Annotated in this window: 41 protein-coding genes and 5 tRNA genes (1 of these 46 running past the window's edge); 34 read left to right on the top strand and 12 right to left on the bottom strand. The window is 64.8% G+C overall.

Annotated elements, in window-relative coordinates:
* Positions 1-192: 192 nt before the first annotated feature.
* The 12 genes from RQI28_RS05385 (at position 193) to RQI28_RS05330 (ending at position 12850) form a co-directional block, all read left to right on the top strand.
* On the top strand, positions 193-930 hold the full coding sequence (locus RQI28_RS05385; RefSeq protein WP_311221519.1) for a 16S rRNA pseudouridine(516) synthase: 738 nt from the start codon (positions 193-195) through the stop codon (positions 928-930).
* Positions 931-1116: 186 nt separating this feature from the next.
* Positions 1117-2064 carry a selenium-binding protein SBP56-related protein gene (locus RQI28_RS05380; RefSeq protein WP_311221591.1) on the top strand — a complete coding sequence of 316 codons (948 nt, stop codon included), beginning with the start codon at positions 1117-1119 and terminating at the stop codon, positions 2062-2064.
* Between the two features lie 19 nt (positions 2065-2083).
* Positions 2084-2890 (top strand): polysaccharide deacetylase family protein, encoded by an 807-nt coding sequence (locus RQI28_RS05375; RefSeq protein WP_311221518.1) that lies wholly within the window; start codon positions 2084-2086, stop codon positions 2888-2890.
* Between the two features lie 43 nt (positions 2891-2933).
* Entirely contained in the window at positions 2934-3962 is a 1029-nt protein-coding gene (locus RQI28_RS05370) for a sterol desaturase family protein (RefSeq protein ID WP_311221517.1), read from the top strand.
* Between the two features lie 33 nt (positions 3963-3995).
* Positions 3996-4895, top strand: coding sequence for an EI24 domain-containing protein (locus RQI28_RS05365; RefSeq protein WP_311221516.1), 900 nt, complete (start codon positions 3996-3998; stop codon positions 4893-4895).
* Complete coding sequence (locus tag RQI28_RS05360; protein ID WP_311221515.1) at positions 4892-5713, top strand: molybdopterin-binding protein; 822 nt, start codon at positions 4892-4894, stop codon at positions 5711-5713. Before RQI28_RS05365 ends, RQI28_RS05360 begins: the two co-directional genes overlap by 4 nt.
* Positions 5714-5877: 164 nt before the next feature.
* Positions 5878-7293 (top strand): type I glutamate--ammonia ligase, encoded by a 1416-nt coding sequence (gene glnA / locus RQI28_RS05355; RefSeq protein WP_311221514.1) that lies wholly within the window; start codon positions 5878-5880, stop codon positions 7291-7293.
* Positions 7294-7530: 237 nt separating this feature from the next.
* Complete coding sequence (locus RQI28_RS05350; protein ID WP_311221513.1) at positions 7531-8046, top strand: hypothetical protein; 516 nt, start codon at positions 7531-7533, stop codon at positions 8044-8046.
* Positions 8047-8153: 107 nt separating this feature from the next.
* Positions 8154-9182: a nitrogen regulation protein NR(II) gene (gene glnL, locus RQI28_RS05345; protein WP_311221512.1), complete on the top strand. Its 1029-nt coding sequence runs from the start codon at positions 8154-8156 to the stop codon at positions 9180-9182.
* Positions 9183-9226: 44 nt separating this feature from the next.
* Positions 9227-10834, top strand: coding sequence for a nitrogen regulation protein NR(I) (gene ntrC / locus RQI28_RS05340; RefSeq protein ID WP_311221511.1), 1608 nt, complete (start codon positions 9227-9229; stop codon positions 10832-10834).
* A gap of 443 nt (positions 10835-11277) precedes the next feature.
* Positions 11278-11682, top strand: coding sequence for a GreA/GreB family elongation factor (locus RQI28_RS05335; protein ID WP_311221510.1), 405 nt, complete (start codon positions 11278-11280; stop codon positions 11680-11682).
* Between the two features lie 172 nt (positions 11683-11854).
* Complete coding sequence (locus RQI28_RS05330) at positions 11855-12850, top strand: PA2169 family four-helix-bundle protein (protein WP_311221509.1); 996 nt, start codon at positions 11855-11857, stop codon at positions 12848-12850.
* A gap of 102 nt (positions 12851-12952) precedes the next feature.
* Here the strand turns inward: RQI28_RS05330 and xth are convergent, their stop codons facing one another.
* From xth to RQI28_RS05315, 3 genes are all read right to left on the bottom strand, one after another.
* A complete protein-coding gene (gene xth / locus RQI28_RS05325; RefSeq protein WP_311221508.1) occupies positions 12953-13729 on the bottom strand; it encodes an exodeoxyribonuclease III in 777 nt (258 codons plus the stop codon).
* Between the two features lie 62 nt (positions 13730-13791).
* Positions 13792-14286 carry a dihydrofolate reductase gene (locus tag RQI28_RS05320; protein ID WP_311221507.1) on the bottom strand — a complete coding sequence of 165 codons (495 nt, stop codon included), beginning with the start codon at positions 14284-14286 and terminating at the stop codon, positions 13792-13794.
* A 5-nt stretch (positions 14287-14291) separates the two neighbouring features.
* Positions 14292-15131 (bottom strand): thymidylate synthase, encoded by an 840-nt coding sequence (locus RQI28_RS05315; protein ID WP_311221506.1) that lies wholly within the window; start codon positions 15129-15131, stop codon positions 14292-14294.
* A gap of 125 nt (positions 15132-15256) precedes the next feature.
* On the opposite strand from RQI28_RS05315, the gene RQI28_RS05310 reads away from it, so the two are divergent.
* From RQI28_RS05310 to RQI28_RS05295, 4 genes are all read left to right on the top strand, one after another.
* Positions 15257-15766, top strand: a complete 510-nt coding sequence (locus RQI28_RS05310) for a hypothetical protein (RefSeq protein WP_311230887.1) — start codon at positions 15257-15259, stop codon at positions 15764-15766.
* 73 nt (positions 15767-15839) lie between these two features.
* A complete protein-coding gene (locus RQI28_RS05305; RefSeq protein ID WP_311221504.1) occupies positions 15840-16355 on the top strand; it encodes a sigma-70 family RNA polymerase sigma factor in 516 nt (171 codons plus the stop codon).
* Positions 16352-17413, top strand: a complete 1062-nt coding sequence (locus tag RQI28_RS05300; RefSeq protein WP_311221503.1) for a FecR domain-containing protein — start codon at positions 16352-16354, stop codon at positions 17411-17413. The genes RQI28_RS05305 and RQI28_RS05300 overlap by 4 nt, the downstream gene beginning before the upstream one ends.
* Positions 17414-17662: 249 nt before the next feature.
* On the top strand, positions 17663-20140 hold the full coding sequence (locus tag RQI28_RS05295) for a TonB-dependent receptor (protein WP_311221502.1): 2478 nt from the start codon (positions 17663-17665) through the stop codon (positions 20138-20140).
* Positions 20141-20181: 41 nt separating this feature from the next.
* On the opposite strand, the gene RQI28_RS05290 is transcribed toward RQI28_RS05295, so the two are convergent.
* Together RQI28_RS05290 and RQI28_RS05285 are read right to left on the bottom strand one after the other, a co-directional pair.
* Entirely contained in the window at positions 20182-21609 is a 1428-nt protein-coding gene (locus tag RQI28_RS05290) for an FAD-binding oxidoreductase (protein WP_311221501.1), read from the bottom strand.
* 70 nt (positions 21610-21679) lie between these two features.
* Positions 21680-22075, bottom strand: coding sequence for a DUF2069 domain-containing protein (locus RQI28_RS05285; RefSeq protein WP_311221500.1), 396 nt, complete (start codon positions 22073-22075; stop codon positions 21680-21682).
* 116 nt (positions 22076-22191) lie between these two features.
* On the opposite strand from RQI28_RS05285, the gene RQI28_RS05280 reads away from it, so the two are divergent.
* Positions 22192-23472, top strand: a complete 1281-nt coding sequence (locus tag RQI28_RS05280) for a YihY family inner membrane protein (RefSeq protein WP_311221499.1) — start codon at positions 22192-22194, stop codon at positions 23470-23472.
* 47 nt (positions 23473-23519) lie between these two features.
* Here the strand turns inward: RQI28_RS05280 and hpnE are convergent, their stop codons facing one another.
* From hpnE to hpnD, 3 genes are read right to left on the bottom strand one after another with little or no spacing between them, the layout of a single operon-like run.
* Positions 23520-24857 carry a hydroxysqualene dehydroxylase HpnE gene (gene hpnE, locus RQI28_RS05275; protein ID WP_311221498.1) on the bottom strand — a complete coding sequence of 446 codons (1338 nt, stop codon included), beginning with the start codon at positions 24855-24857 and terminating at the stop codon, positions 23520-23522.
* Positions 24857-25588: a hypothetical protein gene (locus RQI28_RS05270; RefSeq protein ID WP_311221497.1), complete on the bottom strand. Its 732-nt coding sequence runs from the start codon at positions 25586-25588 to the stop codon at positions 24857-24859. Before RQI28_RS05270 ends, hpnE begins: the two co-directional genes overlap by 1 nt.
* A gap of 12 nt (positions 25589-25600) precedes the next feature.
* On the bottom strand, positions 25601-26440 hold the full coding sequence (gene hpnD, locus RQI28_RS05265) for a presqualene diphosphate synthase HpnD (RefSeq protein ID WP_311221496.1): 840 nt from the start codon (positions 26438-26440) through the stop codon (positions 25601-25603).
* A gap of 118 nt (positions 26441-26558) precedes the next feature.
* Here hpnD and RQI28_RS05260 point away from each other — a divergent pair, with 118 nt between their 5' ends.
* Positions 26559-27455, top strand: coding sequence for a UDP-2,3-diacylglucosamine diphosphatase (locus RQI28_RS05260; RefSeq protein ID WP_311221495.1), 897 nt, complete (start codon positions 26559-26561; stop codon positions 27453-27455).
* Complete coding sequence (locus RQI28_RS05255) at positions 27448-28644, top strand: glycosyltransferase (RefSeq protein ID WP_311221494.1); 1197 nt, start codon at positions 27448-27450, stop codon at positions 28642-28644. The genes RQI28_RS05260 and RQI28_RS05255 overlap by 8 nt, the downstream gene beginning before the upstream one ends.
* Positions 28645-28657: 13 nt before the next feature.
* Here the strand turns inward: RQI28_RS05255 and hpnC are convergent, their stop codons facing one another.
* Positions 28658-29566: a squalene synthase HpnC gene (gene hpnC, locus RQI28_RS05250; protein WP_311221493.1), complete on the bottom strand. Its 909-nt coding sequence runs from the start codon at positions 29564-29566 to the stop codon at positions 28658-28660.
* 78 nt (positions 29567-29644) lie between these two features.
* On the opposite strand from hpnC, the gene RQI28_RS05245 reads away from it, so the two are divergent.
* From RQI28_RS05245 to RQI28_RS05185, 13 genes are all read left to right on the top strand, one after another.
* Positions 29645-30904, top strand: a complete 1260-nt coding sequence (locus tag RQI28_RS05245; protein ID WP_311221492.1) for an efflux RND transporter periplasmic adaptor subunit — start codon at positions 29645-29647, stop codon at positions 30902-30904.
* Positions 30905-30913: 9 nt separating this feature from the next.
* Complete coding sequence (locus tag RQI28_RS05240; protein WP_311221491.1) at positions 30914-34141, top strand: efflux RND transporter permease subunit; 3228 nt, start codon at positions 30914-30916, stop codon at positions 34139-34141.
* 92 nt (positions 34142-34233) lie between these two features.
* Positions 34234-34320: transfer RNA gene (locus RQI28_RS05235), tRNA-Leu, on the top strand.
* A 58-nt stretch (positions 34321-34378) separates the two neighbouring features.
* The gene (tig, locus tag RQI28_RS05230; protein WP_311221490.1) at positions 34379-35689 is read left to right on the top strand and encodes a trigger factor; all 1311 of its coding nucleotides are present in this window, start codon (positions 34379-34381) and stop codon (positions 35687-35689) included.
* A gap of 127 nt (positions 35690-35816) precedes the next feature.
* The gene (gene clpP / locus RQI28_RS05225; protein WP_311221489.1) at positions 35817-36425 is read left to right on the top strand and encodes an ATP-dependent Clp endopeptidase proteolytic subunit ClpP; all 609 of its coding nucleotides are present in this window, start codon (positions 35817-35819) and stop codon (positions 36423-36425) included.
* Between the two features lie 100 nt (positions 36426-36525).
* Positions 36526-37791 (top strand): ATP-dependent Clp protease ATP-binding subunit ClpX, encoded by a 1266-nt coding sequence (clpX, locus tag RQI28_RS05220; protein WP_311221488.1) that lies wholly within the window; start codon positions 36526-36528, stop codon positions 37789-37791.
* A gap of 133 nt (positions 37792-37924) precedes the next feature.
* Complete coding sequence (lon, locus tag RQI28_RS05215) at positions 37925-40357, top strand: endopeptidase La (protein ID WP_311221487.1); 2433 nt, start codon at positions 37925-37927, stop codon at positions 40355-40357.
* An 87-nt stretch (positions 40358-40444) separates the two neighbouring features.
* A tRNA-Gly gene (locus tag RQI28_RS05210) sits at positions 40445-40520 on the top strand.
* A gap of 55 nt (positions 40521-40575) precedes the next feature.
* A tRNA-Cys gene (locus RQI28_RS05205) sits at positions 40576-40649 on the top strand.
* 305 nt (positions 40650-40954) lie between these two features.
* Positions 40955-41030 (top strand) — tRNA-Gly (locus tag RQI28_RS05200).
* A 140-nt stretch (positions 41031-41170) separates the two neighbouring features.
* Positions 41171-41262 (top strand) — tRNA-Leu (locus RQI28_RS05195).
* A gap of 13 nt (positions 41263-41275) precedes the next feature.
* Positions 41276-41911 (top strand): DUF6806 family protein, encoded by a 636-nt coding sequence (locus RQI28_RS05190; protein WP_311221486.1) that lies wholly within the window; start codon positions 41276-41278, stop codon positions 41909-41911.
* 85 nt (positions 41912-41996) lie between these two features.
* Positions 41997-42545: a M48 family metallopeptidase gene (locus tag RQI28_RS05185; RefSeq protein ID WP_404976925.1), complete on the top strand. Its 549-nt coding sequence runs from the start codon at positions 41997-41999 to the stop codon at positions 42543-42545.
* A 36-nt stretch (positions 42546-42581) separates the two neighbouring features.
* On the opposite strand, the gene murI is transcribed toward RQI28_RS05185, so the two are convergent.
* The 3 genes from murI to RQI28_RS05170 form a co-directional block, all read right to left on the bottom strand.
* Positions 42582-43493, bottom strand: a complete 912-nt coding sequence (gene murI, locus RQI28_RS05180) for a glutamate racemase (RefSeq protein ID WP_311221484.1) — start codon at positions 43491-43493, stop codon at positions 42582-42584.
* 140 nt (positions 43494-43633) lie between these two features.
* A complete protein-coding gene (locus tag RQI28_RS05175; protein WP_311221483.1) occupies positions 43634-45193 on the bottom strand; it encodes a fumarate hydratase in 1560 nt (519 codons plus the stop codon).
* 83 nt (positions 45194-45276) lie between these two features.
* The gene (locus RQI28_RS05170) at positions 45277-47445 is read right to left on the bottom strand and encodes an EAL domain-containing protein (protein ID WP_311221590.1); all 2169 of its coding nucleotides are present in this window, start codon (positions 47443-47445) and stop codon (positions 45277-45279) included.
* A 369-nt stretch (positions 47446-47814) separates the two neighbouring features.
* Between RQI28_RS05170 and fumC the strand changes: the two genes are divergently transcribed.
* Together fumC and RQI28_RS05160 are read left to right on the top strand one after the other, a co-directional pair.
* Complete coding sequence (gene fumC, locus RQI28_RS05165) at positions 47815-49200, top strand: class II fumarate hydratase (protein WP_311221482.1); 1386 nt, start codon at positions 47815-47817, stop codon at positions 49198-49200.
* A gap of 26 nt (positions 49201-49226) precedes the next feature.
* Positions 49227-49934, top strand: partial view of a sigma-70 family RNA polymerase sigma factor gene (locus tag RQI28_RS05160; RefSeq protein WP_311221481.1) — the 5' portion only. It continues 636 nt past the right edge of the window; 708 of the gene's 1344 nt are visible here — the first part of the coding sequence; it begins with the start codon at positions 49227-49229; the stop codon falls past the right edge of the window.

The following is a 49934-nucleotide window of genomic DNA, read 5'->3' as shown; positions in this document are numbered from 1 at the left end:
CGGAACAGAGTTATTGCATGCGGATAGGTTGATGCTTCATTGAAGCTGCGTATTTATCTTTTCTGGATAGCGCTTCTTCGATCTTTCCGATGCGTTAGATACACGGCAGATGGTTAATGCGAGTAACTTTGAACTGATTACAGCGATGTTGGTTCGTCCGAGGACTGACCAATTGAAAGGGGCGTAGCTCTAATGCAATTGCAAGATATTTTGTATTCGCAAGGATTTGGTACGCGTCGAGTTTGTGCGGGCCTTATTCAGCAAGGGCTTGTTGAGATAAAGGAAGCCAGCGACGGCCTTTTTTCGATCACCACTGACGCTTCTACCCAGGTGAATGAGGACGGCGCGTTACTTAAGGTGCAGGGTCGGGAATGGCCTTATCAGCTTAAGGCGTACGTCATGTTGAACAAACCGGCTGGTACCGAGTGTTCCCAAAAACCCTCTACCTATCCCAGCATCTATACGTTGCTGCCTACGCCATTGCGTCAGCGGCCAAGCAAAACAGCCGTGATCGGTGTGCAAGCAGTGGGACGCCTAGACCAAGACACAACAGGTCTTCTGCTCTTAAGTGATGATGGCCAATTCATCCACCGCATGAGTTCACCCAAAAAGCACGTACCTAAGTTGTATCACGTGCAAACCAAGCACGCTGTCAGTCAGGCTCAGGTGGAAAAGCTACTGGCTGGCGTGGTGCTGGACGATGACCCGAAACCTGTGCGGGCAGCAGCCTGCGTTCAAACAGGAGACAACGATCTCGCTTTGACGTTGACCGAAGGCAAGTACCACCAGGTCAAGCGCATGGTGGCGGCAGTAGGCAACCGCGTGGAGGGCCTGCATCGGGCTCGTATCGGCGATCTGGTTCTGCCGCCTGATCTTCTACCGGGTCAATGGCGCTGGTTGAGCGCAACCGATCTCGCTCTGCTGCGATAGCGTTACCGACCGGTCTGGGAACTTCACCACAGATATTGAACCTTTTCTTGGGCACGCTTTTTTTAGCGTCTAATTCCCATTGTCGCCACTGAATCACAGTTTGCTGAGTACCCTTTGGCTGAGTTGGTACGTTTTGGAAAGTTTTACGTGAAATCTCTGCTGTGTGGGCGTTGGAGCGCTGCCCTGATGCTGATGTGGGCCTTGTTTGGAGCACATGCTAGTGAGCCGCCGCCTCCGGTCTTCGTGTTGAACTCGTTGGAAGCCGACATCAGCGTCATCGATCCCGTGACCTGGACTGAAACGGCCCGTATTTCGACGGGTAAAGAACCCCATCACATGTACCTGACACCCGACGAGAAGTCGCTGGTGGTGGCGAATGCGCTGGGAGATTCGCTGACGTTCATCGACCCCAAAACGGCGCAGGTGCAACGCACGGTTCGAGGAATTGTCGATCCGTACCATCTGCGCTTTTCGCCGGATATGAAATGGTTGCTGACCGCGGCCAATCGCCTGAACCACATTGACTTCTATCGCTGGGACGGAAAGGATCTGAACCTGGTGAAACGCGTTGCCACCGCCAAGACCCCCAGCCATCTTTGGATCGACAGCCAAAGCCGTACTGTGTATTCGACGATGCAGGACAGCGATGAACTGGTGGCCATTGACATGGCCACGCAACAGATCAAGTGGCGTATCAAGACGGGTCCCATGCCCGCTGACGTGTACGGCAGCCCAGACGACAAGCACGTCTTCATCGGTCTCACCGGTGGTGACAGTGTGGAGGTGTTCGACGTGTCTGGCCCGCAACCACGCAGCATTCAGCGCATCAAGACAGGCGCTGGCGCGCACGCATTTCGCGCAGCGGGCGATCGTCGCCATCTGTTTGTGAGCAACCGCGTTGCCAACACCATCAGCAAGATCGACATGTTGACGCATCAGGTCGTGGACGTTTACCCCGCGCCGGGTGGTCCGGATTGCATGGATGTGTCGCCCGATGGCCGCTGGATCTACGTCAGTGCGAGATGGGCGCGCAAGATGCTCGTGATTGACACCCAGGAGCGGAAGGTGGTGCGATCGGTCAAGGTAGGCAAGTCGCCGCACGGCGTTTGGACGCTGCGGCACGCGGGTCGTTGACGGCTGAGGCAACCTCTTCATGCCAGGCCATTCGGTGTGCGGACCAATTGCTATATTATTGATAGCTATTGGCGCTTATCCCATAAGCGCTATAGCCCAAAAAGCATGTGATAAGCCAGTGTACCTCACGCTTGATACCGGGCACATGGGGGTGGCGGATCTGATGGCCGATGTGCTCAAACGCCAGCACGTACAAGTGACTTTCTTCGCGGCAGACGAACGCACGCAGGTCGGAGACGGCAGCCTGGGCAATCATTGGGCACCGTGGTGGAAGGCGCGGGCCGCAGAAGGGCATGAATTCGCTTCCCACACCATGGATCATGCGTATTGGCGTGGCGATGTGGGCAAGCCTTCCGCTCCGGCTTTTCGCATCCGGCCCTCTGCCGGGCCACGTGCCGATCAGGAATTCGTGATGACCGCGCCTCAGTACTGCGAAGAAATAGGCCGCGCTGCGCACCGGTTGCAGCAGATTACTGGCAAGGCGCCGCTGCCACTGTTTCGGGCGCCGGGCGGCAAGACGTCGCCGCAACTGCTGGCCGCGGCGCGCAGCTGTGGGTATGCGCACGTCGGCTGGTCGCCAGCAGGCTTTTTGGGCGACGAACTGGCCAGCGAGAAGGTGAGCAACGCCACACTGCTGCAGCAAGCGTTGCGCACCATACGTTCGGGCGACATTCTTCTGGCCCATCTGGGCATCTGGTCACGCAAAGACCCGTGGGCGCCAGCTGTGCTCGAGCCTTTGATTATTGGGCTGAAAGAGCGCGGCTTCTGCTTCAGAACGCTGCGCGACCACCCGGACTATGGCGCTTGGCTGCAGCGCAAGCCATAGCTACAACGCACTTGGGTTACAGACCACCACCGAGAATTTTGAGATGAACATGCTCGTCAACTGGTTCGACATCGCACAGCAGTGGCTGTTTGAAACGGCCGTTCAGCCTTTGATGTTTGCATTCGGCATGGCGAACTTGCTCGAGGACGGCTATGACGCGACGGGTTGGCTGTTGGTCGGTCTGTTGCAGCTTCTGGTGATGCTTGCCATCATCGCGCCGCTGCAGCGCTGGCGGCCAGCAGAGGCTGTCACCGATCGCGCCGCCATTCGTGTGGATGTGCTCTACACGCTGATCCATCGGCTGGGCCTGTTCCGATTGGCGCTATTTTTTGCTTTCACGCCGCTGTGGGATGCGCTGTGGAGTTCGCTGCGAATGCATGGCATCAGCACGTTCCACCTGGACGATGCCTGGCCCGGCGTGACGGATCTCCCCCTCGTCAGCCTGCTGATTTACCTGGTGGTTTTCGACGCCCTTGAATACTGGATCCACCGGGGGCAGCACCATTTCGAATGGTGGTGGAAATTGCATGCGCTGCATCATTCGCAGCGCCAGATGACGATGTGGAGCGACAACCGCAATCACCTGCTAGACGACCTACTGCACGATGTCATTCTGGTCACGGTCGCCCAGCTGATCGGTGTGGCCCCTGGGCAGTTTGTCGCCATCGTCGCCATCACGCAACTGAGCGAAAACTTTCATCACGCCAATGTGCGGGTGTGGTTTGGCCAGGTGGGCGAGCGCCTGTGGGTGAGCCCGCGCTTTCACCGCCTGCACCATGCCATCGGGATCGGGCATGAATCCCATCTTGCTGACATCACAAACAAGACCGGAAAAATCGGACAACCCGGTGCTCCGCGCACTTCGGCACCCGTGCTCGGCGGTCACAACTTCGGCGTGCTGCTGCCGTGGTGGGACATGTTGTTTCGCACCGCCAATTTCGAGCTGCGCTATGACCCCACCGGCGTACGCGATCAGGTGGAGCCCGCGCCGGATGGCCGGGTGCGTGACTATGGCCGTGGTTTCTGGGCGCAGCAATGGCTGGGCCTGCAGCGACTTTGGGGTCGCGCCTGAACCGCCGCCTTGCGCTGGCGCTATGCTCTGCCCATGGGATCTCTGATCGACTCTTTCTGGCGCGCTGCCGTCTACTGCGTGCGGCCGCGCGTCATCGCGCTGTCGCTGCTGCCCTTGCTGTTGATCGCACTGATCGCATGGGCTGCCGGGTATTTCTGGTGGGCGAAAGCCGTGGCAAGCGTTCAGCAGTCGCTGCAGACCTCCGACTGGCTGAGTCTGCTGTGGGGATGGCTGCGGCAGTTCGGGGTGGACGACGCCGCCGGTGCGCTGGCGCCTTTGCTGGTAATCGTCGCTGCGACTCCGGTCATCGTGTTGGTGTCGGTGCTGGCGGTGGCTATTTTGATGACGCCCGCCTTGGTGCGACTAGTGGCCGAGAGTCGCTTTCCTGCGTTGGATCGCAAGCATGGCGGCTCTTTCGTAGCCAGTCTGGCTTGGTCGCTGGGCTCCACCATGGCGGCGCTGCTCGCCTTGATGATCTCGGTGCCCCTGTGGCTGGTGCCGCCCTTGGTGCTGGTGCTGCCCCCTCTGATCTGGGGTTGGCTGACCTACCGTGTGATGACCTTTGACGCGCTGGCGGACCACGCCAGCAAGGAAGAGCGTATCACGTTGGTGAAGCGGCACCGCGTTCATTTGCTGGGTATGGGTGTGCTGTGTGGCTACCTGGGTGCCGCGCCAGGCATCGTGTGGGCGTCCGGCGTAGTCTTTGCAGCCGCGTTCGTCGTGCTGGTACCCATCGCGATCTGGATCTACACGCTGGTATTTGCTTTCTCTTCGCTATGGTTCACCCACTATGCACTGGCGGCGCTAGATAGGCTGCGCAGCGAACGCGGTGAATCAGCGATGGCCACACCGGCCGCTGCCATGACGGTGGTTGACGCGCCTGTAGCCAAGCCCTTGCCGCCGGCTTCCTCTTCTCCATCGAGCGCACCATGATCCCTTCCTTCGGCCTCATCATCGTGGGCGATGAAATCCTGTCAGGCAAACGTGCCGACAAACACCTGCCCAAAGTCATCGAACTGCTGGCCGCCCGCGGTCTGACGCTGGCCTACGCGGACTATGTGGGTGACGACCCCGTGCGTATCACGGCGACCTTGCAACGCGCCTTCGCCTCCGCCGACGTGGTGTTCTCTTGCGGCGGCATCGGCGCCACGCCGGACGACCACACTCGCCAGTGCGCCGCCCGCGCGCTCGCGGTATCCCTGTTGCTGCATCCGCAAGCGGAGGCGCTCATCCGCGAGCGAATGCAGGATGTCGCCTTGGAGCAGGGCTTAGTCTACGAGCCCGAGCGGCCTGACAATATCCACCGCCTGAACATGGGCGTCTTTCCCGAAGGCGCCGACATCATCCCCAACCCCTATAACAAGATTCCTGGTTTCTCTTGCGACGGTCCCGGTGGAGCGCAGGTGCACTTCGTGCCCGGTTTTCCCGTCATGGCATGGCCGATGATTGAGTGGGTGCTGGACCAGCATTGCAGCCAGTGGTTCAACCGCCAGCCACAGACCGAGCATTCCGTGATCGTCTACGGTTCGATGGAAGCGGCACTTACTCCGCTGATGGAGCGCATCGAGCGAGACCATGCGCCGATCCGCGTATTCAGCCTGCCTAGCGTGGACCATCCGGTGCACGGACGCCATATCGAACTAGGGGTGAAAGGCCCCGTCGCCTTGGTGCCCAGTGCCTGGACAGCCTTGCAAATCGAATTGCACCATATTGGTGCGAATTTGGGCCCCGAGGTGGTGCGCAACACGTAATGCGAGAGCGCATTGCGAGGGGTGCACCATTTTGGGCTCTATATGTGTGGAGTGGGTGGCTTGACGCCGCCATGCTCCGCCTTAGTGCATGGGAGTCTGCCGTTGGCACGCAACCTGCTTTTATTTCGACGTTTTTAACAAGCGCTTAAATCCTGGAGATCCTGATGGCCAAGACCGTTGCAGACGTGATGAAGATCGTGAAGGAAAACGAAGTCAAGTTCGTGGACTTCCGCTTCACCGACACCCGTGGCAAGGAACAGCACGTGACCGTGCCAGTGTCCCACTTCGACGAAGACAAGTTCATCTCGGGCCATGCGTTCGACGGCTCGTCAGTCGCGGGCTGGAAGGGCATCGAAGCTTCGGACATGCAGCTCATGCCCGACCCGAACACCGCCAATATCGATCCGTTCTTTGAAGAAACCACGCTGTTCCTGCAGTGTGACGTGATCGAACCTGGCGACGGCAAGGCCTATGACCGCGACCCACGCTCCATCGCCAAGCGCGCTGAAGCGTACCTCAAGGCCTCCGGCCTGGGCGATACCGCTTTCTTCGGCCCAGAACCCGAATTCTTCATCTTCGACGGCGTGCGTTGGTCCAACGAACCCGGCAAGGTCATGTTCGAGATCGAAGAGTACGAAGCCCCCTGGAACTCGGGCGCCAAGCTCGACGGCGGCAACCGCGGCCACCGTCCCACCGTCAAGGGCGGCTACTTCCCAGTGCCTCCCGTCGACAGCACGCAAGACATGCGCGCTGAAATGTCCCTGATCCTCGAATCGCTGGGCATCCCGGTCGAAGTGTTCCACCATGAAGTGGCGGGCGCTGGCCAGAACGAAATCGGCACCAAGTTCAGCACGCTCGTCGAGCGCGCCGACTGGACGCAGGTTCTGAAGTACGTGGTCTGGAACGTGGCCAATGCTTACGGCAAGACTGCCACCTTCATGCCCAAGCCCTACGCTGGCGACAACGGCTCCGGCATGCACGTGCACCAGTCCATCTGGAAGGACGGCAAGAACCTGTTTGCAGGCGACGGCTACGCCGGCCTGAGCGACTTCGCGCTGTACTACATCGGCGGCATCATCAAGCACGCACGTGCCCTGAACGCGATCACCAATCCTGGCACGAACTCGTACAAGCGCCTGGTGCCCGGCTTCGAAGCTCCGGTGAAGCTGGCCTACTCGGCCCGCAACCGCTCGGCCTCGATCCGTATTCCTTACGTGGCCAACCCCAAGGGCCGACGCATCGAAGCGCGTTTCCCCGATCCATCGGCCAACCCTTACCTGTGCTTCTCCGCACTGATGATGGCCGGTCTGGACGGCGTGGAAAACAAGATCCATCCCGGCGAAGCCGCCACGAAGGACCTGTACCACCTGCCGCCAGAAGAAGACAAGCTGGTGCCGACCGTGTGCCACAGCCTGGACCAGGCGCTGGAATATCTGGACAAGGACCGCGGCTTCCTCACCAAGGGCGGCGTGTTCTCGGATTCCATGCTTGATGCCTACATCGATTTGAAGATGGGCGAAGTCACGCGTTTCCGCATGGCACCTCACCCTGTCGAATACGACATGTACTACTCGCTGTAATTCAGCGATCCGGAACTCGCAGGCGGTCCAACGGCGTCTGCGATTCTCCAAAGCAGAAGGCGGCGCAAGCCGCCTTTTTTGTTGGCGAGCCGGAACTTGTGCAGCCCGTGCGGGCCTGAGCGTCAACCTCTCGCTGAAGGATCGCGTTGGCCGGGAGGGAAATTGGCGCCGGCGGGCGATTGGGGGATACTCCCTCGCAGCCCCGCATGCGCCTTTGCATGCCACGTGAGGAACCCAATGAAAAAGACATTCATCGCGCTGTTGACCGTGTGCGCGTGCCTGCCCGCCGCCTGGTCGCAAGACCGCATCTACCGTTGCGGCAACGAATACACCAACAACGCTACCCAGGCCAAAGAGCGGGGCTGCAAGGTGGTGGAGGGCGGTAACGTGACGGTGCTGCAAAGCAGCCGGCCAGCTGCCGCGCCGTCGTCAGGCGGCGGCGGTGGCAGTACCGCATCTAGCGGCTCTGCCGCAGCGCCTGTGAATACGCCGCGGGTGGGTGCTTCCGATCAGCGAGCTCGCGATTCCGACGCTCGCGCCATTCTCGAATCTGAGTTGCGCAAGGCCGAGAGCCGCCAAGCCGAGCTGGTTCGTGAATACAACAACGGTATGCCAGAAAAATCTGCGCTGGAGCTGCGCAACACGCAGGTCTACCAAGACCGGCTGACAGCCCTCAAGGCCAGCTTGGCCCGCGCGGACAGCGACGTCGCTGGCATCAAGCGCGAACTGGCCCGCCTGCCGGCCGCCAACTGATCGTTCATTACTGATCGCCCGGACAGGACGGGCGGCGCTACCGCCGCCCTGCCGGATGCGATCGAGAGAAAGGGAATCGTCTGCCCAAGACCGACACCTCGCGCTATTTGGCGCTGGATCTGCTTTCCACCTTGGTGGCCGTGCTGCGCTCCGACGGCGCCGTGGTGTTTGCTAATGCTGCGCTGGAAACCTGTCTTGGCCTGTCGCGCCGCACCCTGGAAGGGGCCGACTTCAGCACATTCTTCACCGACCCGGCCTTGCTGCAGACCGCGCTGGCGGGAGCACGCGAGCACGACCTGCGCTTTGAAGCAGGCCTGCGCCGGCCGCCGCAGGACCCGTTGCCCGTGCATGTGAGCGTCGCCGTCGCCGAACACAGCGGCGAAGTGCTGATCGAGCTCTGGCCGCTGGAAGCCCAGGCCCGCCAGGACCGCGAGGAGCGCCTGCGCGAGCAGGCTCTCGCCAACAAAGAGCTGATTCGCAACCTGGCCCATGAGATCAAGAATCCGCTGGGCGGCATTCGAGGTGCCGCGCAATTGCTGGAGATGGATCTGCAAAGCCGCGAGCTGATTGAATATACGCAGGTCATCATCCACGAAGCCGACCGCCTGCAGAGCCTGGTGGACCGCTTGCTGGCGCCGCACCGCCACCCGCATCTGGTGGGCGACGTCAATATCCATGAGGTGTGCGAGCGCGTGCGTTCGCTGGTGCTGGTCGAATTCCCGCAAGGGCTGCGCGTACAGCGCGACTACGACACGTCCATTCCCGAGTTTCGCGGCGATCGAGCGCAACTCATCCAGGCGATGCTGAACATCGTGCAGAACGCGGCACAGGCGCTGACCGATCGCGTTGCGGTCGGCGACGCTGAAATCATCTTGCGCACGCGCGTTGCCCGGCAGGTGACCTTCGGCCGCCAGCGCTACCGGCTGGCACTGGAATTGCATGTCATCGACAACGGACCGGGCGTGCCCGATGCCATCAAGGATCGTATTTTTTACCCTTTGGTGACGGGTCGGGACGGAGGATCGGGACTGGGGCTGACGTTGGCGCAAACCTTCGTGCAGCAGCACCATGGACTCGTCGAATGCGACAGCGTGCCAGGGCGCACCGACTTCCGCATCCTCATTCCATTGCCCTGAGGTCCTGACGATAGCCATCAACGGGAACAAGGTAGAACAATCACATGAAGCCGATCTGGATAGTAGATGACGACCCGTCGATCCGCTTCGTCCTCGAAAAGGCACTGGCGCGCGAGAACCTGCCTACGCGCAGCTTCACCCATCCGCGCGAAGTGCTTGACGCGCTGGCCGACGTCACCCCAGGCGATCCGGCGCGGCAAGGCCCACAGGCGCTGGTGAGCGACATCCGCATGCCCGGCGGCTCGGGCCTGCAGTTGCTCGAGCAGGTGCGCCAGCAGCAGCCCGGCCTGCCTGTCATCATCATGACGGCCTATTCCGACCTGGACAGCGCCGTGTCGGCGTTCCAGCGGGGCGCTTTCGAATACCTGCCCAAGCCTTTTGATCTGCCCAAGGCGGTGGAGCTGATCCGCCGCGCGGTCGAAGAAAGCCAGCGCGAGGAAGTGGTCGAAGAACGGCAGGCCGTCTCCCCCGAGATGCTGGGCCAGGCGCCGGCCATGCAGGACGTGTTCCGCGCCATCGGCCGTCTGAGCCAAAGCCAGGTGACCGTGCTGATCACCGGCGAATCAGGCTCGGGCAAAGAATTGGTGGCGCGCGCGCTGCACAAGCACTCGCCGGTGGCCGATGGCCCCTTTGTTGCCATCAACACAGCGGCCATCCCCAAAGACCTGCTCGAATCCGAACTCTTCGGCCACGAGCGCGGCGCCTTCACGGGCGCGCAGACCCAGCGGCGTGGCCGCTTCGAGCAGGCCGAGGGCGGCACGCTGTTCCTCGATGAAATCGGCGACATGCCGTTCGACCTGCAGACCCGGCTGCTGCGTGTGCTGTCCGATGGACAGTTCTACCGCGTGGGCGGCCATGCTGCCGTGAAGTCGCATGTGCGGGTCATCGCCGCCACCCACCAGGACCTGGAACGCCGGGTGAAGGACGGCGGCTTTCGCGAAGACTTGTTCCACCGCCTGAACGTCATTCGCCTGCGGCTGCCGGCGCTGCGCGAACGGCATGAAGACGTGCCCATGCTCACGCGTCACTTTCTGCAGCAGAGCGCGCGCCAGTTGGGCGTGGAGCCCAAGCGCATTTCCGAACCCGCGTTGGCCAGGCTGGAGCAGTTCGCCTTCCCTGGCAACGTGCGCCAGCTGGAAAACATTTGCCACTGGCTCACGGTGATGGCGCCGGCCCAGGTGATTTCGCTGCAGGATCTGCCGCCCGAAGTGTTGGACGCCCCGCAGCCGACCGCAGTGGCGCAGGCTGCGGCAACCCACGCGCCCGAGCCGGCGTTGGCCGACGCGCTGCGTGCGCTGGAGGCGGTGTCCTCCATTGCGCCTGCGGGCTTTGCGCCCACCGGCTCGCAGTTCGCGCCTGCCGCAGCGGGCCAGGCTTTCGCGCCGTCATTGCCGGACAGCGCGGGCGCGTCGCCCGCAACCCATGCCGGTTGGGAGCACGCGCTGGAGGCTGAAGCCCACAAGCTGCTGCTGAGCGGCCAGACCGAGGTGTGGGATGCGCTCACCCGGCGGTTTGAATCGCGCCTGATCCGCACGGCGCTGCAAGCCACCCATGGCCGCCGCATGGAGGCCGCGCAGCGCCTGGGCATCGGCCGCAACACCATTACACGCAAGATCCAGGAACTGGGCCTCGATGCGCCGGATGAAGGGTGATTTTGGCCTCTAGCGCTTATCCATAAAGCGCTGGCTGCTATAAAAAATGTAGCATGACGCGGGGCGTGTCCACTCCGCCTGCGAGATGGGCCGAGGCGGCGGGCGGCAAGCACTGGCTCGCTATCTGGCACCCATCCTGGGGCTATGGGTGACCCGGCGGCCCATCGTGCGTAGACTGGCGCGCATGTCCACGCTTTCTCTTTGCCCTCGCTCGTCCATGGCGCCGCTGCGTCACGCGGCGTACCGGGCGCGTGTGGCAGCAAAGACGCCGCGTCGGCAAATCACTCCAGCACTTTTCTAGGCCCGGCGGTCCGCTCTCCTTCTTTTTTCAGCGCACACATCCACCGCCGGGCGCCTGTTGCGCGTGGCAGCGGCCGCCTGGCTTTCGGAGCGTCGACACGACGTGCTGACAGGCGGCAGGCTGCATTCGATGGAGTGCTTTCATGCATGCAGTAATGGTTCACGGCGAGCGCACGCTCACCGAACTCGATTTCGCGCGGCTGTCCAGGCTGGTGGATCCGCAAATCGCCTCACCCTTGGCGGATGTTCTTGCCAACGCCGACGTCACCAGTTCCCGTACGGTGCGTGCCGACGTGGTCACGATGAACTCCCGGCTGCAGTTGGTGGACGTCGACTCGCTCAGTCGTCAGGTGCTCACCCTCTGCTATCCGCAAGATGCGGCGCCCGCCGCCGGCTTCGTCTCTGTGCTGTCTCCCGTTGGTGCCAGCCTGCTCGGACTGACGACGGGCGCCACCGCCAGATGGCACACGCCGCACGGCGACGAATGCCGAGCCACCATCGAGCGCATCGAACACCAGCCCGAGGCCATGGGCGACTATCTCACCTGACCGTCCTTGGCTGGTGTGGGTGAGGCGCTGCGCCACGCGGATGGAGTGCCGGCGCAGGCTACGGGCGCCCCGCGCGCTGTCCTACACCCAGGCCACGCATGAGCCGACCCTGGCGCCGGGTGGCTGACTTTGAGAATGAATTCACTGTTCAACCAACCGGAGTTTTCTCATCATGGCTGATTTCAAAGACGCGAACCGCGATCCTCTGACCAACGAACCGGGTGCGCATCCCATTGGCACGGGGGTAGGCGCCACCGGTGGTGCTGTGGCCGGAGCCGCCGCGGGCTCCCTGGGCGGCCCCATTGGCGCTGCAGTGGGCGGGGTGGTGGGCGCAGTCGCTGGCGGCCTGGCCGGCAAGGCAGCTGCTGAGTCGGTCAACCCCACGGCCGAAGACGCCTACTGGCGCGGCAGCTACGACCGCGAGCCCTACTATGAAAATGGCCGCAGCTACGAGGAATATCGCCCTGCCTATGAACTAGGCTGGTCGGCGCGCGACCGTTACCAAGGCCAGGACTTCGACGCGGTCGAGCCACACTTGGCACGCGACTGGGGCCAAGCCCGCACCGACAACTCGCTGGAGTGGGCAGCGGCCCGTCCGGCCACACGCGCTGCCTGGGATCGCGTGGAACGGGGTGATGCCACGCGCCCTGTGGGTGGTGCAGCCTTCGCCGCCGGTACCGAAGCAGGCATGCTGGGTGAAGACGCCGCCGCCTTTGACAATGACGACGTGGTTGACGTGCTGGACGACCTGCTGGAATCGTGCCGCGATGGCGAGTACGGTTTCCGTGCCTCGGCAGAACGTGCTGATTCCCCTGAGTTGAAGACGCTCTTCCTGCGCCATGCCAGCGAATGTGCCGCCGCAGCAGCAGAACTGGAGCGTGAAATTCGCAACCACGGCGGCGAGCCATCCTCCGGCGGCACCATGTCCGGCGCGCTGCATCGCGGCTGGGTCTCTGTAAAGGCTGCGATGTCGAGCAACGACGACAAGGCAGTTTTGGAAGAGGCTGAGCGTGGCGAAGACACCGCACTGGCGCGCTATCGCAAGGCTCTGAAGGAGCCGCTGCCCGCCGCGGTGCGCGCCATTGTGGAACGCCAGGCCCAGGGTGCGCAACGCAACCATGACGAGGTAAAGGCACTGCGCGACCGTGCACAGGCTGTTGACCGTTGATCGTGAATTGATTTGCCGCGCCTACGGGCGGTGATTCGATGAAGAAAAGCCGCCCGGCATCTACGCCGGGCGGCTTTTTCTTTGGCAGTCACAAAAGGACGGTCAGCCCAGTTCCACCACCACCGGCGCATGGTCGCTGGGCTGCGGATTCTTGCGCGGCGCGCGATCAATGCGGCAGGCGCGCACGCTGTCCTTCAATGCGGCGCTGACCAGGATGTGGTCGATGCGCAGTCCCTTGTTCTTCTGAAACCCAAGCATGCGGTAGTCCCACCACGAGAAGCTTTTGTCGGGTTGGTCGAACAGGCGGTACGCGTCGGTCAGGCCCAATTGCAGCAGCGACTGGAAATGCGCGCGCTCCTCCACCGTGTGGTGAATGGTGTCTTTCAAACCGACCGGATCGAACGAGTCGCGGTCTTCGGGCGTCACGTTGAAGTCGCCCACCAGTACCAGTTGCGGGTGTTCTTTCAACTCCTGCTGCAGCCAACGGTGCAGGGCCTCCAGCCACAACAGCTTGTAGGCAAACTTGTCTGAGCCCGGCGCCTGCCCATTGACGAAGTAGCAGTTCACCAAGCGCACCGGACCTTGTGGCGTATCGACGGTAGCGGCGATCACCCGCGCCTGCGTGTCGTCATGCGCGGGAATGTTGCGCACCACGTCGCGCAGCGGCGAGCGCGCCAGCAGCGCCACGCCGTTGTACGTCTTCTGGCCAAACGCCACCGCGTGGTAGCCGGCCTGCTCAAAGGCATCGAACGGAAACTTCTCGTCCACCAGCTTGAGCTCTTGCAGGCCGATGACATCGACCGGGTTCTCTGCCAGCCAGGCCAGCACCTGCGGCAGCCGCACGGTGAGCGAATTGATGTTCCAGGTGGCGATTTGCATGTTTTCAGGCTCCAGCGCTTGTCTGATAAGCGCCTGCTGCTATCAAAAGGTGAGTCAATGGGTCAAGCCGCACGAGCGTAGCTGGCAAAGCTATAGGGCAGGCCGTCGGCAGCCACATGGTGGGTGCGTGCGTTTTCCTGCCACTCTGGCCCCAGCGCCGGGGCGTAGGCGTCGCCGTCGAAGTCGCGCGCCAATTCGGTCACTTCCACGCGCTGCGCTAACGGCAAGGCCTGCGCATAGATCTGTGCGCCACCGATCACCCAGACGATCTGAGCACCAGTTTGCTCTGCAATTTGTAGCGCCTCACCAAGGCTGGACGAGCGCTGCGTGCCGTTTTCATCCCAATCGGCCTGGCGCGTCACGACGATGTTCGTGCGGCCGGGCAGGGGCCTAAAGCGCGGGGGCAGCGAATCCCAGGTCTTGCGGCCCATGATGACCGGGTGTCCCTGGGTCAGCGCGCGGAAGTGCGCCAGGTCTTCGGGCAAATGCCACGGCATCACGCCGTTCTTGCCGATGACTCCGTTGGCGGCGCGTGCGTAGATGAGCGCGATTTGCATGGTGCTCACACCGCCACCGGCGCCTTGATGGCGGGGTGGTGCGCGTAGTCGCGCACTTCGAAGTCTTCGAACTGGTAGTCGAACAGGCTGTCCGGCCGGCGCAGGATGTGCAGCGTGGGGTAGGGGTGCGGCGCGCGCGATAGCTGCAACTCGACCTGCTCGAAATGGTTGCTGTAAATATGGCAGTCGCCACCCGTCCAGATGAAGTCGCCCACATCCAGGTTGCACTGCTGCGCAACCATGTGGGTCAGCAGCGCGTAGCTGGCGATATTGAAGGGCACACCCAAAAAGATGTCTGCGCTGCGCTGGTACAACTGGCAGCTCAACGAGCCGCGCTGGCCGGCCGCCTGCGGGGGCGTGACGTAGAACTGGAAGAACGCGTGGCAGGGCATCAGGGCCATCTTGTCCAGGTCGGCCACGTTCCAGGCGCTGACGATGATGCGGCGCGAATCGGGGTTGGTTTTCAGCGTCTCGACGACCTGGCTGATCTGGTCGATGTGGCCGCCTTCCGGCTTGGGCCAGCTGCGCCACTGCACGCCATACACCGGCCCCAGGTCGCCATCTTCGCGCGCCCATTCGTCCCAGATGCTGACGCCGCGCTCCTTCAGCCAGCCGTTGTCGCTGGAGCCGGTCAGAAACCACAGCAGCTCGACGATGATGGATTTCAGGTGCACCTTTTTCGTGGTGACCAGCGGAAAGCCCTCGTTCAGATCGAAGCGCATCTGGTGGCCGAACACGCTGCGTGTGCCGGTGCCCGTGCGGTCGCCCTTGGCCACGCCGTGGGTGTACACATGGCGCATGAAGTCTTCGTACTGGGAGCGCACGGGGCGGGTGATGTCGGTCATGGACATTTGGCTCTAACAGTTCGCAACTATGGAGCCGTGGATTCTAGGGCGTGGGTCCAGCCGCTGCAGCGACCAGGTTGCTGACGGCCGAAAGCGATAAGCTCTCCCGCCGATCTTGTAAATCAATGAAATCCGCTCCAATGCGCCAATCGCCGTGCTTATCGTTACTCACTGCATTGCTGCTGGCAGGCTGCGCAAGCAACGTGCCGCTCACACCTGCGGCGCCCGGCGCCTCGTCGGCAAAGCCCACCGCGTCACCCGCCGCCGCTGCCAACCCGTGGGCCAGCGTGCAGGCGCAAGTGGGCCGCTCGCCATCGCAGGGCGATGACTTTCTGCGCACGGGCCCGATGGCGGCACGGCTCAAGGGGCTGCTGGGCCCGGTCAATTACCCGGAGCTGCTGCAGAACATGGCTGTCAGCACGCCGTTGCGCCAGGACGGCGGCTTGCTCTACCTCACCGGTCGCCAATCGCAGCAAACGGGCGCGCCAGCCGCGGCCGTGGTGCTGGACCCTGCGCGCGACGCCATGCGCGTGTGGCTGCAAACGGGCGATGAGGAGTGGGACGTGCAGGACGCAGGCGCGCCCGTGCCCTTGCCGGCCGACGTGCGCGCGGTGATGGACGACGCCCGGCGCTGAACCTGCCAGCCAGCCCGCTGCGCTCCGGCGCTTGTCGTTCCTATAATCGAGAATCATTCTCGACTACATCGACATGCCTGCCGTTCATCCCCTGCAGCGTCTCTACAGCGAACACCATGGCTGGCTGCAGGCCTGGCTGCGGCGGCGCCTGAGCTGCACGCATGATGCGGCCGACCTGGCGCAGGACACGTTCGTGCGGCTGCTGGCGCGCTCGCCGCAGGCGCTCGGTCCGAACGCGATGCGCGAGCCCCGCGCCTACCTGACCACGGTGGCGCGCGGCTTGTTGATCGACTTCTGGCGCCGCGGTGAACTGGAGCGCGCCTACCTGGCCGATCTGGCCTTGCAGCCCGAGGCGCTGCAGCCCTCGCCCGAAGAGCGCCTGGCCGCCGTGCAGATGCTGCAGGCGGTCGACGCGCTGCTGCAGGGCCTGACGCCCAAGACCCGCGCCGCCTGGCTCATGAGCCGGCTCGACGGCCTGACGCATGCCGAAATCGCCACGCAGTTGCACGTGTCGGTGCCCCGCGTGCGGCAGTTGCTGGCGAACGCGGCGCGCCACGCCTATCACCTGCGCTTCGGCGCGTTGCCATGAGCGCGGCCTGGCCGGTGGGCACCGCGCCTGGCGATGCGGCAGATGACCGGCCGGTACCACCGGCCGTGTTGAATGCAGCCATTGCATGGCAGTTGCAGCAAGGCGATGGATCGGCCACGCCGGCCAGCACGCAAGCCTTCAACGACTGGCTGGCGGCCCACCCGGACCACGTCCGCGCCTGGCGCCAGCTGGGCGAGATCGACCGGCAACTGTCTGCCGTGGGCGGCCGTGCCACGCGCGCCGCGGTCCTGCGCCGCACCCGGCAGCCGGTGCCTGCCGCGGGCGCCTTGCTGGGGCTGGTGCTGGTCATCGCGTGCGGCGGCGCCGTGCTCAACCGTTTCCAGCCCGTGGGCCAATTGCTGGCCGACCACCGCGCAGGCACGGGCGAGCGCCGCACCATCGTGCTGCCCGACCAGACCGTGCTGCACCTGAACACCCGCAGCGCCGTGGACATCGCGTTCGGCAAAGACCTGCGCGAAGTGCGGCTGCGTGCCGGCGAGGTGGCGGTGGAAACCCGTCACGCCGATGCTGCAGAACAGCGCCCCTTCGTGGTCGTGACCGAGGACGGCAGCCTGCGCGCGCTGGGCACGCGCTTCGTGGTGCGCCGCTGGAACCCGGTGGACGGCGCGGCGGGCCAGGGCGGCGTCACCGACCTGACCGTCACCCAGTCCGCCGTGGCGGCGCGCCCTGCCACCTGCGCCGCGGCGCCCACGCAGCCTTGCGCTGCCGAGCGCATCGTGTCGGCGGGGCAAGGCGCTCGCCTGCAACGCGGGCAGATCGAGGCTATGGCCGCCCTGCCAGACGCCGATGCGTGGAAGGACGGCATGCTGGTGGTGGACAACCAGCCGCTGGCCGATGTGGTGGCCGCCCTGGCGCGCCACCGCCCCGGCCACCTGGGCGTGGACCCCGCCGTGGCGGGTCTGCGCGTGACCGGCACGCTGCCCTTGGCCGACACCGACCAGGCACTGCTGGCGCTGACGGCGGCGGTGCCGGTGGAGGTGGCCTACACCACGCGCTGGTGGGTCACGCTGCAGCCGCGCGCGGCGAAGTCGCCGTAACGGGTAACGCCTGTTCTTTTGGAAATTTGAGTCAAATTGGCCTCTAGCGCTTGATAGGTAATCGCTGGTAGCTATAAAAATAGTAGCATTCATGCGAGGGCAACGCTGGCGCGCACCGCCTACCCGCGCGCACCAACGGCTTTTTTTTGACGCAGCCCCTCTCACTTTCTGTCGCCCGTTCGGCAAACAGGAAGAGGCCGTGCGATGTCGCGGCTTCTTTCCTTGCGTCACCGTTTCGGAGCCTGATCCATGCCCTCTGCCGCCAATCCCTTTCGCCTGACCCCCGGCGCTGCCGCCTGCCTGCTGGTGCTGGCCGCTTGGGCCACCGCCGCACCGCCTGCCCGTGCGCAGGCCGCCGCCGTGGCCGCCACGGCCGAGCGCGACTACGACCTGCCGGCCGGGCCCCTCGGCGCCACGCTCAACCGCATCGCGCGTGAGGCGGGGCTGGCGCTGACCGCCGATGCGCAACTGATCGAAGGTCGCACCGCAGCGCCGGTGCGCGGCCGGATCGACGCGCCCGAGGCTTTGCGCCGGGCGCTGGCGGGCTCCGGGCTCGAGCTGCGCGAGGCCACCGGCGGCGTCTTCACGCTGCGCGAGGCCTCCCGGCCCGCCGCGCAGGCCCCCCGGCTCAGCGATGCGGCCACCCTGGGTGCCGTCACGGTGACGGCCAGCGCAGAGGCCGCGCCGGGCGATCAGCCGCCTGCCTATGCTGGCGGTCAGGTGGCCAGAGGCAGCCGTGTCGGCGTGCTGGGTCACCAGAGCGTGATGGACACGCCGTTCCATATCACCAGCTACACGGCCGAGCTGATGCACAACCAGCAAGCGATCACGGTGGCCGACGTGCTGGCCAACGACCCGTCCGTGCGCACCGTGTCGTACAGCCTGACGAACGCCGCCGCTGGGGGCGACATCTTTTTGATTCGCGGCTTCTCGGTGCAGGACTCGGTGCTGTTCGACGGCATCGGCGGCATTGCCACCAACCGCGCGGTGCCGGTGGAAACGGCGGAGCGCATCGAAGTGCTCAAGGGCCCGAATGCGCTCCTCAACGGCATGGCGCCGGGGGCGGGCGGGGCGGTGGGCGGCGCGATCAACATGGCGCCCAAGCGTGCGGGCGACCTGCCGCTGACGCGCCTGACGACCACCTACCTGTCCAAGGGCAATCTGGGTGGCCATCTGGACGTGGGCCGCCGGTTCGGTGAAGACAACCGGTGGGGTGTTCGCTTCAATGGCGTCTACCGCGACGGAAAGACCGCCACCCAGGGCCAGTCCGTCGAGTTGGGTGCGGCGGCAGTGGCCCTCGACTACCGTGGCAGCCAGCTTCGGGCATCGGTGGACGCCGGCCACCAGACGATGAACAACGAAGCGCCGCAGGGGGCGGCGGGGTTCGGCATCGGCGACGGCATTGCCATTCCCAGGCCGCCCAAGGCCAGTGCCCGCATCGCTCAGGACTGGGAATTCGCCAAATCCCAGAGCAATTACCTCTTGGCCAAGGCCGAGTACGACCTCACGCCCGACTGGACGCTGTCTGCGGCAGCAGGTGGCAGCAACACGCGGTCCCGCTACCTGGCCACCGACGTGTTCGTCACCAGTGTGCAGGGCGACGCGCAGGCGACCACATACTTCTGGCCCAATTGGGCGAACTACCGGACGGTGCAAGGCGGCCTGCAAGGCACGGTGCGCACCGGCGATGTCAAGCACCGTATCCACCTGAATGGCGCGTATCTGAAAAAGGACAGCGGCTTCACCGCGGACTACTACGGCTTCGACGGCTTCGGTACGAACATCTATGCACCGCCGACCATTGCGCGCCCGTCCATCGACGGCTTTTCCGCGCGACCGCCGAAGACGGATTCCCTGCAGCTTCCTTCGGTGGCCTTCTCCGACACGATCTCGCTGTGGCAGGAGCGTGTGGCCGTCACGCTGGGCGCCCGCTACCAGCGCGTCAAGGTCGTCAAGTACGACACCGGCACAGGCGCCGGCAGCACCGCTTACGACGAACATGCCGTGACACCGGCACTGGCGGCGGTGGTCAAGCTCCAGCCCCATCTGTCCCTCTACGGCAACTACATCGAAGGGCTGGTGCAGGGCGACTCGGCACCGCTGGGCACCACCAATGCCGGACAGGTGTTTCCGCCCGTCAAGACAAAGCAGCGCGAGGTGGGCGTGAAGGTCGACTTCGGTCGCTTCAGCACCACGGCGAGCATCTTTCACATTGAAAAGCCGAGCGGGCTGGTGGCATCCAACGGCGACGGCAGCTTCACCTACCAAGTGGGCGCGGAGCAGCGCAATCGCGGCATCGAGTGGAACGTTTTCGGCGAGGCAGCCCGCGGCGCACGCCTGCTGGGCGGCGTGACATTCAACGATGCCGAGTTGACCCGAACCGAAGGCGGCACCTACGACGGCAACGCGGCGCCGAATGTGTCGCGTTGGCAGTGGAACCTGGGCGGCGAATACGATCTGGCCGCCGTTCAGGGCCTGACGCTATCGGCCCGCATGATCTCCACCAGCAGCCAGCATGTGGACGCGGCCAATCTGCGGCGCATTCCGGGCTGGACACGCTGGGACATCGGCGCGCGCTACACGACGCGGGCCGGCGGCCGGCCGCTGGTGCTGCGCGCGGGCGTGGACAACCTGTTCAACCGCAACTACTGGTCCAGCGGCTCCGGCAACTGGCTGTATGTCGGCAACCCGCGCACGGTGACGGTTTCAGCCGCAGTGGACTTCTAGGGGGCCTTCGTTCGGGAACGTGCCGGGCGATCCGCAAATCGTCACGCGCTTTTCACCGGCAGCATGCAGTGCGGGTTCATCACCCCCTGCGGGTCCAGCGCGCCCTTGATGGCGCGCATCATGCCCAGCGCCACGGGCGACTGGTACTTCTCCAGCTTGTCCACCTTCAGCGCGCCCACGCCGTGTTCGGCCGAGAACGATCCGCCGAACTGCGCCACCGCTTCGTACACCAGATGGTTCACGCGGTCTTCCTGATCGCGCAGGAAGGCTTTGGCATCGCCTTCGGCCGGGGCCTGCACGTTGTAGTGCAGGTTGCCGTCGCCCAGGTGCCCGAATGTGACCAGCCGCACCCCGGGGATCTCGCGCTTGAGCAGTGCGTCGGCATATTCAACGAAGGCGGGGATGCGCGGAATCTGCACCGAGATGTCGTGCTTGATGTTCAGGCCTTCCTCGGCCTGGGCCAGCGGAATGCTCTCGCGGACATGCCAGAGCTGGTGGGCCTGCGCCAGGTTCTCGGCCACTACGGCATCGGTCACGCAGCCGGCTTCGAGCGCGGTTTCCAGCAGCGACTCGAAGCGCGCGCGGGCGTGTTCTTCCGATTCGCTGTCGCTGTTTTCCAGCAGCACGCCATAGGGCACGTCTTCCTGGTCGATGAAGGGCACGCGCAGCTGAGGCATGTGCTTGGGCACCAGGCTCAGGGCGAAGCGACCCATGACCTCGAAGCCTGTCAGGCCTGCGCCCAGGTGCTTGTGCGCCAGGGCCAGCAATTGCACGGCATGCTCCATCGACGGCACGGCGGCCCAGGCCGTCAGGCTGGCGGCGGGCTGCGGATAGAGCTTCATCGTCGCCGCGGTGATGATGCCCAGCGTGCCTTCGCTGCCGATGAATAAGTCGCGCAGGTCGTAGCCCGTGTTGTCCTTGCGCAGGCCCTTGAGCCCGTCCCACACCTCGCCCTGCGGCGTGACGACCTCCAGCCCCAGGCACAGATCGCGTGTGTTGCCGTAGCGCACGACCTGCGTGCCGCCGGCGTTGGTGGCCAGGTTGCCGCCGATGGTGCAACTGCCCTCGGCCGCCAGGCTCAAGGGGAACAGCAGCCCGGCTTTTTCTGCCGCGTCCTGCACGTTCTGCAGGATGGCGCCGGCCTCCACGGTGAGTGTCAGGTTGTCGGCGTCCACCGCGCGAATGGCGTTCAGCCGCGTGAGGCTCAGCAGCACCTGCGTGCCCGTCTCGTCAGGAATGGAGCCCACCGCCAGCCCCGTGTTGCCGCCCTGCGGGACGATGGACGTGCCTGTGGCAGCGCAGGCACGCACCACGGCGGCCACTTCCTGCGTGCTGCCGGGGCGCACCACGGCCAGCGCCTTGCCGCGCGCGCGGCGGCGCCAGTCCTGTTCCCAGGCGGTGAGGTCGCCCTCGGTAAGCACATGGGCGGCGCCGACGGTCTGGCGCAGGGTGTCGATCAGGGTGGACATGGTGTTCTCGAACTCTCGCGAAAAACGGGGATGAAAAACAGGGGATGGCCGTGGAGCAGGGTCGTCTTTTTTATGGAGCCGGCGCAGCCGCCGCACGCGCATGCTTTTGGCGCAGTCGCACATGCAGCGCGCAGGCGGTGAACAGCGCCAGGCACAGCGCCACTTCGATCAGCGCCAGCCAACGGCCGGGGGCCGGGTCGCCCCAGGCGCGCACCACGCCTTCGGTGAAATACAGCCACACCACCAGGCTGACCCAGCGGTAGGTGTACATGCGCCGCTTGAGCAGCCCCGCCAGCGGAAAGGCCAGCGGCAGCGCCTTCAGCGCCAGCCACGACCCGCCGGGCCGCAGCGGCGCCAACCACAGCTCCCACGCCAGGCTGAGCACGATCAGCCCCAGCAGACTGCCGACGGCCAGCCAGCGGGTGGCGGCGACGTCCTGAGCGGGAAGGTGCGAAGAAGTGGACATGCGGCAGGTCGAGGAGGGAGGGCGGGATCGGGAAGAAGCGTGGCCTTTGGCCGCCTGAGCGGCCTGGGTGCGCGGTGTGGGCGGCGAGGCGTGCGTAATCAGGGATCATATCGGCCATGAGCATTTCCCTGCAGGCCGCCGTGCTGCGCTTTGAAGCGTGGCTGACGGAGCTTTCCCACTTTCCTTGGCGCCCCACTGCGCACACGCTGCGCGAGCGTTTCCGCGAAGACCGCCTGGGGCTGACGGCCAGCAGCCTGACCTTCACCACGCTGCTGGCGCTGGTGCCGTTCTTCACCGTGGCGCTGGCGGTGTTCACGGCGTTTCCCATCTTCGGGCAGATGCAGTTCGTGCTGCAGCGCTGGCTGGTCGATAGCCTGGTGCCGGACAGCATCTCGCGCCCCGTGCTCGGCTATTTGACGCAGTTTGCCGCCAAGGCCAGCGGACTGGGCGTGGCGGGCTTTTCCATCCTCATGGTCACCTCGCTGGCGCTGATCCTGACCATCGACCGCACACTCAACAACATCTGGCGCGTGCCCCGGCTGCGGCCGCTGGGCCAGCGCGTGCTGATCTACTGGGCTGTCATCACGCTGGGGCCGCTGGTGCTGGCGGCCAGCCTGGCGCTGACCACGTCAATGGCGTCTGCCGCATCGCGCGGCATCGGCGACAGCTTGCCCGGCAGCGCGCGGTTTCTGCTCGATGCCATCGAATTCTTCGTGCTGGCCATCGGCATGGCCGCGCTGTACCGCTATGTGCCCAACACGCACGTGAAGTGGCGCCATGCGTGGTCGGGCGGCCTCTTCGTGTCGGTGGGCATCGAGCTGGCCAAGAAGGTGCTGAGCCTCTACATCGCCTCCGTGCCGACCTATTCCGTGCTCTACGGCACCTTCGCCACGCTGCCCATCCTGCTGCTGTGGGTGTATGTGGCCTGGGTCATCGTGCTGCTGGGCGCTGTGGTGGCCGCCTATTTGCCCAGTTTGCTGGCCGGCGTGGCGCGCACCGCCAGCGGTCAGGGCTGGACCTTTCAGCTGGCGGTGGAAGTTCTGCAGCAACTGCAGGCCGCGCGGCAGGCGCCAGTCCGGGGGCTGACCGCCACGCAGCTGGCGCAGGTGCTGCGCGTGGACGTGCTGCAGCTCGAGCCCGTGCTGCAAGCCCTGACCGCGCTGGACTGGGCCGTGCAGGTGAACGAAACCGCGAGCGGCGCACCCGAAAGCCGCGAAGCGCGCTACGTGCTGGTGGCCGATGTGCACACCACGCCGCTGGAGCCGCTGGTGCAGCGCCTGCTGATTGAGCGTGCCGACAGCCTGGAGCGGTTCTGGGGCAATGCGGGCCTGGCCGTGGTGAAGCTGGCCGACGTGCTGCCACGGCCCGCGCGGCTGCCGCTGCCTGACGGCGGTTGATGGCGGCTGATGGCGAATTTGCTATTAATTTAATAGCTGTTAGCGCTTTATGGATAAGCGCTAGAGGCCGATTTGGCTTGAATTTCTAGCAACTGAACGGCGGCCGTGCCGCTGCGCACAGCCCCCTCCAACGTGGCCGGGTAAGGCCCGTCGACATAGTCGCCGCATGCCAGCAGGCCCGTCGCCACCTGCGCTGGCGGACGCTTCAGCCCAGGCGTGCAGGCGAAGGTGGCGCGCTTTTCCACCACCGTGCGCAGCACGCGCAGGCCGGGCAGGCCCAATTCGTCGGCGGCTTGTTGCAACACCTGCTGCTCCAGCACGTCGCGCTCGCCCTCGAAGGCGCTGACCACAAACGCCAGCAGTCCGGCCGGGCCGCCGAGCGGCGCGCGGTCGAACACGAACTGCGCCGGCCGCGCGGCCGAAGCCCGCAGCGCCAGCATGGGCTGGGGCAGCAATGCGCCGCGCGCCGTCGGGTGCTGGGCGTAGACCGTGGCGATGGCGGTGTGGCGCAGCGCGTCGGCGCTGTCTGCCCAACGGTGCAGGGCGGTGGCTTCGCCGCCATCCGGCACGGCGCCGCGCACCAGCCGCGCGGCCTCCGGTGCCGGCGTGGCCAGCACCACAGCGTCAAAGTGGTCCAAGCCCGCACTGCTTTCGACCTGCCATCCTCCATTCGTCTGGTTCAGCCCCACCACCCGCTGCCCGCTGTGCACCGCATGGCCGTGCGTGCGCAGCCATTGCGCGGCGGGCTCGGGGAACAGCGCGCCCAGATCGGTGCGCGGCAGCAGCAGGTGCGAACCACCACGCCCGCTGAAAAGGCTGTCGCGCAGCACGCGCAAAAACACGGTGCCGCTGGATTGATCGGCCGGCGTGTTCAGCGCCGACACGCACAGCGGGTCTATGAATTCTTGCTGCAGTCGTACGGGCAGGTGCGCGCACAGCTGCGCGACGGTGGCGCCAGGCGCGCAGGTGAATCCGCCCAGCCGCCAAGCCGCTGCCGTGCGCAGCAGGGCCAGCCGCTCGCCCCAGGACCAGCCGCGCGCACGGGCGATGCCGACCAGCGCATCCCACGGCGGGGCCAAGTCGGGCAGGCGCAGGCCGGTGCCGTCGGCATAGGGCAGCGCCAGCGGCATGCGCAGCAAGGCAGGCGATTCCGCCACGCCCACCGAGCGCATCAGCGCCAGGCATTCGGTGTAGGCGCCGATGAGAATGTGCTGGCCGTTGTCCAGCGTGATCGGCTGGCCGTCGTCACCTTGCGCGGCGACGGCGCGGGCGCGGCCGCCCAGCGTGCGGGCGGCTTCAAACACGGTGACAGCATGGCCCGCGCGCGCGGCGCCCAACGCTGCCGCCATACCGGCCCAGCCGGCACCTACCACGGCGATCTTCATCACTTGGCGGCAGCCTGCTGGCACATGGCGGCGTGCTCGGCCTCCAGCCCTGCCGTTGCAGGCGACTGGCAGCGGCGCTGCAGCCGGCTTTGCGCGTCGCGGTTGCCCGCGGCGGCGGCATGGGCCAACAGGCGCAGCGCGTGGAGCGACAGCTCGGCGCTGGCCGACAGGGCCTGCTGGCCTGTGGCGTCCGCAGCCTTTGGCGCTATTCCAGGCGCGACAGGGGCAGCCGGTGCGGGTTCCGGCAAGGTCTTGGCAGCGTGGATCTGGGGCATGCGCTCGACCGCGGTGAAGTCGCCCGTCTTGCCCGCCTGGGTCATCAGGTCTTGATACAGCTGCACCATGCGCGAGGTGTCGGTGTGCGTCAGCGCCTGGGCCGGTTTGGACAGGTACAGCGCCACTTCCGGCGGAAGCGCCGCATTGGCAGACAGCGAAGCAGATACCAACCCACCCTCGGCCAGCGGCGCCTTGCCGGCCATGCGCGCCGCATCGTCTGCGGCCAGCACGGCGCCCTTGGCACCGACGCCCGCGAGCTCCGCACCGCCGACCGCGGCCGAGCCCGCTGCAGCCGCCTTGGCGGTGCCGCCGGCCTTGCCTGCCGCTTTGCCCAGCAAGCCCCAGACAGCGTGGCTTGGCAGAGCGGTTGCCGCCAAGGCAGCCGCTAGCATCAGCGCAGGCCAAGTGATGCGGCGGCGGGTGGAAAAGTCAGTGAAAAGCGGGCAGTGCGGCATGGCGATGGGCTTCTACATCCGTCCCAGCGCCTGCATCTTCCACGCCAGCCATAGCTTGCGCAGCGGCGTGAGGGCGATGCGCTGGTGCAGCACCTGGAAGTTCTCGGCCTCGATCTCGCGCAGCAGCGTGCGGTAGATGCTGGCCATCATCAGGCCGGGCTTTTGCGCGCGCCGGTCGGCCGCGGGCAGCATCGCCAGCGCTTCGTCATAAAGCCGGTGCGCCCGCTCGGCCTGAAAGCGCATCAGCGCGGTGAAGCGGTCGGAATATTGCCGCTTCAGAATCTCGTGCGCCTTCACGTCGAACTGCTGCAGCTCGGACACGGGCAGGTAGATGCGGCCCATCATGGCGTCCTCGCCCACGTCGCGAATGATGTTGGTCAGCTGGAAGGCCAGCCCCAGGCGGTGGGCGTATTCGGTGGTGGCCTCGTCGGTCTGCCCGAAGATGCGCGCGGCCACTTCGCCCACCACGCTGGCCACCAGGTGGCAGTAACGGGACAGGCCGGCGAAGTCGAGGTAGCGCGTCTGCTCCAGGTCCATGTGGCAGCCGTCGATGACGGCCTGCAGGTGGCGCTCTTCGATGCGGTAGGCGGCGGTGTGGGGCATCAGCGCCTGCAGCACCGGGTGGCTGGGCTGGCCGGCGAAGGCCTTGGCCACCTCGGCCTGCCACCAGGCGAGCTTGGTGCGTGCCACGCCGGCGTCCGAGACTTCATCGACCACGTCGTCCACTTCGCGGCAGAACGCATAGAAGGCGGTGATGGCTGCGCGGCGCGGGGCGGGCAGGAACAGGAAGGCGTAATAGAAGCTGCTGCCTGAACCGGCGGCTTTTTGTTGGACGTACTGTTCCGGGGTCATGGGGCGGGATTGTCCCATGGGGTTCGATAGCGCCCGGCGTTGGTTGGCCCCGCCACGTCACGCATTCGACACGCGGCCGTCATGCCTGCGCCACGAAGCAGGCACAGCATGCAAAGCCATGCAACGCGACGACGCTTTCCTCAACGCCTGGCGCGAAGCCAGCGTCCCCATGGATGTGGACGAAGAGGCCGCCCATGCGCCGGCGCCGGACCGCCCCGCGCGCCGCTACCGTACGCTGTGGATCTCTGACCTGCACCTGGGCACGCCCGGCTGTCAGGCCGACGCGCTGCTCGACTTTCTGCGGCACACCGAATGCGAAACGCTCTACCTCGTGGGCGACATCGTCGATGGCTGGCAACTGCGGCGCCACTGGTACTGGCCGCAGTCGCACAACGACGTGGTGCAAAAGCTGTTGCGCAAGGCGCGCAAGGGCACGCAGGTGATCTTCATTCCCGGCAACCACGACGAATTCGCCCGCCGCTACCTGCAGCTTAACTTTGGCGGCATCACGGTGGCCGAAGACTGGGTGCACGAAACCGCCGACGGCCGCAAGCTTTGGGTGATGCACGGCGACCTGTTCGACGGGGTGATCCAGTGCGCCAAATGGCTCGCCCACGTGGGCGATTCGCTCTATGAATTCACGCTGCGGCTCAACCGCCACCTGAACACGCTGCGCGCCCGCATGGGGCTGCCGTACTGGTCGCTGTCGCAGTACCTCAAGCGCAAGGTCAAGCGCGCGGTGAGCTATGTGGACGACTTCGAGAACGCCGTGGCGCGCGAGGCCAAAAAGCGCGGCCTGCAGGGCGTGGTGTGCGGCCACATCCACCATGCAGAGCTGCGTGATGTCGACGGCATCCTGTACGCCAACGACGGCGACTGGGTGGAAAGCCTGACCGCGCTGGCCGAGCATGCCGACGGCACGCTGGAGATCTTGCAGTGGTCTGAACACCTGCCCGCCGCGCGCCACAAGGCCCGCCGTGCGGCCACGCGGGCCGAGCCGCTGCAGCATGCCTGACCGGGCAACGGCGCCGCCGATGGCGCGGACACCGGCGGTGGTCGAGCTGGTGTACTTCAACGCAGGCGGCGGCCATCGTGCGTCTGCGCTGGCGCTGGAAGCCGCCATCGCCCGCGCCGGCCTGCCGTGGACGGTGCGCATGACGCACCTGTTCGAGGTGCTCGACCCGAACGCGCGCTTTCGGCAATGGACGGGCATGGAGCCCGAGGCCATCTACAACCGCCGCCTGGCGCGCGGCTGGACGTTGGGGCTGGCGCAAGAGCTGCGCGTTCTGCAAGGAATGATCCGCTGGAGCCATCGGGCGCTGGTGCGGCGGCTGCAGGCGCACTGGCAGCGCGCGGCGCCGGACCTGGTCGTGTCGCTGGTGCCTAACTTCAACCGGGCGCTGGGCGAATCGGTGGCGGCGGCGCTGCCCGGTGTGCCGTTCGTCACCGTGCTGACCGACCTGGCCGACTGCCCGCCGCACTTCTGGATCGAACCCGGCGTGGACCAGCACCTGGTGTGTGGCTCGCCCCACGCGGTGGCGCAGGCGCGTGCGGCCGGGTGCCGCGAAGGCCGCATCCACGCCACATCGGGCATGTTGCTGGGGCCTGCCTTTTACGATGCGGCGCCGCTGGACCGTGCTGCGGAACGCGCGCAGCTGGGGTTCGACCCACATCGCCCGGTGGGACTGGTGCTGTTCGGCGCCGAAGGCTCGCGCGCCATGCTGTCCATCGCCCGAAGGCTGCCCGACACGCCCCTGATCCTGGCCTGCGGCCGCAACGCCGCGCTGGCCCGCGCGCTGCGGGCGCTGCCGTCACGCGCCCCCCGGCTGGTGCTCGACTACACGCGAGACATCGCCCGGTACATGCAACTGGCCGACTTCTTCATCGGCAAACCTGGCAGCGGCAGCCTGAGCGAAGCGGTGCAGATGGGGCTGCCGGCCATCGTCACGCGCAATGCGTGGACCATGCCGCAAGAGCGCTACGGCACCGACTGGGTTCGGGAGCAAGGCCTGGGGTTGGTGCTGCCCAGCTTCGCGCACGTGGCGCGGGCCGTGCACACGCTGGAGGCCGACCTGCCGCGGTTTCAGGCAACTGTGGCCCGCCAGCGCAACCGCGCGGCTTTTGAAGTGCCCGAGGTGCTGGCGGGCATCCTGGTGCAGGCCCGGGCGGCCGGCGCGGGCAACGCCTGGCGCGAAGCGGCCTGAGGGCTTTTCGGGCTTACATCCGCACCGCGCGCCACAGCATGCGCGGGCCGTCGGCCGCGCGCAGCACGGGCCGGGTCACCAGGCTGGCGCCGTGCAGGGCCTGCACTTTGTCCAGGATGCGAAGGCCGCCTTGCACCACCAGCCGCAGCTCCCAGCCGATGCGCCCGGGCAGCCGGTGCACCAGCGGCGCGCCGGCCAGCATGGTGCTGCGCGCCCAGGCGGCGCAATCCATTACCAGCGCATCGCTGGCGGGGCTGCGCTGGCCGGCGATGAGCTGCGTGCGGCTCACGCCGTGAGCGGCGCAGTCGGCATCGGTCAGGTAGTGGCGGCCGCGCGGCAGGTCCACGCTCAGGTCTTGCCAGAAGTTGATGAGCTGCAAAGCGGAGCAGATGGCGTCGCTCTCGGCCAGGGCGGTGTCGCCCTGCACGCCGTATAGGTGCAGCAGTAGCCGGCCGACCGGGTTGGCTGAGCGGCGGCAATAGTCCAGCAACTCGGCACGCGTGGCGTAGGTATCGCGGTCGCGCGTCATGGCGATGTCTTGCAAGAAGGCGTCGATCAGATCGTCCAGCAGCGGCACGGGCAGGGTGTGGCTGCGCACTACGGCCTGCAGCGGGCCGAAGATGGCCGCCCAACGCGGCGAGGGCGCCGCGCCTTGCGTGGTCACGGCGTGCAGTTCTGCCCGGTAGGCGCTCAGGTCGGCCAGGCGCTCGTCGGCGGTGGCGTCGCCCTCATCGGCCAGGTCGTCCGCCGCCCGCGCGAAGGCGTAGATGGCCGCGATGGGCTGGCGCAGCCGGGGCGGGCACAGCAACGACGCCACGGGAAAGTTTTCGTAGTGGGTGACCGGCGGCGCGAGCGGAAATGCAGGTGCTGTGGCGTCGACATGCGGGGCTGGGGAGGGTGCGGGAGGCTTCACGGCCCGCATTCTCGCCTTGACAGCAGCGGGGTGGCTCCAATAGATTACTAACCAGTCAGTCAGTAATTGAATTTGCGAAAGTTTCCGATGACTTCATTGTTCGCGCGGCCGCCTTCATCCACGCCGTTTTCCCTTGCGCCTTCTCCCTCCGTTTCGCCCGCCCGTGTGCGGGCGTTTTCCTGGGCAGGCCGGGGGCTGGTGGCTGCATTGGCTGGTGCCTTGCTGGCGGGATGTTCCAAGCCCGAGCCGGCGCCCGAGCCGGTGCGCGCGGTCAAGCTGGTGACGGTGGGCGCGAGCCCGCTGCATGCGCAGCTGGAATACGCCGGCGAGGTGCGGGCGCGCGTCGAGTCGCGATTGGGGTTCCGGGTGGCCGGCAAGATCGCCGAGCGGCAGGCCGAACTGGGCCAGCGCGTGCGTGCCGGCCAGGTGTTGGCGCAACTGGACCCGCGCGACTATCAACTGGCGACCGATGGCGCCCGCGCACAGGTGGCCGCCGCGCGCACGCAGCGCGATCTGGCGGCGGCGGACTTCAAGCGCTATGCGGGGTTGAAAGAGCAGAACTTCATCAGCGGTGCCGAACTGGAGCGCCGCGAGGCCTCGGTGAAATCGGCCCAGGCCACGCTGGACCAGGCCCAGTCGCAGCTGGCGTCGCAAGGGAACCAGGCCGGCTATACCCGGCTGGTGGCCGATGTGGCGGGCGTGGTGACCAGCGTCGATGCCGAGCCCGGCCAGGTGGTGTCCGCCGGCACGCCAGTGGTGCGCATTGCGCAGGACGGGCCGCGCGACGTGGTCTTTGCCGTGCCGGAAGACAAGGTGTCCGTGATGCGCGCGGGCCAGGCCGTGACCGTGCGGGTGTGGTCCGGCGGCGAGCCGCTGGCCGGCCGTGTGCGCGAGGTGGCGGCCAGTGCCGATGCCGTCACGCGCACCTTCCAGGTCAAGGTGGCGATCGACGGGGCCGCCGCGCCGCCGCTGGGCTCCACCGCGTACGTGACACCCCAGTCGCTCAGCCGCGAAGGTGTGCAGGCGCTGAAGCTGCCTACCAGCGCGCTGCGCCAGGAGGGACAGCAGACGGCGGTGTGGGTGTTCGACCCGGCCACCAGCACGGTGCGCTCCCAGCCGGTGCAAGTCGCCACGGCGGACGGCAATGACGTGGTGATCGCCGCCGGGCTGGCGCCCGGGCAGCAGGTGGTGGCCACCGGCGTGCATGTGCTGTCGCCCGGGCAGAAAGTGACGGTTTATCAGTCAAAAACGGCTCCAGCGCCCGTCAATAAAGCGCAAGATGCTATAAAAAATATAGTAAACGCTGGCGTGCCTGCAGCCCCCGCAGTGCCTGCATCGGGCCGGTAGGAGCGCCGCATGTCGCAGAACCATTCCACGCCGCCGACCGCTGCGGCCGAGCCTCGCCAGCGCTTCAACCTCTCGCGCTGGGCGCTGGAGCATCCCGCGCTCACGCGCTACCTGATGGTTGCGCTGCTGCTGCTGGGCGTGGGCGGCTACTTCCAGCTGGGGCAGGACGAAGACCCGCCCTTCACCTTCAGGGCGATGGTGGTGCGCACCTATTGGCCCGGCGCAACGGCGCAGCAGGTGGCCGAGCAGGTCACCGACAAGCTCGAGCGCACGCTGCAGGAGGCGCCCTATGCCGACAAGATCCGCAGCTATTCGAAGCCGGGCGAGTCGCTCATCATCTTCAACCTGAAGGACTCTTCGCCGCCGACGGAAGTGGCTGGGGTCTGGTACACGGTGCGCAAGAAGATCGGCGACATGCGGTCCACCCTGCCGCAAGGCGTGCAGGGGCCGTTTTTCAACGACGAATTTGGCGACGTGTACGGCGTGATCTACGCGCTGGAGGCCGACGGCTTCGGCTATGCCGAGCTGAAGACCTTTGCCGACGACGTGCGCCAGCAGTTGCTGCGCGTGCGCGACGTGGCCAAGGTGGAGCAGTTCGGCGTGCAGGACGAAAAGCTCTACATCGAGATATCGCAGCGCCGCCTGTCGCAGCTGGGCCTGGACATGAACCAGGTGCTGGCGCAACTGGGCCAGCAGAACGCAGTGGAGAGCGCCGGCAGCATCCAGACGCCGGTCGACCAGGTGCAGGTGCGCGTGGGCGGGCAGTTCGGCACGGTGGAAGAACTGCGCTCCATGCCGATTCGCGGAGCCTCGGGCGCGCAGCTGCGGCTGGGCGACATCGCCGAGGTGCGGCGCGGCTACGTGGACCCGGCCACCGTCAAGGTGCGCCACCAGGGCAAAGAGGTGATCGCGCTGGGTGTCTCCATGGCCAAGGGTGGCGACATCGTGCGGCTGGGCGACGCGCTGCATGTGGCCACGGCCCAGATCGAGAAGACGCTGCCGGCCGGCGTGCGTTTGGTGAACGTGCAGGACCAGCCCCGGGCGGTGTCCAGCTCGGTCAACGAATTCATCAAGGTGCTGATCGAGGCGGTGGTGATCGTGCTGGCGGTGAGCTTCATCAGCCTGGGGCTGCACAAGCGCCCGGGCCAGCACCCGCTGTGGCGCCGCTACACGCTGGACATTCGGCCGGGGCTGGTGGTGGGCATCACCATTCCGCTGGTGCTGGCCGTCACCTTCCTGGCCATGTGGTACTGGGGCATCGGGCTGCACAAGATATCGCTGGGCTCGCTGATCATCGCGCTGGGCCTGCTGGTGGACGACGCCATCATCGCCGTCGAGATGATGGTGCTGAAGATGGAAGAGGGCTACGACAAGCTGCGCGCCGCCACCTTCGCCTACGAGATCACGGCCATACCCATGTTGACGGGCACGCTGATCACGGCGGCGGGCTTTTTGCCCATCGGCATCGCCAAATCGATCACGGGCGAATACACCTTCGCCATCTTCGCGGTGACGGTCATTGCGCTGGTGCTGTCGTGGCTGGCGTCGGTCTATTTCGTGCCGTATCTGGGCATGCTGCTGCTCAAGCATCCAGCGCATGTGAAGGTGCGTGGCGAGCCTGGCGCAGAGGGTGCCGACGAAACCGAAGCGGCCGGGTCGCATGAGGTGTTCGACAGCCCGTTCTACAACCGGTTCCGCCGCATGGTGAACTGGTGCGTGGAGCACCGCTGGATCACCATTGGCATCATGCTGCTGACCTTTGCGCTGGGCATCGTCGGCATGGGCCGGGTGCAGCAGCAGTTCTTTCCGGATTCGAGCCGGCCTGAGGTGCTGGTGGACTTGTGGTTCCCGGAAGGCACGTCGTTCCAGTCGAACGAAGAAATCACGCGCCGCGTGGAGCGCCGCCTGATGGATGAGCCGGGCGTGACCATGGTCAGTACCTGGATCGGCTCCGGCGTGCCGCGGTTCTATCTGCCGCTGGACCAGATCTTTCCGCAGACCAACGTGTCTCAGCTCATCGTGGTGCCGCGCGACCTGGCCACGCGCGAGACGCTGCGCCAGTCGCTGCCGCAGGTGCTGGCCAGCGAATTTCCCGAAGTGCGCGCCCGCGCCAAGCTGTTGCCCAACGGGCCGCCCGTGCCGTACCCGGTGCAGTTCCGCGTGATCGGCACCGACCCCGTGCTGCTGCGCCAGCATGCCGACGAAGTGCGTGCCGTGTTGCGTGATCACCCGCAGATGCGTGGCGTGAACGACAACTGGAACGAGTCGATCAAGGTGATGCGCTTGGAGGTGGACCAGGACAAGGCCCGTGCGCTTGGCGTGACCAGCCAGTCCATTGCGCAAGCCGCGCGAGTGGCTTTCACCGGCAGCGCCGTGGGCCAGTACCGCGAGGGCGACCGGCTGATCGACATCGTTTTGCGCCAGCCGCTGGACGAACGCCGCGCCATCACGGATGTGGCCAACGCCTATCTGCCGACCACGTCGGGCCGGTCGGTGCCGCTCACGCAGGTGGCGCGTCCCGTGTTCGCCTGGGAGCCAGGCGTGATGTGGCGTGAGAACCGCGACTACGCGATTACGGTGCAGGGCGATGTCATCGAAGGCCTGCAGGGCGCCACGGTGACGGCGGCACTGCTGCCCGCGCTGCGCAAGATCGAGGCCGGCTGGCACGCCGCTGGCCAGTCCGCCTATCGCATCGAGGTGGCGGGCGCGGTGGAGGAAAGTTCCAAGGGCTCCGCATCCATCGTGGCCGGGCTGCCGGCGATGCTGTTCATCGTCTTCACGCTGCTCATGCTGCAGCTCCACAGCTTCAGCCGCGCCGTGCTGGTCTTTCTGACCGGGCCGTTGGGCATTGCCGGGGTGGCGGGCGCGTTGCTGCTGCTGGGCCGGCCGTTCGGCTTCGTGGCGCTGCTGGGCGTCATCGCACTGATGGGCATGATCCAGCGCAATTCGGTGATTCTGATCGATCAGATCGAGAGCGACCGAGCGCGCGGTGTGCCGGCGTGGGATGCCATCGTGGAATCGGCAGTGCGCCGGCTGCGGCCCATCGTGCTCACGGCAGCGGCGGCGGTGCTGGCGATGATCCCGCTCTCGCGCAGTGTTTTCTGGGGGCCGATGGCCGTGGCGATCATGGGGGGATTGATCGTCGCGACCGTGCTGACACTGCTGGCGCTGCCCGCGATGTACGCTGCCTGGTTCCGCGTTCGGCGCCCTGATCCGGAGCCCGCTCAGGCGGTTTGAACAAGACGCCTCGCCGAAACGGCTAAAATCAAAGGTTGACCAATTTCACACAGATGGCTGGCCCTGCCTGCCGCCTGTTTGTCTGAAGAAATGCGCGGGTGGCGAAATTGGTAGACGCACCAGGTTTAGGTCCTGACGCCAGCAATGGTGTGGGGGTTCGAGTCCCCCCCCGCGCACCACGTTAAGCACGTTGCTCCAGCAGCAGGCAGCGTTAATCCATTCAATATAGGAAGAGCCATGGCAGTTACTGTTGAAACCCTTGAGAAGCTCGAGCGCAAGATCACGCTGAGCCTGCCCGTCACCACCATTCAGACTGAAGTGGATGCGCGCCTGAAGCGCCTGGCCCGTACGGTCAAGATGGACGGCTTCCGTCCCGGCAAGGTGCCCATGAACGTGGTCGCGCAGCGCTACGGCTATTCGGTGCAGTACGAAGTGCTGAACGACAAGGTGGGCGAAGCTTTCGCTCTGGCTGCCAATGAAGCCAGCCTGCGCGTGGCCGGCCAGCCCCGCATCACCGAAAAAGAGGGCGCGCCTGAAGGCCAAGTCACGTTCGACGCGGTGTTCGAAGTGTTTCCTGAAGTCAAGATCGGTGATCTGACCGAAGCTGAAGTCGAGAAGCTGTCCGCCGATGTGAACGACAGCGCCATCGACAAAACCGTGGATATTCTGCGCAAGCAGCGCCGCACGTTTGCCCAGCGTGCCATGGGCACGCCTGTGGAAGACGGCGACCGCGTGACGGTCGACTTCGAAGGCAAGATCGACGGCGAAACCTTCCAGGGCGGCAAGGCTGAAGACTTCCAGTTCCTGGTCGGCGAAGGCCAGATGCTCAAGGAATTCGAAGACGCCGTGCGTGGCATGAAGTCGGGCGAAAGCAAGACCTTCCCGCTGGGCTTCCCGGCGGACTACCACGGCAAGGACGTGGCCGGCAAGACCGCTGACTTCCTGGTCACGGTCAAGAACATCGAAGCCGCCCACCTGCCTGAAGTGAACGAGCAACTGGCCAAGTCGCTGGGCATCGCCGACGGCACGGTCGACGGCCTGCGCGCTGACATCAAGAAGAATCTGGAGCGCGAAGTCAAGTTCCGCTTGCTGGCTCGCAACAAGCAAGCCGTGATGGACGCTCTGGTGTCCAAGGCCGAACTCGACTTGCCCAATGCCAGCGTGCAGTCTGAAATCGCTCGCTTGCTCGAAGGCGCCCGCGCCGACCTGAAGCAACGCGGCATCAAGGACGCTGACAAGGCCGAAATCCCTGAAGACGTGTTCCGTCCCCAGGCCGAGCGCCGCGTGCGCCTGGGCCTGGTCGTGGCCGAACTGGTGCGCGCCAATGAGCTGCACGCCAAGCCAGAGCAGCTGAAGGCCCATATCGACGAGCTGGCTGCCAGCTACGAGAAGCCCGAAGATGTGGTGCGCTGGTACTTCGGCGACCGCCAGCGTCTGGCTGAAGTCGAAGCCGTGGTCATCGAAAATAACGTGACCGACTTCGTGATGGGCAAGGCCAAGGTCACCGACAAGGCTGTCTCGTTCGACGAACTGATGGGGCAGGGTTGAATTGAGCGGGTTGCCGGCGGCCCAGGCTGCGGGTGACATGGCTTCGGGGGCTTGTGCTTTGGTGTGCAAGCCCCAAATCATTTCTGGATACAGTCACTGTCTGACTGCAAGAGAAGGGTAGAGCAACATGAGCGCACTGGAAACACAGGCCCTGGGCATGGTCCCCATGGTCATCGAGCAATCGGGCCGTGGTGAGCGGTCCTATGACATCTACTCGCGCCTGCTGAAGGAGCGGATCATCTTTTTGGTGGGCGAGGTCAACGATCAGACCGCTAATCTGGTGGTGGCGCAGTTGCTGTTCCTGGAGAGCGAGAACCCTGACAAGGACATCTCGTTCTACATCAACTCTCCTGGCGGCAGCGTGACGGCCGGCATGGCCATCTACGACACCATGCAGTTCATCAAGCCTGACGTGTCCACCATGTGCGTGGGTTTTGCGGCCAGCATGGGCGCGTTCTTGCTGGCGGCCGGCGCCAAGGGCAAGCGTTTCTCGTTGCCCAACTCCAAGATCATGATTCACCAGGTGTTGGGCGGTGCCCGTGGGCAAGCGACCGACATCGAGATCCATGCACGGGACATCCTGCGCACCAAGGATCAGATGAACCGCATTCTGGCAGACCGCACCGGTCAGCCGCTGGACAAGGTCAAATCAGACACCGAGCGCGACTACTTCCTGACCGCTGACGAAGCCAAGGAATATGGGCTGGTCGATCAGGTGATCGCCCGGCGTCCCTGAGAGTCCTCGCCCCTCGTAGGCGGCGTTTTCCTTGAGGGAAAGCGCCGCTTTTTATTTCGTTATCATCTTGACACTTCCCTTGTCATAAGGCATTGCCCCCATGGCCGAGAAAAAAGGCTCCTCCAGCGAAAAAACCCTTTACTGCTCTTTCTGCGGCAAAAGCCAGCATGAAGTGAAGAAGCTGATCGCCGGACCGTCCGTCTTTATCTGCGACGAGTGCATTGACCTGTGCAACGAAATCATTCGTGACGAATTGCCTGCAGGCGATGGTGCGCGTGACACGCGTGGCGATTTGCCCACTCCAGCGGAAATCAAGTCCAACCTGGACAACTACGTCATTGGTCAGGACATCGCCAAGCGCACGCTGGCGGTGGCGGTATACAACCACTACAAGCGGTTGCGCCACAAGGACAAGGCTGGCAAGGATGACATCGAGCTGTCCAAGAGCAACATTCTGCTGATCGGTCCCACGGGCTCTGGCAAGACGCTGCTGGCGCAAACCTTGGCGCGCATGTTGGATGTGCCGTTCGTCATGGCCGATGCCACCACGTTGACCGAGGCCGGTTATGTGGGCGAAGACGTCGAGAACATCGTGCAAAAGTTGTTGCAGAGCTGCAATTACGAAGTCGAGCGCGCCCAGCGCGGCATCGTCTACATCGACGAAATCGACAAGATCTCCCGCAAGTCCGATAACCCCAGCATCACTCGTGACGTGTCTGGCGAGGGTGTGCAGCAGGCGCTGCTCAAGCTGATCGAAGGCACCATGGCCAGCGTGCCGCCGCAGGGCGGGCGCAAGCATCCCAACCAGGACTTTTTGCAGATCGACACGACGAATATTCTGTTCATCTGCGGCGGCGCATTCGCTGGCTTGGAAAAGGTCATTGAGAACCGCACTGAGGCGTCGGGCATCGGCTTTGGCGCTTCGGTCAAGAGCAAGAAGCAGCGATCGTTGACCGAGGTTTTCACCGAAATCGAACCGGAAGATCTGATCAAGTTTGGGTTGATCCCCGAGTTGGTTGGGCGTATGCCCGTGGTGACCGCGTTGGCGGAGCTGAGTGAGGATGCATTGGTCGAGATATTGACCGAGCCCAAGAACGCCCTGGTCAAGCAGTACAGCCGCCTGCTAGCGATGGAAGGCGTGGATCTCGAGATTCGCCCGGCTGCGCTGAACGCCATCGCCCGCAAGGCCTTGGCACGCAAGACGGGAGCACGCGGTCTGCGCTCCATTCTTGAGCAGTCGCTCATCGGCACCATGTTCGACTTGCCCAACGCTACGAACGTCGAAAAGGTGGTGGTCGACGAGTCCACCATCGAAGAGAACAAGCCCCCGCTGCTGGTGTATCGCGAAGCCGCGAAAAAGGCCTGACTCGGCTGATGACCTGCTACAGCGTCTTGCTTCAGATGCTGCAGCGACTACCCCTGGCGCCGTCAGCCCGGCGCTGGAGGGTTGAAATTTCCTGTCTGTGGACCATATTCCACAGAGCTTCATGAGGATCCCCATGTCCGGACACACCCCCTTGCCCTCGTCTCCCCTTGACCTGCCGTTGTTGCCCTTGCGCGACGTGGTGGTGTTCCCCCACATGGTAATCCCGCTTTTCGTGGGGCGTCCGAAAAGCATCAAGGCGCTGGAACTGGCCATGGACGGCGACCGCCGCATCATGCTGGTTGCCCAAAAGGCAGCGGCGAAGGACGAGCCGCTGGTGTCCGACATGTTCGACGTTGGCTGCGTTTCCACCATCTTGCAGATGCTCAAGCTGCCCGACGGTACCGTGAAGGTGCTGGTGGAAGGGCAGCAACGGGCAGCCGTCGCCTCCATCGAAGATGCAGAAACCCACTTCACTGCGACCGTGAATCCGGTCGAGGCGACGGACGATGGGCACAAGCCCAGCGAGATCGAAGCGCTACGCCGCGCGGTGATGCAGCAGTTCGATCAGTACGTCAAACTGAACAAGAAGATCCCGCCCGAAATCCTCACCTCGATCTCCAGCATTGACGACCCGGGTCGTCTGGCAGACACCATCGCCGCGCACTTGCCGCTGAAGCTGGAGAACAAGCAGGTCGTGCTCGACCTCTCCGACATCAAGTTGCGGCTAGAAAACCTGTTCGAGCAGCTCGACCGTGAGGTGGACATCCTCAACGTCGACAAGAAGATTCGTGGCCGTGTGAAACGGCAGATGGAAAAGAACCAGCGCGACTTCTACCTCAACGAGCAGGTAAAGGCCATCCAGAAGGAACTGGGCGAAGGCGAAGAGGGCGCTGACATCGAAGAGATCGAAAAGAAGATCAAGGCTGCCAAGATGCCTGCCGATGCGCGCAAGAAGGCAGACAGCGAGCTAAAGAAGCTCAAGCTGATGTCACCCATGTCGGCTGAAGCGACCGTGGTGCGCAACTACATCGAAGTGCTGACGGGCTTGCCTTGGAGCAAGAAGACCAAGATCAAGCACGATCTGCTGAACGCCGAAGAAGTGCTTAACGAGGATCATTACGGACTCGACAAGGTCAAGGATCGCATTCTTGAGTATCTTGCAGTGCAGCAGCGCGTGGACAAGGTCAAGGCACCCATCCTGTGCTTGGTCGGCCCTCCGGGTGTCGGCAAGACCTCCCTGGGCCAGTCGATCGCCAAGGCGACCGGGCGCAAGTATGTGCGCATGGCGCTGGGTGGCATGCGCGACGAGGCGGAGATTCGTGGGCATCGCCGCACTTACATCGGCGCCATGCCCGGCAAGGTGCTGCAGAGCCTGAACAAGGTTGGCACGCGCAACCCGCTGTTCCTGCTGGATGAAATCGACAAGCTGGGCACGGATTTCCGGGGCGATCCATCCAGTGCGCTGCTCGAAGTGTTGGATCCGGAGCAGAACCACAAATTCGGCGATCACTATGTCGAGGTCGATTTCGACCTGTCTGACGTGATGTTCGTGGCGACTTCCAATTCGATGAACATTCCGCCAGCGCTGCTGGATCGGATGGAGGTCATTCGTCTGTCGGGTTACACCGAAGACGAAAAGACCAACATTGCCATGAAGTACCTGCTTCCCAAGCAGTTGACGAACAATGGCGTGAAGGACGAAGAGTTGCGTGTGACCGAAGACGCTGTTCGTGACATCGTGCGTTACTACACCCGCGAAGCAGGAGTGCGCTCGCTGGAGCGCGAACTCTCCAAGATCTGCCGCAAGGTGGTCAAGGGTTTGCAGCTCAAGCAATTGAAGCCGCAAGTGGTCGTCACGGCGGACAACCTGCCTGACTACCTGGGCGTGCGCAAATATACGTATGGCCGCGCCGAAGAGCAGAACCAGGTCGGCCAGGTCGTTGGTCTTGCCTGGACGGAAGTGGGCGGCGATCTGCTCACCATTGAGGCCGCAACCATGCCTGGCAAGGGTGTCATCACCCGTACCGGTTCGCTGGGCGATGTGATGAAGGAATCGGTCGAGGCTGCACGTACGGTGGTGCGTAGCCGGTCGCGCATGCTGGGGATTCGCGATGACGCGTTCGAGAAGCGCGACGTTCACATTCACGTGCCCGACGGCGCTACGCCCAAGGACGGGCCGAGCGCGGGTGCGGCCATGGCGACGGCCTTCGTTTCTGCGCTGACCGGCATTCCCGTGCGAGGCGATGTCGCCATGACGGGTGAGATCACGTTACGTGGAGAGGTGACCGCCATTGGCGGCCTGAAAGAAAAGTTGTTGGCCGCACTGCGCGGGGGCATAAAGACCGTGCTGATTCCTGAAGAGAATGTGAAGGATCTGCAGGAGATTCCAGACAACGTGAAGAGCGCACTGGAAATCGTACCTGTGCGTTGGATCGACAAGGTGCTTGAGATAGCGCTTGAGCGCAAGCCTATCGCGCTGACCGACGAAGAGGTGGCTGCCGCCGCAGTGCCTGCGCCCGCTTCGGCTGACAAGGCACAGTCCACCACCGGTTCTGTGAAGCACTGATTCTAAAAACTTGCTGAGCAGCCTGAAAATTGCGCTACAATTCAATCCATCGATCCAAACGTTGTACAATGTGAGGCTTCGGTAAATGCGGGAATAGCTCAGTTGGTAGAGCGCAACCTTGCCAAGGTTGAGGTCGAGAGTTCGAGACTCTTTTCCCGCTCCAATTTCCAAAAAAGGGGAAGCAGTAGCTTCCCCTTTTTGCCAAAGGAAGTCGGTTTGGCGCGGTAGCAAAGCGGTTATGCCCCGGATTGCAAATCCGGTTAGTCCGGTTCGACTCCGGACCGCGCCTCCAAAATCCTCTTGCCTCAGGCATTTGCAAATGGCCCTCACGGGCCGTTTTTGTTTTTTGAAGTTCCAACGGGTGGGCCGATCTGCGGTTGGATCGATCAAACCTGAGTGGAGTCAGGCGCTGGCGAGCGGGCTAATGCAAGCGCGGGGCTGTTTGGGGCGCGATTGAATTGGTTGCGTTGCCCTTGCCAAATTGGCTTGGTGTGAGTCCGCAAGGCATGTTCTGTTTGAGGATATTGCAGATGACAGAAAATTTAGTGGTATAATTTTTTTCTTGTTGAGATGCTGGCAACAGCGTAATAGCAAAATGCGGGAATAGCTCAGTTGGTAGAGCGCAACCTTGCCAAGGTTGAGGTCGAGAGTTCGAGACTCTTTTCCCGCTCCAGTATTGCAAGGGAAGCTTCGGCTTCCCTTTTTTGTTGGCCGTTGATTTCCGGTGCAAACTATTGTGCCGATCTGCAGCGGTCGATGCGCAGCTGCATGGCCTGGGTGACTGGCTCACGGGCTGCAAGCCACTCGGCCGGCGCCCCGATGGTGAAATTGGTAGACACTGCGGACTTAAAATCCGCCGCTTCCTGAAAAGGGGCGTGCCGGTTCGACCCCGGCTCGGGGCACCATTACGATTCGATCATGTCAAGTTACAACGCTCCCTTTGAAATCCATGTGCACGGCCAGGTTCAACTGAGGGCCGATACCGTGTTCGAGCAGTTGCAGGAAGCGCTCAAGCCGCTGTGGAAGTATGCGGGCGCGCGATCTCTGGCCGATGGCGCCGCCAGTGCTTACGAGGAAGAACCGGGCATCCAGTTCGACGCCAAGGAACACACGCTGCAGATCTGCTGGACCGTGCGGGGCGACGAAGACTTCCGCCAGGCGCTCGATGAGATGTGCATGAGCCTGAACGAGCTGTCCGAACAAGGCGCCGCCATCGAGGTCACTTTCTACGACGCTGATTTCGACGAAGAGGAAGAAGACGAAGAGACCGAAGCGCGTGACGACTTCGTGATGCTGTTCGTCGGCCCCACGCCTGCGGCCATCATGCAGGTGCAGCGTGATCTGCTGGTGCAGGACGTGATCAATCTGATGGAGCGCCATTTCGACGGATCCGAGCTCGGCGGCGTGGTGGCTGAGGTCGACAAGCTGTTTTCGCAGCGCTTCGATGCGCTCGTGAATTCTTTGGAAATCGGCAAGCCGCCTCGTGGCAGCGGCGGCTCCGGTGGCGGCGGTCATGGCGGCGGTGGCGGGCGTCGGCCGCGTCATCTGCATTGATCGACAAGCAACACGCAACGCGCGACACACGCCGGCCAGCTTGGCGACGAGGGCACCCTCTTGCGGCGCCCTCTCTTTTTCTCTCATTACTTTTTCGCGATCCGTGGCGACTTCCATCACCGATCTGCCGTACCTGCGCACTTACCCCGCGACGCTGCAAGACCAGGTGCGCGAGCGTTTGGCTGCATCGCCCGTCGGCCTGAGCGATCTGCTGCTGAGCCGCTATCCGCAGGCGCATGCAGTGCGCACCGACAAGGCGCTGTACCAATACACCGCTGCCCTCAAGTCGCAGCATCTGCGCAATGCCGACACGATTCAAAAGGTGGTTTTCGACAGCAAGATCCACGCGGTGCGCAACGCGCTGGGGCTGCACACGTCATTGGCGCGCGTGCAGGGCGGCCGGCTGTCGGCGCGGCACGAGATCCGCATCGGCTCGATGTTCAAGCAGGCACCTGAAGAGTTCCTGCGGATGATCGTCGTGCATGAACTGGCACACCTGCGCGAAAAGTCGCACGACAAGGCGTTCTACCAACTGTGCGAGCACATGGAGCCGCGCTACCACCAGTACGAATTCGACGTGCGGCTGTATCTGACCCATGTCGAGCATTCCGGCCAGCGCTTGTGGTCGGAATAGATTTGCTATTATTTTAATAGCTGCTTGCGCTTATATCTATTGCGCTAGAGCCACTTTGGTCGCTGAATGATCGACCGTGGCCGGCACGGACACTGTGGTGCAGCATGAGGCTGGCAGCTCCAACCAGCGATGCGCTGCAGCACGCAGTGGAGCCAGATCGCCGGTGGTCAGCAACTGAATGGCCTGCGCTGCATCGTTGTCTGAAGCGTCGATGACCGCATCGGCCAGCAGCGCGCCGGTTTCCAGCAAGCGGCGTGTTTGTCGGGCAACTGGCACGCCGGTTTCCACCAACTGCACGCCCGTGCCCACCAGATCGCGCAGTACCTGTTCGGCAAAGATGTAGTGCGTGCAACCCAGCACCAGCGTGTCGATCTGCCCAGGTTGTGAGCCAAAATGGCCCATGGCGCTTATGTAGCGGGCGCAGAGTGCTCCTACTTTCGTAGCATCTTTGGGTGCAGGCTCTTCGTGCTCGGTGCTGCGCTCGATGGCGTAAGCCAACCCGTCGCAGGGCTGCACCACGAATTCGGCCTGCCCGCGCAGTGATGCGAGCAGCCGGTCGAACTTGCTGCTGGAAAGCGTTCCGCGTGTGCCGATCACGCCGATGCGTCCGGTGCGGGTGATGCCCACCGCGGGCTTGATGGCCGGCTCCAGTCCAACCAGCGGCAGGGCAGGGTAGCAGCTGCGCACTTCGTGAATGGCGGCGGCCGTGGCGGTGTTGCAGGCGACAACCAGTGCCTTGATGCCGTGCGTTGCCTGCAGATAGCCAGCGATGGCATGGGTGCGCGCCGCGACGTAGGCGTCGCCGCGCTCGCCATAGGGCGCATGGCCGCTGTCTGCCAGATAGATGAAGCGCTCTTGCGGCAGCTCGGCGCGCAGCGCGCGCAGCACGCTCAGGCCGCCGATGCCGCTGTCGAACACACCGATGGGGCGCTGCGTGGCTGAGGTCATGGCAAAGGCTTAGGGGCGAGGTGCGTAAGGAATGAAAAAGGCTTGCGGCGCAACCGTGCGCAGCAAGCCTGGGATGGTAGTGCAGGGCACGCAAGGGCGTGCGCTGCTACCTGGTTGCCCAAAGGCGAGGATGAGGTCGATCAGGCGGCGACGAGGTCGATGGACTTGAACTCGCCGGTCGCGATGCGCTGGCTCCATTCGGCCGGGCCGGTGATGTGCTTGCTGGTGCCACCCGAATCCACGGCCACGGTGACGGGCATGTCCACCACGTCGAATTCGTAGATGGCTTCCATGCCCAAATCTTCGAAGCCGACCACCTTCGCGGTCTTGATGGCCTTGCTGACCAGGTACGCGGCGCCGCCCACGGCCATCAGGTAGGCCGATTGGTGCTTCTTGATGGCTTCGATGGCGACCGGGCCGCGCTCGGACTTGCCGATCATCGCGATCAGGCCGGTTTGCGACAGCATCATGTCGGTGAACTTGTCCATGCGCGTAGCGGTGGTGGGGCCGGCAGGGCCCACGGCTTCGTCGCGCACCGGGTCGACCGGGCCGACGTAATAGATGACGCGGTTGGCGAAATCGACTGGCAGGGGCTCGCCCTTGGCCAGCATGTCCTGGATGCGCTTGTGCGCGGCGTCGCGGCCGGTCAGCATCTTGCCGTTCAGCAGCAGCGTGTCGCCGGGTTTCCAACTGGCGACTTCTTCGCGGGTCAGCGTGTCCAGGTTGACGCGCTGGCTCTTGTTGTAGTCGGGCGCCCAGTCGATCTTGGGCCACAGGTCCAGCGACGGCGCTTCCAGGTAAACGGGGCCGGAGCCGTCGAGCACGAAGTGCGCGTGGCGCGTGGCGGCGCAGTTAGGGATCATCGCGACCGGCTTGGAGGCCGCGTGCGTGGGGTACATCTTGATCTTGATGTCCAGCACCGTGGTCAGCCCGCCCAGGCCCTGCGCGCCAATGCCCAGTGCGTTGACCTTGTCGAACAGTTCCAGCCGCAGTTCCTCGACCTGATCGAGCTTTTCGCCGCGTGCGCTCTTGGCTTGCAGCTCGTACATGTCAAGGTCGCCCATCAGGCTTTCCTTGGCCAGCAGCACGGCCTTTTCCGCCGTGCCGCCGATGCCGATGCCCAGCATGCCCGGCGGGCACCAGCCGGCTCCCATGGTGGGCACGGTCTTGAGCACCCAGTCGACCAGGTTGTCGCTGGGGTTCATCATGACCATCTTGGACTTGTTCTCGCTGCCGCCGCCCTTGGCCGCGACGGTGATGTCCACCGTGCTGCCGGGCACGATCTGCGTGAAGATCACGGCGGGCGTGTTGTCCTTGGTGTTCTTGCGCAGGAACTGCGGGTCGGCCACCACGCTGGCGCGAAGCGTGTTGTCTGGGTGGTTGTAGCCGCGGCGCACGCCTTCGTTGACGGCGTCTTCCAGGCCCTGGCCGGCCGGGAAGCCTTCCCAGCGCACGTCCATGCCGATCTTCAGGAACACGTTGACGATGCCGGTGTCCTGGCAGATGGGGCGCTGGCCGGTAGCGCTCATCTTGCTGTTGGTGAGGATCTGCGCCATCGCGTCCTTGGCCGCCGGGCTCTGCTCGCGCTCATAGGCGCGAGCCAGGTGGGCGATGAAGTCGGCGGGGTGGTAGTAGCTGATGTACTGCAGGGACGCAGCAACGGACTCCACGAGGTCGTGGTACCGGATGGTCGAGGTCATGGTGGGATATGTTTTTGGGGAAAGAACTGAGCCCCCAATTATCGCCGTCCCCCGTCAGGCCGTGGATCGGGCCCGAGAACCCCTCAAGCGGCGTCGCGCTGCGGCAGCCCGTCGAGCGAGCCGAAGACCGATGGTGCGAAGTCCGCCGTACCGTCCGGTTTGTCGCCCAGAGCCCATGACAGCAGCGTGTCCGCAGGCATGGGCCGGGCAAAGAAGAAGCCCTGCAGTTCGTCGCAGCGCATGGCCAGCAGGATGTCCCGCTGGCCGCTGGTTTCCACGCCTTCCGCCACCACGCGCAGGCCCAGGGCATGCGCCAGCCGCACGACCGCGTCGACCACGGCGCGCGCGTCCTCCTGATGTTCGAGGTCGTGCACAAAGCTGCGGTCGATCTTCAGCTGCTGCGCGGGCAGCCGGCGCAGATAGCTCAGGCTGGAGTGGCCTGTGCCGAAATCATCGATCGACAGGAAGACGCCGATGCGTGCCAGCTCCCGCAGCGTGCGTTGCGTGGCCAGGGTGTCTTCCATGGCGACCGATTCGGTGATCTCGCACAGCAGCTGCGCCGCGTCCACGCCATGGAACCGCAGCGAATGCGCGATGCGCTGGGCCAGGCCCGCCTCGCGCAGCTGGTGCACCGACAGGTTGATCGCCACGCGCATGCGCAGCCCGCTGCGTGCCCACTCGGCGATTTGCCGGCACGCCTCGTTGATGACCCAGTTGCCCAGCGTGTTGATGAGCCCGAAGCGTTCCGCCAGTGCGATGAACACGAGCGGGCTGACCATGCCGCGGGTGGGATGGTTCCAGCGCAGCAGGGCTTCCACACCGTTGATGCGGCCACGCCGGCCGTCGATCTTCGGCTGGTAGTGCAGCGCCAGCTCTCCACGCTGCAGCGCCTGGCGCAGATCCTTCTGCATCTCCAGCTGCTCGGTGGCGTCCGAGTTCATGTGTTCCTCGAACATCGCGTAGCCATTGCCTCCGGCGCGTTTTGCGGCGTACATGGCGGCATCCGCGTTGGCGACCAGCTTGTCGCGTTCTCCCTGGTTCGGATAGACGACCACGCCGATGGAGCAGGAGATCTGCACCTGCCTGCCAGCCAGGTCGAAGGGCTGCGACAGCGCCGCCAGGATGCGATTGACCACGGCAAGGCAGTCGGCGGTTTGCCCCACGTCCTCCAGCAACACGAGGAATTCATCGCCCCCCAGGCGTGCCACCGTGTCGCTCTGGCGCGCCTCGGTGCGCAGGCGCTGCGCTGCGCTCTGCAAAATGGCATCGCCTGCGGCGTGGCCGAAGGAGTCGTTGATGGGCTTGAAGCCGTCCAGGTCGACGAACAGCACGCCCAGCCGCTCTGCAGTGCGTTGGTGGTTGGCCCGGTCCAGGCGCAGCAGGGCGTGATGCAGGCGGTCTTCCAGCAGCAACCGGTTGGGCAGGCCCGTGAGCGCATCGGCAAAAGCCTGCTTGTGCAGCGCGGCGTTGGCCGATTGCAGCTTGGCATTGCTGTCCTTGAGCGACCGGGTGAGTTGGCGGGCGCGGCCCTGCAGCCTGGCATCGAGGATCGAGGTGAACAGCGTGCTGACCAGCAGCATGCCGGTGGAGAGCACGATCACCGCCGTCAGGCCAGGCCCGCCCAGCGCATTGGCGCTCAGGCATACCGTACCTTCCGGAAAGTGCGCCGCCGCCATGCCCGTGTAGTGCATGCCGCAGATGGCAATGGCCATCACGGCCGATGCCACCGCTTGGAACAGCGGCCTGCGCGTGCTGTGCACCTTGAGCAGCAATTGGAAGATGGCCAGGGCAGAGGCCGACGCCAGCACGGCGACAACGATGGAGGCCGCAACCAGCAGGGGGTCCCAGACGATGCCGATCGACATGTCGAGCGCCTGCATGCCGATGTAATGCATGGCGCTGATGCCACCGCCCATCACCAGCGCCCCTGCGACCAGATGGAGGATGCGGAAGGTCGGCAAACTGGCGACGGCCAGCGCGACGCTGGAAGCACCCACCGCCGCCAGCCACGACAGCAGGGTCAACAGCCCTGTAAAGCCGAGCGCCACTGGCAGGCGGAAGGCCTGCATGCCCAGAAAGTGCATGCCCCAGATACCGGTACCCATCACCACCGATCCGGCTGCCCACCACGCCAGGCCGATGCGCCTGTGAGAACTGCGCACGCGCCGCGCTAGGTCCAGCGTGACGTAAGAGGCCAGCAATGCGATCCCGAACGACGCCATCACGACAGGTATGTCGTAACTGGATGGCATGAAGCCAGACGGGTGGGACCAGGGAGAAAAGGAAAACATGGACAGGGTTTGGGGACGGAGCGAAACGCCTGCTCAAGCCAGCCGGAAGAGAACCGGCGGACGAAGCAGCCTATGCGAAGCAGTGAGTAGGTTGGAAAGCTCTTTGTACGTGGAATCTTCCGAATTGGTTTACATCAAGTAACGTGTATTGGGCAGCACCGGCGCAAATTTGTCCTTTCGCATCGCAAAACGTAGTAGATGAGAATGGTTTTTGTTTGGAGTTATGCTCGATGGCTCACACGACCATCCTCATCGACCATGGAAGCGCCGTGGCCTCGTCAGCGTCCTTGTGCGCTTCCTTCCTGCTTCACTTTTGGGAACCTGCCTGCAATGACCATCCGTATCGAACGTGACACCTTCGGCCCCATCGAGGTGCCTGCCCAGCAACTGTGGGGCGCGCAGACGCAGCGCTCGCTGCAGAACTTCGACATCTCGGGCGAGCAGCAGCCGCGCGAGATCATCAAGGCGCTGGCGCAGGTCAAGCGGGCGTCGGCCAAGGTCAACCATGCGCTGGGCCTGCAGGACGCGAAGAAGACCGAAGCCATCGCCGCCGCCGCCGACGAGGTGATCGCCGGCAAGCACCCCAGCGAATTCCCGCTGGTGGTGTGGCAAACCGGATCGGGCACACAGACCAACATGAACGTCAACGAGGTGCTGGCCAACCGCGCCAGCGAGATTTTGGGCGGCGAGCGCGGCGAAGGCCGGCTGGTGCACCCCAACGACGACGTGAACCGCAGCCAGTCGAGCAACGACGTGTTTCCCACCGCCATGCACGTGGCGGCGGTGGAGGCGCTGACGCACAAGCTGCTGCCCGCTATTCGCCGTCTGCGCACGACGCTCGAAGCCAAGGCGCGCGACTTCGACGGCATCGTGAAGATCGGCCGCACCCATCTGCAGGACGCGACTCCGCTCACGTTGGGCCAGGAAATCTCCGGCTGGGTGGCGCAACTGGCCCATGGCGAAAAGCATGTGCAGGCCGCACTGCCGCATCTGTATGAACTGGCGCTGGGCGGCACGGCTGTGGGCACCGGGCTGAACGCGCCCAAGGGCTACGCCGAAGGCGTGGCCAAGGAGCTGGCCGACCTGACCGGTCTGCCCTTCGTCACCGCGCCCAACAAGTTCGAGGCGCTGGCCTCGGTCGATGGCCTGGTGCATGCGCACGGCGCACTCAAGACGCTGGCCGCCAGCCTGATGAAGATCGCCAACGACGTGCGCTGGCTCGCCAGCGGCCCGCGCAGCGGCATCGGCGAGCTGTCGATTCCAGAGAACGAACCGGGCTCGTCGATCATGCCCGGCAAGGTGAACCCCACGCAGAGCGAAGCCGTCACCATGCTGGCCGCGCAGGTCTTCGGCAACGACGTGGCCATCAACTTCGGCGGCGCCTCGGGCAACTTCGAGCTGAACGTGTTCCGCCCGATGGTGGCGCACAACTTCCTGCAGAGCGTGCGCCTGCTCGCCGACGGCATGGTCAGCTTCAACGACCACTGCGCCGTGGGTATCGAGCCCAACCGCGATCGCATCGCCGAGTTGGTGGACCGCTCGCTGATGCTGGTGACCGCGCTCAACACGCACATCGGCTACGACAAGGCCGCCTACATCGCCAAGAAGGCGCACAAGGAAGGCTCTTCGCTGCGCGAAGCGGCGATCGCCTCGGGCCATGTGACGGGCGAGCAGTTCGACGAATGGGTCGTGCCCGGCAACATGGTCGGCCGCTGACACCGGTGGTTTGAGGCGCCGCTGACATGGCCGCCGGAACCGAGCCGTTCTCGCTGCTGGCGAGCTTTCAGGCCAGCTATGCCGACCTGGTGCGCTACCTGGCGCGCCGCACCGGCAGCGCTGAATCGGCACGCGACGCGGCGCACGACACCTGGCTGCGCGTGGCCGACATGGCCCGCGAGGGCCAGGGCCCGCAGCTGGATGGCGAGGGCGAGGCGCGCGCCTATCTGTTCACCATGGCGCGCAACCTGGTGATCGACCAGCAGCGCCGCGACGGCATGCAGCACCGCCACGCCGCCTGCCAGACGCCGGCCCCTAACGCGCCCGATGTGGCGGAAGCCGCCATGTACCGGCAGGCCATCACGGCCGTCGAATGCGCGCTGGCGGCGCTGCCCGATCGCGCCCGGCAGGTGTTCGTGCGCAGCCGTTTGCATGGCGAAGACCAGGCCGCGCTGGCGGCCGAATTCGGCGTGTCGCGCAACATGATCGAGCGCGACATGATGCGGGCCATGGACCAGGTGCAGGGCGCCATGGAGCGGTGGGGCTCCGGCCATGCCGCCGCCCTGAGCGCGCGAGGCGGCCGGCGCCGCTCGCTCGCCGCGCTGCTGGGCGTGGCAGGCCTGGCGGTCGGCGGCCTGGGCGGTTGGCGCTGGTGGCGCCTGGCCGTGCCGCAATGGCAGCAGACGGCATCGACCGGCCACGGCAAGACGCTGCGCCAGCCCCTGCCCGACGGC

It is taken from the genome of Acidovorax sp. WCS2018Noco2-16, from assembly GCF_031843945.1.
In the GTDB taxonomy this organism is placed as follows: domain Bacteria; phylum Pseudomonadota; class Gammaproteobacteria; order Burkholderiales; family Burkholderiaceae_C; genus Paracidovorax.
This window is presented reverse-complemented; position numbering and strand designations above follow the sequence as displayed.

Coding starts and splice junctions, on each gene's coding strand:
- RQI28_RS05365 (WP_311221516.1), top strand. CDS start 3,996: ATGGGATCTCTGATCGACTCTTTCTGGCGCGCTGCCGTCTACTGCGTG.
- xth (WP_311221508.1), bottom strand. CDS start 13,729: ATGCAAATCGCCACCTGGAACATCAATTCGCTCACCGTGCGGCTGCCG.
- RQI28_RS05305 (WP_311221504.1), top strand. CDS start 15,840: ATGCCTGCCGTTCATCCCCTGCAGCGTCTCTACAGCGAACACCATGGC.
- RQI28_RS05370 (WP_311221517.1), top strand. CDS start 2,934: ATGAACATGCTCGTCAACTGGTTCGACATCGCACAGCAGTGGCTGTTT.
- RQI28_RS05330 (WP_311221509.1), top strand. CDS start 11,855: ATGGCTGATTTCAAAGACGCGAACCGCGATCCTCTGACCAACGAACCG.
- tig (WP_311221490.1), top strand. CDS start 34,379: ATGGCAGTTACTGTTGAAACCCTTGAGAAGCTCGAGCGCAAGATCACG.
- clpX (WP_311221488.1), top strand. CDS start 36,526: ATGGCCGAGAAAAAAGGCTCCTCCAGCGAAAAAACCCTTTACTGCTCT.
- RQI28_RS05375 (WP_311221518.1), top strand. CDS start 2,084: ATGCCAGGCCATTCGGTGTGCGGACCAATTGCTATATTATTGATAGCT.
- ntrC (WP_311221511.1), top strand. CDS start 9,227: ATGAAGCCGATCTGGATAGTAGATGACGACCCGTCGATCCGCTTCGTC.
- hpnC (WP_311221493.1), bottom strand. CDS start 29,566: ATGCGGGCCGTGAAGCCTCCCGCACCCTCCCCAGCCCCGCATGTCGAC.
- RQI28_RS05190 (WP_311221486.1), top strand. CDS start 41,276: ATGTCAAGTTACAACGCTCCCTTTGAAATCCATGTGCACGGCCAGGTT.
- RQI28_RS05310 (WP_311230887.1), top strand. CDS start 15,257: ATGAAATCCGCTCCAATGCGCCAATCGCCGTGCTTATCGTTACTCACT.
- RQI28_RS05240 (WP_311221491.1), top strand. CDS start 30,914: ATGTCGCAGAACCATTCCACGCCGCCGACCGCTGCGGCCGAGCCTCGC.
- RQI28_RS05315 (WP_311221506.1), bottom strand. CDS start 15,131: ATGACCGACATCACCCGCCCCGTGCGCTCCCAGTACGAAGACTTCATG.
- RQI28_RS05385 (WP_311221519.1), top strand. CDS start 193: ATGCAATTGCAAGATATTTTGTATTCGCAAGGATTTGGTACGCGTCGA.
- RQI28_RS05245 (WP_311221492.1), top strand. CDS start 29,645: ATGACTTCATTGTTCGCGCGGCCGCCTTCATCCACGCCGTTTTCCCTT.
- RQI28_RS05300 (WP_311221503.1), top strand. CDS start 16,352: ATGAGCGCGGCCTGGCCGGTGGGCACCGCGCCTGGCGATGCGGCAGAT.
- glnA (WP_311221514.1), top strand. CDS start 5,878: ATGGCCAAGACCGTTGCAGACGTGATGAAGATCGTGAAGGAAAACGAA.
- hpnE (WP_311221498.1), bottom strand. CDS start 24,857: ATGAAGATCGCCGTGGTAGGTGCCGGCTGGGCCGGTATGGCGGCAGCG.
- RQI28_RS05295 (WP_311221502.1), top strand. CDS start 17,663: ATGCCCTCTGCCGCCAATCCCTTTCGCCTGACCCCCGGCGCTGCCGCC.
- clpP (WP_311221489.1), top strand. CDS start 35,817: ATGAGCGCACTGGAAACACAGGCCCTGGGCATGGTCCCCATGGTCATC.
- RQI28_RS05270 (WP_311221497.1), bottom strand. CDS start 25,588: ATGCCGCACTGCCCGCTTTTCACTGACTTTTCCACCCGCCGCCGCATC.
- RQI28_RS05285 (WP_311221500.1), bottom strand. CDS start 22,075: ATGTCCACTTCTTCGCACCTTCCCGCTCAGGACGTCGCCGCCACCCGC.
- RQI28_RS05350 (WP_311221513.1), top strand. CDS start 7,531: ATGAAAAAGACATTCATCGCGCTGTTGACCGTGTGCGCGTGCCTGCCC.
- RQI28_RS05170 (WP_311221590.1), bottom strand. CDS start 47,445: ATGCCATCCAGTTACGACATACCTGTCGTGATGGCGTCGTTCGGGATC.
- RQI28_RS05320 (WP_311221507.1), bottom strand. CDS start 14,286: ATGCAAATCGCGCTCATCTACGCACGCGCCGCCAACGGAGTCATCGGC.
- RQI28_RS05260 (WP_311221495.1), top strand. CDS start 26,559: ATGCAACGCGACGACGCTTTCCTCAACGCCTGGCGCGAAGCCAGCGTC.
- RQI28_RS05255 (WP_311221494.1), top strand. CDS start 27,448: ATGCCTGACCGGGCAACGGCGCCGCCGATGGCGCGGACACCGGCGGTG.
- murI (WP_311221484.1), bottom strand. CDS start 43,493: ATGACCTCAGCCACGCAGCGCCCCATCGGTGTGTTCGACAGCGGCATC.
- RQI28_RS05175 (WP_311221483.1), bottom strand. CDS start 45,193: ATGACCTCGACCATCCGGTACCACGACCTCGTGGAGTCCGTTGCTGCG.
- lon (WP_311221487.1), top strand. CDS start 37,925: ATGTCCGGACACACCCCCTTGCCCTCGTCTCCCCTTGACCTGCCGTTG.
- RQI28_RS05380 (WP_311221591.1), top strand. CDS start 1,117: ATGCTGATGTGGGCCTTGTTTGGAGCACATGCTAGTGAGCCGCCGCCT.
- fumC (WP_311221482.1), top strand. CDS start 47,815: ATGACCATCCGTATCGAACGTGACACCTTCGGCCCCATCGAGGTGCCT.
- hpnD (WP_311221496.1), bottom strand. CDS start 26,440: ATGACCCCGGAACAGTACGTCCAACAAAAAGCCGCCGGTTCAGGCAGC.
- RQI28_RS05290 (WP_311221501.1), bottom strand. CDS start 21,609: ATGTCCACCCTGATCGACACCCTGCGCCAGACCGTCGGCGCCGCCCAT.
- RQI28_RS05280 (WP_311221499.1), top strand. CDS start 22,192: ATGAGCATTTCCCTGCAGGCCGCCGTGCTGCGCTTTGAAGCGTGGCTG.
- RQI28_RS05360 (WP_311221515.1), top strand. CDS start 4,892: ATGATCCCTTCCTTCGGCCTCATCATCGTGGGCGATGAAATCCTGTCA.
- RQI28_RS05335 (WP_311221510.1), top strand. CDS start 11,278: ATGCATGCAGTAATGGTTCACGGCGAGCGCACGCTCACCGAACTCGAT.